The organism is Stenotrophomonas sp. 115C5, from assembly GCF_056861055.1.
In genome coordinates this window covers 1-55,530 of record NZ_JBSPUQ010000006.1, presented here as the reverse complement: position 1 = coordinate 55,530, position 55,530 = coordinate 1, and the positions used below count along the sequence as shown (strand labels likewise).

Sequence of the window (55,530 nt, the reverse complement as noted above, 5' to 3'; positions counted from 1 at the left end):
GCCCTGCAGGCGCGCCAGCGCTGGAAAGGCGCGCTGTCCGCCGGCCCGGCGTGGAGTGACAACATCAACCGCAGCTCGGCCAGTCGCACCTGCCTGTTCGGCGTGGGCGACACCTGCATCATCGAACGGAAACTGCCCGACGCCCAACGCGCGGTGGGCATCGACTACGACGCCAGCCTGGAACGGCGCTGGGTGCTCGGCGGGCATCATGGGCTGTACGTGCGCGGTCTCGCCTTCGGTCAGGCATGGCGCGGGCACAGTGCCTACAACGAGCTCAATGCCAACGTGCAGGCGGGTTACAGCTGGCGTAGTGCACGGCAGACCGTGCTGCTCGCCTCCAGCTATGACTACCAGGGCCTGGGCAATCATGCGCTGCAGGGCGGCAGCGGCGTGCACGGGGAATGGCAGTACGCCCTGGATGCACGCAGCCTGCTCAAGCTGGAGGCCGACTGGAAGCGCCAGCGCTATCGCCAGCAGGGCCTGGCCAGCAACTACGACGGCGAGCTGGCATCGGTGTATGCCACCTGGTTTCGCGCGCTCAATCCGCGCTGGACGGTCTTCGCCGGGCTGGATGTGACCGACAGCAGCGCCGCCGACCCGGCCAACGGCTACCGCCAGCGCGGCCTGCGGCTGGGCGCGGCACGGCAGTGGAGCGGCACCACGGCCACCGTATTCGTGTCGCTGCGCCAGCGCGACTACGACACCTGGAGTCCGTTGCTGGAGGCGCGCAGGCAGGACGACGAACAGAACCTGATCGCCATCGTGCGCAGCGAGCGCTTGGCCGTGGCCGGGCTGGTACCCAGCCTGAGCCTGCGCTACGCGCGCATCGACAGCAACGTCGGCTGGCTTTACAGCCACGACCGCAGCCTGCTCAGCCTGAAGTGGGAACGGGCCTTCTGAACGCGCCGTTGCAACGCGGTGGTGAACGTGCCGTGGCCGCGATCTTCATCCATCATCACGCGCTCTTGTAGCCCGGTTCGCGCATTCTGCGGGCGTTGCGGCGGAGGTGGGCCGCGTGTATCGAGGAGCGCCGGTCGTGCTGGAAGCGGGCAACAAACCAGAGGGCCTGAAAGGGCTGCGTGTACTGGTGGCGGAGGATGAATTCGCCATCGCGATGTTCCTGGTCGACTATCTGGAGCTGAAAGGCGCACAGGTGGTGGGGCCTGCCGGTGACCTGCAGGCGTTGGGGCAGCTGGTCGATACCCATCCCATCGATGTGGCGTTGCTGGACATCAACCTGGGCGGTGAGCAGGTCTATCCGCTGGCCGATCGGCTGGCCGAGGCGGGTACACCCTTCCTGCTGACCTCCGGTTATGACGACAACCTGCCCAGCCGCTTCGCCAGCGCGCCGCGCTGTACCAAGCCTTATCACATCGAAACCCTGGTGCAGCAGCTGGCCGGGCTGGTGGCGGCGCCGCAGGTCTCTGCGGGCATCGCCTGATTGCGCGGCATGTCGCGCCGTCCTGAAGGCATCCACGCCGCCAAGCTGCGTGGCGGGATGCCACCTGCACCGCGCCTGCATGCGCGCCACGATGGCATGGCCGCGCGCATCGCCCGCCATGACTGGTCATCCACGCCACTGGGTGCCTGCGAGCAGTGGCCGCCCCACCTGCGCGCCACCGTCGATCTGATGCTGGCCCATGGCTTCCCGATGATCGTGCTGTGGGGCGAGCAGCTGGTGCAGCTCTACAACGATGGCTATGCCGAGATCCTGGCCGACAAGCATCCCGGCGGGCTCGGCCAGCCGACCCGCGAGTGCTGGCCCGAGGTCTGGCACATCAACGGCCCGCTCTATACCCGTGTCTGGCAGGGCGAGACGCTCACCTTCGAAGACAAGCTGTACCCGCTGGTCCGGCGTGGCCGTCTGGAAGACATCTGGTTCACCATCACCTACAGCCCGATCCGTGGCGAGGAAGGGCGCATCAACGGCGTGCTGGTGACGATGTTCGAGACCACCGCCGCGCATCTGGCGCTGGCCGCGCGCGAGCGCGAGGAACTGCGGCGGCGCGAGAGCGAGCGACGCCTGGAGCTGGCCTTCAGGATGCTGCCGGTCGGCCTGTGCATCGTCGATCTGCAGGGTCGCATGCTGCTGTCCAACGACCAGATGCGTGCCTACCTGCCCAGCGGCAAGGTGCCTTCCACCGATGAGGCCAACCTGCATCGCTGGCGTGGTTGGCATGCCGACGGTAGCGCCATCGGGCCGGAGGATTTCGCCATTGCCCGTGCGATGCGCGGTGAGACCGTTGTGCCGGGGCTGGAGTTCCAGTACCTGCACGACGATGGCCGCGCGCGCTGGACCCGGGTCGCGGCCGCGCCCCTGCGCGATGGCGACGGCGAGGTCAGCGGGGTATTTGCCATCGCCGTGGACATCGACGATCTCAAGCGTGCCACCGAGCGCCAGTCGGTGTTGCTGGCTGAACTGCAGCACCGGGTGCGCAACATCATGTCGACCATCCATGCCATTGCCTGGCGGACCCGCGAGTCGGTCAGCAGTGTGGATGAATACGCCGAACGGTTGTGCGGGCGACTGATGTCGCTGGCACGCACGCAGAGCCTGCTGACCCGTGGCGCCAATGCCGGGGTCTGCCTGCGTGGCATGATCGATGAGGAGATCGCGGCGCAGACGCCGGCGGCGGCCGCCTGCCGCCTGCAGGGCGAGGACGTGCTGCTGCCGCCGAAGGCGGCCGAAGTGCTGTCCTTGGCGATCCACGAATTGGCGACCAACGCCCTGCGGCATGGTGCACTGACCCATGAGGATGGCCGGATCGAGGTGACCTGGCACCTGCAGGTGCAGGGTGGGCAGCCGTGGCTGGGGCTGCACTGGTGTGAACGCCATGCCGCCGTGGAAGACTGGGAGCTGCCCCGGCAGCGTGGCCTTGGCCGGGCGCTGATCGAGCAGCGCGTGCCGTACGAGCTGGCCGGCAGCGGCGAGCTGCGCTTTGGCCCACAAGGCCTGGATGCCTGGATCCGCTTCCCGCTGCGCGAGCGTGACAGTCTGCTGCAGACCGATGCGCCGGGCGCAGCGGCGGACGGTTCCGGCAGGTAAAGGTCCATTTATCCCCAATTGGGCCAAATTGGGTATAGTGGCCATTATCCACCCTACCCGGAGCCGTGCCATGACCCTGCCGCTGGATCTGCCTGGCCTCGAGAAGGCCCCAGCCTCGTCGGTGAAGACCCGGGGCTGGCCGAGCCTGATGCGTACCGTGCGCGAGAAGCAGGCGCTGGTCATCACCAACCACAACCACCCCGAAGCGGTGATCGTGGACATCCGCACTTACCAGGAGCTGCTGGCCAAGGCCGCCGGCAGCGATGCCGGTGAGCGCAGTGAAGAACTGCTGCGCCTGCGCGGCGAATTCGACCAGACTCTGGCTGGCCTGCAGCGCGGTGAGGGGCTGGGCAAGGTGCTGGGCCAGCCGATCCGCCGCGGCCGCAAGGTCACCCTCGGCCGTCCGCTCTGACCGATGGGGCGGATCCTGGTGCTGGCCGGCGTCAACGGCGCCGGCAAGAGTTCGCTGCTGGGAACCTGGCTGGAAGCCGAAGGGCTGGGCTGGTTCAACCCCGATTCGTTCACCCGCCGCCTGGTAGAGGCGGGCTGGCCGCTGCCCGACGCCAATGCCGAGGCTTGGCAGGAAGGCACCCGCCGCCTGCGCCAGGCCATGGCCGATGGCACGGACTTCGCCTTCGAGACCACGCTGGGCGGCAACACCATTCCGCGCCTGCTGCGCGAGGCCTGCGAGCACCATCACGTCGCGATCTGGTTCTGTGGCCTGGCCACGGTGGACCTGCACATTGCCCGTGTTGCAGCGCGGGTGGCCGCCGGCGGCCATGACATTCCGGTGGAGAAGATCCACGCCCGCTTCGATTCGGCACGCGAGAACCTGCTGGAACTGCTGCCACACCTGGCCGAGCTGCATGTCTACGACAACAGCGCTCCCGCCGACGCCGACGGCTGCGTCGAGCCGCTGCCGGTGCTGGCGATGGCGCACGGCCAGCTGCAGTACCCGGTCTCGGTGGCCGAGCTGCTGCACACGCCGGACTGGGCCAAACCCATCGTGATGCGTGCGATGGAGTTGAACGCTGCGCGCGATTGAGGGCGCGTACGTTGTAGAGCCGAGCCCACGCTCGGCTGATCCCTCGAAAGGCAGCCGCGCGCGGGCTTGGCCGTACAACAACGCCGGCTTCGCTGAGCCTCAGGCCGGCTTTACCTGCTCAGGCTCCGCAGTCTCCGGCAGTGGCGGCAGACTCGGGTCCACCGTGACCGGCACATCGCTCTTCAACAACGCCGCAGCTTCCCTATCGCTGCCGACGGCCGGCGGTGAACCGCGCAGCGGCAGGCCGGCGGTTTCCTTCACGAACAGCATCGTGATCAGGCCGATCACCGCCGCGCCCATCAGGTAATAGGCCGGCACCAGCGGGTCGCCGGTACGTTCCACCAGCCACGCGGTCACAAGTGGCGTGGTGCCACCGAACAGCGACACCGAGACGTTGAAGGCGATCGACAGCGCGCTGTAGCGCACCGGGGTGTAGAACAGCGCCGGCAGCGTGGACGGCATCGAGCTGGTGAAGCACACCAGCGCCAGGCCCAGCAGCATCAGGCCGAGGAAGATCAGCCAGTCGTTGCCGCTGCCGATCAGCAGCAGGCAGGGTACGGCCAGCACCAGCAGCGCGATGCAGGCACCGATGATCATCGGGCGGCGGCCCAGCCTGTCACTGAACAACCCGCCGACGATGTTCAGCGGCATCATCACCAGCATCACGATGATGATCAGCAGCAGGCCCTTGCTCTCGGCGTAGTTCATGGTGACGCTGAGGTAGCTGGGCATGTAGGTCAGCAGCATGTAGTCGGTCACGTTGAACACCAGCACCAGGCCCATGCAGACCAGCAGCTGGCGACCATGTACCTGGAACAGCGCGCCAAGCCCAGGCCGGTCGTGCTCGCGCTTCTCGGCTTCCTCGGCGAAGGCGCGGAAGGCCGGCGTTTCCTCCAATTTCATGCGCATGTACAGGCCGAGCAGGCCCAGCGGGCCGGCCACCAGGAATGGAATGCGCCAGCCCCAATCCAGCATCTGTTCGCTGCTCAACAGCATGTGCAGCGCGGTCACGGTTCCGGCGCCGGCGATGTAGCCGCCCAGCGTACCGAACTCCAGCCAGCTGCCCATCAGGCCGCGGTTGCGGTCGGTGGAATACTCGGCGATGAAGGTGGCCGCACCACCGTACTCGCCGCCGGTGGAGAACCCCTGCACCACACGTGCCAGCAGCAACAGCACCGGTGCCCAGATGCCGATGCGCTCGTAGGCGGGAATCAAGCCGATCGAGAACGTGCCCAGCGCCATCAGGATCATGGTGAACGCCAGCACTTTCTGGCGCCCATAACGGTCGCCGAGCGGGCCGAACACCAGGCCGCCGAGTGGACGCACCAGGAATGCCACGGTGAAGGTGGCGAAGGCGGCGATCACCTGTGCTGTGGGGTTGCTGGACGGGAAGAACACCTGGCCGATGGTGACGGCCAGATAGCCGTAGACACCGAAGTCGAACCACTCCATGGCATTGCCGAGTGCGGCGGCGCCCACGGCGCGCTTGAGCATGGGCTTGTCGACGACGGTGATCTCATCGACCTTCAGATGGCGGCGGCGTTTGAACCAGCCGAAGTGGGCATGGGAATCGGGCGTGTCCTGCATAGGGGCTCCCTTGTAGGTATGGAATAGGGGAATGGGTGCTGTGGTGTGTCCCGGAATTCGGAAACGGCGATGCAGGCGCAAGTGGCGCGGGGGCATCGGAAGGCGGCGTGGGGGCCGGGGAATGTGTGCAGGCGGAATGCCACGCGCACGGCGAAGCACCGCCGCAGAGGGAGAGACGCGACAACGGGATCACAGCGGCCGCGCAGTCAGCGGTCGGACATCACATCAGCGTAGGGGTGCAGGCAGAGGGCCTGCGGGCGTCATCCGCCGGGATCCAGCGCGAGGCGATGGAAATGCAGGGCGGGAGCATTCGTGGCAAGCGAAGCGCCGGTCGGCAGTGCTTCCCACGTAACAGGTGCGCCCGTCACGTAGTGGGTCGTGTCGATCATCCGTTCATCATAACGGCATCGGCGTGAGCATGCAGCGAAGCAGGCTGATCTGCACGCTGTGTTCCACCTCGCCTGTTCAGAAGGCTCAGGCCGACTTCGCCACCAAGCCGAACACCGTGCAGGCCATCGCCAGGGCGCCCGGCAGTGCCAGTTTTCGCGTGACCAGTGCGGCGCCGATCATGGTGAGCACCGAGAGCATGATGGCCAGGGCGAAGAACGGTTGGCCCTGCAGGAACTGGTGGATGCAACCGGCACAGCCGGCAATGGCCAGGCTGGTGGCAAAGCAGACGTGGAACAGTGAGCCAGCGTACACAGAGGTTCCTCGCGATGATGGAGGCCATAGCGGCAGGCAGCCGGACAAATTTAGCGCTGATTGCAGATTGCGATGACGGGATCACATCCTGTACGCGCTCTGGTGACATCGGCGTGCATAAGGTGGGGCGCACACCCACTTTTCGGATTGATGGAGGATGCAATGGCGCGGACGATTCCCGAAGGAGCCCTGATCGTGGTAGCCGACGGTGGTTCGGCACGGGTGTTCACCAACGTGGGCAGCAACCACCAGTTGACCTTGAAGCAGGAAGGCGAACTGCGCCTGCAGGACATCAGCGAGCAGGGCGTATCCGGGCAGGGGCCTGCGGGTGCAGTGCCGAAGGACATGTCGGTCTCGCAGCTCAACGAGGCGACGTTCGCCAAGCAGGTGGCCGAACAGCTCAACGAAGATGCCTTGAAGAACCGCTATGCGCACCTGGTGTTGATCGCCGACCCGACCACGCTGGGTCGCATTCGTCCGCTGCTGCATAAAGAGGTCCAGGCGCGATTGCTCGGGGATATTGCCAAGGATCTGACCAACGCGCCGTTGGAAGACATCCAGAAGGCACTGGCGGCGTAGCGCTCATGCCGTTCATGCGTGATCACCTTGCGAACGAGCCCACCTTTGTGGAGGTGGCGGCGCAGGCTGGCTGGCAGGTGCTGGAGTTCGGTGCGCCCTGGTGCGGTCATTGCCAGGCCGCGCAGCCTGCGTTGCAGGCCTTTGTCGAATCGAACGATCTGCCGCATTGGAAGATCGAGGATGGCAAGGGAAGGCCGTTGGGGCGAGCGTTCAAGGTAAAGCTGTGGCCGACGGTGGTGCTGCTGCGCGATGGAGAAGAGATCGCGCGGGTGGTAAGGCCGCTGGACAGCGCGGATCTCATGTCGTTGCAGAGCGCGCTTCCCGGTTGAAGATTGAACCGGGCGTGGGAAGCCGGGCAGTCGCACTGCAGCATGCGGCGTGGCAGGCCCGGTGCTAGGATCCGGCTATCACCTGAATCGATCCAAATGCCGATGCCCACGCTGGACCGTCGTCTCCTGATCGCTGTCGCCGCCACGGCGATGTTCGCTTCCGGCCTGGTTTCGGCCGCGCCTGCCAGAACCGCCGCCGACAAGGCCTATGCCTCGGTCGACCCGTTCATTGGTACGGGTGGTGAAGGCCACACTTACCCGGGTGCCACGGTGCCGTTCGGCATGGTCCAGCTCAGCCCGGACACACGCATCCAGCCACGCGAAAAGGCCTATGGCTGGGCAGCCGGCTATCGCTACGACGACCGCAGCATCGTCGGCTTCTCGCACACGCATTTTTCCGGCACTGGCCATTCGGACCTCGGCGACATCCTGCTGATGCCGTTCACCGGCAATCCCGGCCTGGAGCGCGGTGATCCGGAAAAGCCGCGCAGCGGTTTCGCGTCGCGCTTCCGCCACGATGACGAGAAGGCTGAGCCGGGCTACTACGCCGTCACCTTGGACGATTACAAGGTGCGCGCCGAGCTGACTACCAGTGCGCGCGTGGGCGTGCATCGCTACGCGTTCCCCAAGGGCACCGAAGCCAAGGTGCTGCTGGACATGCGTACCAGCATGTACGACTACCCGGGCAAGGTACTGTGGTCGCGGGTGCGGGTGCGCGCCGATGGCACCGTGACCGGTTTCCGAGAGACACGCGGCTGGGCGCCGGGTCGCCAGCTGTACTTCGCGATGCGTTTCTCGCGTCCGCTGGCCGGGCATGAGCTGCACAACACCGAGCAGGACATCGTCTACAAGGGCTTCCCGCCGCCGGGCGAGAAGGATCCAGCGCAGCGCGCACAGATCGAGGGCCGCCAGCTGGTCGGTACCTTCGCATTCGGCAAGCTGGATGCACCGCTGGTGGTCAAGGTGGCGATCTCGCCCGTCAGTGAAGCCGGCGCCATTGCCAACCTCGACGCGGAAGTGGCCGACTTCGATTTCGATCGCGTGCGTGCGCAGGCGAAACAGGAATGGACGCAGGCGCTGTCGGTGCTTGATATCGACGCCCCGGAACACGCCCGCCGCAGTGCCTATACCGCGCTGTACCACACGATGCTGGGGCCGACGCTGTTCATGGATGCCGATGGCCAGTACCGCGGCTCGGACAATGCCGTGCATCAGGCCACGGGTTACACCAACTATTCCACCTTCTCGCTGTGGGACACCTACCGCGCCCTGCATCCGCTGCTGACCCTGGTGCAGCCGGAAAAGCGCAACAGCGACTTCATCAATTCGATGCTGGCCCACCATGAGCACAGCCCCTACGGCATGCTGCCGGTGTGGTCGTTCCATGGCCTGGAAGACTGGTGCATGATCGGCTACCACGCGGTGCCGGTGATCGCCGATGCCTACGTGAAGGGCATCCGTGGCTTCGATGCCGACAAGGCGCTGAAGGCAATGGTCGAGACCGCGAATTACGGCCCGTATGACGGCATCGCGCAGTACCGCGAGCTGGGTTACGTGCCCATCGACGAGGAAGGCGAGGCCGCCAGCAAGACGCTGGAATACGCCTTCGATGACTGGACCATCGCGCGCATGGCGCAGGCGATGGGCAAGACCGATATCGCGACGACCTTCGACAAGCGTGCCGGCAACTGGCGCAACGCCTTCGACAAGGACACCGGCTTCATGCGCGCACGAAAGCGCGATGGCAGCTTCCGCACCCCGTTCGACCCCAGCGCCAGCGGCTATGGCACCGACTACACCGAGGGCAACGCCTGGCAGTATTCGTGGTACGTGCCGCAGGACGTCGCCGGCCTGGCGGCAGCGCACGGTGGCAGCGACAAGCTGCTCGCGCGCCTGGACGAAGTGTTCAACGCCAAGGTGGATCCGTCCATCTTCGAGCACATGGAAGACATCACCGGCCTGATCGGCTGGTATGCGCATGGCAACGAACCCAGTCACCATGTGGCCTACCTGTACTCGTACGCCGGCCAGTCGTGGCGCACCCAGGCGCGCCTGAAGCAGATCATGGACACCCAGTACGCTGATCGTCCGGATGGCCTGGCCGGCAACGATGACGTCGGCCAGATGTCGGCGTGGTACGTGTTCACCGCGTTGGGCTTCTATCCGGTGGCGCCGGGCTCGGGCGAGTACATCCTCGGCCGCCCGTTCCTGCCGAAGACCGCGATGCGCCTGCCGAACGGCAAGACGTTCACCATCGTGGCCGATGGGTTGGATGACAAGCACACCTATGTGGGCAACGTGAGTCTCAACGGCAAGCCGCTGCAGCGCACCTTCCTGCGCCATGACGAGATCCTGGCAGGTGGCGAGCTGCGTTTCACCATGCAGGCCGAGCCGAACAAGGATTGGCCGGGGCAGGGCGCGCAGGCGCCGTACTCGATGAGCCGGTGATGCGATCCTGGTAGGTGCCAACCTTGGTTGGCACGCTTCACGGGTGACCTGATACCTGTAGAGCCGAGCCCATGCTCGGCTGCTTTTGGCACGGTGCCTGAGCCGAGCATGGGCTCGGCTCTACAAGGGCAATTCGACAAAGGTCAACGGAACCGCACCCCCACCCGCGCGCCACCGAGCGGCGCCGTTTCGATCTTCAACATCGCACCGTGCCGCTGCGCGATCTCGGCCACGATTGCCAGTCCCAGGCCGCAGCCATCGCCCTCGCTGCTCGCCCGGTAGAAGCGTTCCGTGACGCGCGCGCGTTCGGCTTCGGCGATGCCTGCGCCATCATCGTCCACCCATACGTGGACGCCGCCGGCCTCCTGCCGAACGCCGAGGGTGATCACACCGCGTGAGGCGCCATAGCGCAACGCGTTGTCCAGCAGGTTGCCCAATGCCTCGCGCAACAGCTGCGGATCGCCCTGTATCGACACGCCGTCGTCGGGCCCGTCGTAACCCAGGTCCACGCCCGCAACCAACGCACGGTCGGCGTAGCGTTCGACCACGCCACGCGCCAGCGCGGCCAGATCCAACGGCTGCAGCGGCAGTGCACTGCCATGTGGATCTTCCGATCGGCTGAGCATCAGCAGCTGGTTGACCAGGTGCTGCAGCCGCGCCAGCCCGGCCAGCGTGCCGGACAGCGCCAGTTGCTGGGCCTGCGGATCGTGCTGGCGCAATGAACTTTCCAGCTCCACCTGCATCGCTGCCAGCGGCGTGCGCAGCTGGTGCGCGGCATTGCTGACGAAGCGCCGCTGTGCATCCTGCATCGCGTCCAGGCGCTGCAGCAGCGCGTTGTAGGCCTCCACCGCCGGCCACAGTTCGCGCGGGGCTTCCTGTGCCGGATCCAGCGGCGCCAGCGGATCCGGCCGCGGGCTGGCCAGCTTCCGCGCGACCAGGTTGGCATGGCGTGCGGCAGCGCCTGTACCGGACCAGGCCAGCCATGCCGCCAGTGCCAGGATCGCAGCCTGGAACGGAACGCTGGTCAGCAGTAGCTTGCGCTCCAGCCGGTGGCGCTTGCGCAGTGTCTCGGCCACGCGCAGCCGGATGTCATGACCCGGTCCGGCGCTGACCACCACTTCGACCATGCGCACGGCCTGCCCACGCAGCCGCGCATCATAGTAGACCGGGTCGTCGCTGCCGGCGGACATCGACGGGCGTGGCAGTGCCTCGGGCAGGTCGCCATACAGGCGCCCACCCCCGGCGTCGACCACCTCGCCATGCACTTCGTCGGCGGTGTCCCAAGTGAACATGCGTGACACCGCCGGGGTGATCTCGATGGACGCACGGCCGTCCTGCACCGTCACCAGCTCGGACAACGACATCGCCGAATCCAGCAGCCAGCGGTCGTAGACCTGGCCGGCGTAGAAGCGCGCCAGGGCGAATGAACCCACTGCGCTGCACAACAGCAGTACCAGCAGTGGCAGCCACAGGCGTCTCAGCAGCAGGCCACGCAGGCTGTGCACGCGCTCAGTCACCCACGGCCTCCAACCGGTATCCAAGCCCACGCAGCATGCGGATGCCGACGCCGGCGTGGGCCTGTTCCAGTTTGCGGCGCAGGCGGCTGACATGCACTTCGATCACCGACAGGTTGGCCTCGTGGTCCCAGCTGTACAGCGCGTCGAACAGGCGCTGCTTGGTAACCGTGCGGCCGGGATGCTGCATCAGTGCCTCGACCAGCGACAGCTCGCGCGCGGTCAGCTCGATGCGCTGGCCGTCCACCTGCACTTCATTGCGGATGCTGTCGAAGCACAACCGGCCCAGGCGCTTCTGCGCCGGTGCATCGCTGCGGCGGCGCGACAGCGCACGCAGGCGCGCTTCCAGTTCTCCCAGGGCGAAGGGCTTGGCCAGGTAGTCGTCGCCACCGCGGTCGAGGCCGAGGATGCGGTCCTCCACACCATCGCGTGCGGTCAGGATCAGCACCGGCAGGATGACGCCGTCGTTGCGCAGGCGCGAGAGCAGGTCCAGGCCATCCACGTCGGGCAATGAAAGGTCGAGCACCATCACGTCATACGGCGCGCTGGCCAGTGCCGCCGGTGCGTGCAGCCCCCGCGAAAGGTGGTCGCACAGATGACCGGCACCCTGCAGGGCGCGGATCAGTCCATCAGCCAGGGCGGCGTCGTCTTCGATCAGCAGGATTCGCATTGCAAGCTTCGTGCAAGGTTGGGGCAAGTTTGGCGCAAGTGCATCACCTTACCGTGACGTGCATGAATTTCTCCCCTCGTCTTGCGGCCGTGTTGGCCACTCTTCTGTGCGCGCCCACCGCTTCGGCGCTGTCCCTGCAGGAAGCGCAGCGCGCAATGGAAGCACACAACCCGGACCTGCGTGCGGCGGCACTGGAGCTGCGCGGTGTGCAGGGCGATGCGCAGACGGCGGCGTTGCGCCCGTCCACCGAGTTGTCGATCGGCACCAGCAAGATCAGCCCCAAGCATGGCATCGGCCCTGGGCGCTGGCAGGACAAGCGGGTGGACAGCACCGTGGGCCTGGGCTGGACCTGGGAGCGCGGTGGCAAGCGTGCGTTGCGTATCCGCCAGGCCGATGCGCTGCTGGAAGTGGCCGGGCTGGAGATGCTCGATGCGCGGCGCCGCCAGCAGGTGGCGCTGCATGAAACCTATTTCGGCCTGAAGGGCGCACAGGAGCGGGCGCAGATTGCCGATGCCAACCGCCAGAGCTCGGCCGAGCAGATGGCGGCGGCGGACAAGCAGGTTGCCACCGGGGCGATGGCGCCGGTCGACCGCGCGCGGCTGGCGGTGGACGACCTGGCGGTAGCCGACGCGGCGCGCGAGGCGGCGCTGGATCTGCGCGACGCGCGGCATGCGCTTGGCCTGCTGCTCGGCCGCGACGACAGCCATGACCTCAGCGCCGATGATCCGTGGCCAGATCCCGCGGGCAGGGCCGACGCGCGCACTTTCGATCCTCAGCAGCGTGCCGATCTGCGCGCGGCACGTTCGCGCCTGGTTGCGGCGGACGCCGGTGTGGCATTGGCGCGCAGTGAGCGCCACCGCGACATCCAGTTGGGCGTGGAGGCCGAGCGCGAGCCGACTGACATCAGCGGCGTCACCTGGGGTGTGTCATTGACCATTCCGCTCGGCGGCCCGTCACGTGCACGCGGCGCGATCCAGCGTGCCGAGGCCGACCGTGACAGTGCCGCGCTGGAGCTGCAGGTGCTGCAGCGCGAAGCGCACGCCGAACTGGACCAGTTGCAGGCCAGCGCGCAGTCCGCCGCGCAGCGTCGCAGCGACTACGAAGGACTGCAGTCCGATGCCGCACGCAAGGCGGTGCAGGGCATTGAACTGGCCTACCGCCGCGGCGCCGCCAGCCTGACCGATCTGCTGGATGCGCGCCGCAGCTGGCGCGAGTTCGAGGCTGCGTTGATTGAAGCGCGTGCCGACCATGCCATTGCTTTGGCGCGCTGGGAAGCGGCCACATCCATTGCTGAAGGAGAGTTCCGATGAAGTCCACCGTCGCCTATCGGCCGCAGGCGCGACACGCCGTGCTGCCGGCCTTGCTGGCGCTGGCTCTGCTGGGTGGCTGCGGCCGCGAGCCGGCGTCCTATACCGAGGACGCGCCGAAGGTCAGTGCCGGCCAGATCCAGTTTCCTGCCGGTAGCCGCCAGCTGGACGTGCTGCGCAGCGAGGTGGTCACCGCCGGCGCCAGCGCCAGCCTGCAGCTGCCGGGCCGGGTGGTCTGGGACGAGACGCGCTCCAGCGCGCTGCGTACGCCGTTGGCGGGGCAGGTGGCGCGCATCGAGGCACAGCCGGGGCAGAAAGTGAAGGTGGGCCAGGTGATCGCCTGGATCACTTCGCCCGAATTCGGCCAGGCCCAGGCGGAGGGCGTGCGCGGCCGTGCCGAGCTGCAGCAGGCGCGCAAGGAGCTGGAGCGCACCCGCGAGTTGCATGCGGCAGGTGTGGCGTCGGGCCGCGAACTGGACGAGGCCGAGGCCAATTTCGCCGGCAGCCAGGCCGATCACGCGCGTGCGACCGCCTTCGCCAAGGCGTATGGCAATGGCCCGCACGTCGACCAGCGCCTGCCGCTGCGCGCGCCGATCGATGGCGTGCTGGTGGAGCGGCGGATGAGCCCGGGCATGACAGTCAGCCCCGACAGCGAACAGCCGTTGGCGGTGATTGGCGATCCGGACCGCCTGTGGTTGCTGCTGGATGTACCGGAGAGCCTGGCCGGACGCTTGAAGGCGGGCATGCAGGTGAGCGTTTCCGGGGCCGATGGACAGCCGCTGCAGGCGACCCTGCAGCACGTGGATGACTTCGTCGACAGCGAACGCCGTGTGGTGCAGGCGCGCGCCGAGCTGGACAACCGCGCACGCGGTTTCAAGGCGGGGCAGTACGTGCGCGCCCAGGTGGCGTTGCCGGCCGAGGGCGGTGTCTCGCTGCCCGATGCGGCCGTGTTGTTGATCGACGGCAAGCAGGTGGTGTTCGTGGAGGAGGGCAAGGGCCGCTTCGTGCGTCACGCGGTGCATGCCGAGGAACTGGGCGATGGCCGGCTGTGGGTCCGTGAAGGCCTGGCCGCAGGCGCCAGGGTGGTGGTCGAGGGCGGCCTGCTGCTGCAGCAGCTGGCGGACAGCGCGCCTGCCGCCGCCAGCAGCGGCACGGGGCACGCCGCCCCATGATCGATCGCCTGATTGCCTACTGCCTGCGCCAGCCGCTGATGGTCATGCTGGCACTGCTGCTGTTCATCGGCGCTGGCATTGCCGCGTTCCGCGTGCTGCCGGTGGAAGCCTTCCCGGATGTGTCCGACACCCAGGTGACAGTGGTGTCGCTGCACCCGGGCCGTGCCGCCGAAGAGGTCGAGCGCGAGGTGACGATGCCACTGGAAGTGGCGTTGTCCGGTATCCCGCATTCGGTGCGGGTGTTCTCGCATACGCAGTTCGGCCTGTCGATGATCATCCTGACCTTCGACGACAAGGCCGATGACTACTTCGCGCGCCAGCAGGTGCTGGAACGCCTGCAGGGCGTGGAACTGCCGGAAGGGGTAACGCCGGAACTGGAGGCGATGAGCTCGGCGGTAGGTGAGATCTACCGTTATGTGCTGAAAGGCCCGCACATGACGCCGACCCAGCTGCGCACCGTGCAGGAATGGACAATGGAACGCAGCCTGCGCACCGTGCCGGGCGTGGCCGATGTGATCAGCTTCGGTGGCTTCGCGCGCACCTTCCAGGTCAAGCCGGACCTGGACAAGCTGCGTGACCGTGGCATCAGCCTCGGTGAGTTCGCCGAGGCGCTGGAGAAGGGCAGCTCGAATGCGGGCGGCGGCTACGTGGAGCGTGGGCAGCAGCAGTTCCTGATCCGTGGCGTGGGCCTGATGCGTTCGTCGGCGGACATCGGCAACGTGGTGGTGGCGCAGCGCGGGGGCACGCCTATCCTGGTGCGCGACCTGGCCGGCATCGCCGACACCGGCCTGCCGCGCCAGGGCCTGGTCGGCCAGGACGACAATGACGATGCGGTGTTCGGCATGGTCCTGATGCGCAAGGGCGAGAACCCGTCCGATGTGCTCGACGCCCTGCATGCGCGCATCGCCGAGATCGAGGCCAACCAGTTGCCGGCCGGGGTCAGCATCGAGCCGTTCTACGACCGCTCGTGGCTGGTCACGACCACGTTGAAGACGGTCTTCCGCAACCTGCTGGAAGGCGCAGTGCTGGTGTTCCTGGTGTTGTGGCTGTTCCTGTACAACGCCCGGGCCGCGCTGATCGTGGCGGCGATGATGCCGCTGGCCCTGCTGTCGACCTTCCTCGGCCTGCATCTGTGGGGTGTGCCGGCGAACTTGCTCTCGTTGGGTGCGATGGATTTCGGCATCATCATTGATGGCGCGGTGATCGTCACCGAACACATCGTCTCGCGACTGTCGAAGCTGCCACCTGCGGCCGATCGGAAGAAGCGGTTCTCGACCATTCTTTCAGCGGCATCGGAAGTGGGCCGCCCGACGTTCTTCTCGATGCTGATCATCATCGCCGCGCACATCCCGATCTTCACCCTGCAGCGGCAGGAAGGACGCATGTTCGCGCCGATGGCGTACTCGGTGACCTCGGCGTTGATCGGTGCGCTGATCCTGGCGCTGACCGTGGTGCCGCTGTTCTGCTACTGGTGGCTGCGGCGCGACCGCATGCGTGACGGCAATCCGCTGATGGACCGCCTGACCGGCTGGTACCGGCCGATCCTGGAGCGTGCATTGGCCCGCCCGCGTGCGGTGGTACTGACTGCAGTTGCGCTGCTGGTCGGCACGCTGGCATTGGGCACCCGGTTGGGTTCGGAGTTCCTGCCTGAGCTGGACGAAGGCTCGATCTGGCTGACCGCCACGCTCGACCCCAGCACCAGCCTGGCCGAAGCCCAGCAGCAGTCGCGGCGCATCCGTGAGCTGGTCGGCAGCTTCCCGCAGGTGTCGACGGTGGTGGCCAAGCTGGGACGCCCGGAAGACGGCTCCGACGCCAAGGGCGCCAACCAGATCGAGGCATTGGTGGCGTTGAAGCCGGAGAAGGAGTGGCCGAAGGGCGTGGACAAGCGGCAGCTGGTGAGCGATCTGCAGCGCATGCTGGAGCAGCGCATTCCGGGGCCGGAGTTCTCGATCTCGCAGCCGGTGCGCGACAACATCCTGGAGAGCATCTCGCAGATCAAGGGCCAGGTGGTGATCAAGGTCAGTGGCTCGGACCTGGACGTGCTGAATCAGCAGGCGCAGGCGATCCTGGGCCAGGTGCGTGGTGTGGAGGGCGTGGAGAGCGCCTTCATTGACCGTGACGGGTCGTTGCCGCAGCTGCAGATCGAGATCGACCGCGACCGTGCCGCGCGCTATGGCCTCAATGTGCGCGACATCGACGAGGTGATCGAGACCGCACTGGGCGGGCGCCAGGTCGGCGAACTGTGGGAGGGCGACCGCAAGTTCCCGATCACGCTGCGCCTGGACGACGCCGACCGCGACCTGCAACGGTTGCGCACGGTCCCGGTGGGCATCGGCGATGGCCACACCGTGACGCTGTCCGACGTGGCCGACTTCCGCATGGCCAGCGGCGCGATCAACATCTCGCGCGAGAATGCACAGCGGGTGAAGGCAGTGAGCATCTTCATCGCCGGGCGTGACATGGGCAGCGTGGTGGCCGACATGCGCAAACGCGTGGACGCCAGCGTGCAGCTGCCGGAGGGCTACCGGCTGGAGTGGTCCGGCGAGTTCGAGAACCAGCAACGTGCAATGAAGCGGCTGGGCTGGGTGATCCCGCTGTCGGTGCTGATCATCTTCGTGCTGCTGTTCGATGCCTTCAAGGACATCAGCAGCGCCGCGCTGATCCTGGCCAACGTGCCACTGGCGATGATCGGCGGCATCCTCGCCCTGTGGTTGACCGGCATTCCACTGTCGGTGTCGGCGGCGATCGGTTTCATTGCATTGTTCGGGCAAGCGGTGCTGAACGGGGTGGTGATGCTCAGTCGCTTCGCGCAGCTGCGCGAGCAGGGCATGGACCTGCTGCAGTCGGTCGTGCAGGGCTCGCTGCAGCGCTTGCGCACCGTACTGATGACCGCACTGCTGGCGATGTTTGGCCTGCTGCCGATGGCGACCTCGCATGCGATTGGTGCCGAGACCCAGAAGCCGCTGGCGGTGGTGGTGATTGGCGGCCTGCTGTCGGCGATGTTGCTGACCCTGCTGGTGCTGCCTACGCTATACTACTGGGTACACCGGCGCCGCGAGGCCCGGACGGGCTGACGATAATGTAGAGCCGAGCCCATGCTCGGCGGCTTCTGGCTTCTGCGCGAAGAGCAGCCGTGCCTGGGCTCGGCTCTACAGCAGCGCTACGTCACCACGCCACGCCCTGCCAGGCAATCATCATCGGTACGATCAGCAGGCCCAGGCAGCTGACGCACAGCATCGTCGTGGTGATGTGGCAGAGCCAGAAAACTCGCGGCCTGTCCGCACGCCAGACTTTCCTGCCGTGGTTGACGCCCCATATCGTAAAGCCAGCGACGATGCCGCCCAGAAAGAAGCAGACGGTGGCCAGTGCCCACAGCCCCCAGGTCAGCGCCATGGCCAGATTGCGAACGTCGCCAGGCAGCCGGGTCCACAGTACCAGCGTCGCCAGGGCCAACAGACCTCCCATCAGGAGGGTGATCATCCATAGCCAATACCAGATGCCCGGCTTTCCCATGCGCGTGGCTCTCGTCCGTTTGAGCGAGGATAGCCAGAGAAAGGGTCTTCACACCATCCCGCCGTTGGCGCGCAGCACCTGGCCATTGATCCACCCGCCATCGGTGCCTGCCAGGAACGCAACCGCACCGGCGATGTCCTCCGGCGTACCCAGCCGCTCCAGGGGGCTCATCTTCGCCAGCCGCTCGATCAGTTCCGGTGACTTGCCGTCCAGGAACAGGTCGGTGGCGGTCGGGCCGGGGGCCACTGCGTTCACGGTGATGTTGCGCCCGCGCAGCTCCTTGCTGAGGATGGCGCCCATCGTCTCCACCGCTGCCTTGCTGGCCGCGTACACGCTGTAGTTCTCCAGCTTGATGCCGACCACGCTGGTGGACAAGGTGATCAGCCGGCCACCTTCGCGCACCCGTCGCGCGCTTTCGCGCAGCACGTTGAAGGCGCCCTTGAGGTTGATGCCGATCACCCGCTCGAACAATGCGTCGTCGGTGTCGGCCAGCGGCGCCAGCTGCAATACGCCGGCGCTGTTGACCACCACGTCGATGCCGCCGAAACGGGCCTCGATGGCGTCGAACAGCTGGTTGACCGCCTGTGAATCGACCACGTCGGCCTGCAACGCGATGGCCTGCGCACCGGCCGCGTTGAGTTCGGCCGCCAAGGCTTCGGCGTCGTCGCGGCGGCCCGCATAGTTGATCGCGACCGCGTGGCCATCTGCGGCGAGCCGGCGGGAGATGGCGGCGCCGATGCCACGGGAGCCGCCGGTGACCAGGGCGACAGAGCGGGCGGGGGAGAGGGTCATGGTGGCTTCCAGCAGGGCACGCCGGAGTGGCGCAGGGCCATCTTCGCCACAACGGCGTTCCGGATAATCATGCATGATTCGTCAACATCATCCGGATAGCCGAATAATGGATCGCTTCACCGCCATGCGCGCTTTCGTCCGTATCGTCGAGCGTCGCAGCTTCACCCGGGCCTCCGAGGACCTCGGCCTGCCGCGGGCCACAGTGACCGACGCGATCAAGGCGCTGGAACAGCGGCTGGGCGTGCGCCTGCTGCACCGGACCACGCGGGTGGTGGTGCCGACGCTGGAAGGCGAGGCCTTCTATGGCCGTTGCCTGCGCTTGATCGCCGACATGGATGATGCCGAGGCTGCGTTCCGTGACGCGCCGCCACGCGGCCCGTTGCGTATCGAAGTGCATGGCACGCTGGGCCGGCACCTGCTGTTTCCGCACCTGCCGGAATTCCTGCAGCGCTACCCGGAGATCGAACTGGACGTCAGCGAGGGTGACCGCTATGTCGACCTGCTGCGCGAAGGCGTGGATGTGGCGTTGCGGGTGGGGACGCTGGCCGACAGCGATCTGGCGGCGCGACGGTTGACCATGCTGCGCGAGGTCACGGTGGCCTCGCCGGGCTATGTGCAGGCGCACGGCCTGCCCGATACCATCGAATCGCTGCAGGACGGCCACCAGATGGTCGGCTACCGCTCCAGCGCCACCGGCCAGCTGATTCCTCTGGAGTTCCAGCAGGGCGGGCAGGTGCGTTACCTGCCGCTGCCGGCGCGGGTGCGAGTGTCCGGTGCGGACGCGTTCCTTGGTGCCGCGCTGGCGGGGCTCGGTATCATCCAGGCGCCGTGCTACCGGATGGACCCGTACATCGCGCGCGGGCAGTTGGTGGAGCTGTTGCTCGAGACGCCGCCGACGCCGAGTCCACTGAGCCTGGTCTACCCGCGCAACCGAACGCCGTCGCCAAGGTTGCGGGTGTTCATCGATTGGGTTGCCGGGGTGTTTGAGCAGACCGGGGTTGCCGTCCAGCGGCCGGCACTACCGGGCTGAGGTGCTCGGCAGCACCAGCTCGAACAGGGTGCCGGTGTCATCTGACGCAACACTCACGCTGCCGCCGTGCGCCTGTGCAATCGCGCGGGTGATCGCCAGGCCCAGTCCGGCACCTTCATGGCGGCCACGTTCGCCGCGGTAGAAGCGATCGAACAGGCGCGGCAGCGCTTCGGCGGCGATCGGCGTGCCAAGGTTGTGCACACTGACCCTGCACACGCCATCGGCCTCGACCAGCTGCACCCGCACCTCGCTGCCCACGGCTGCGTACTTCAACGCGTTGGACAGCAGGTTGGCAATCGCCCGGTGCAGCATCAAGCGGTTGCCTTCGATCTTTGCCACGCCATCGCGACGCAGGGTCAACTGCCGGTCCTCGGCCAGCAGCTCGTAGAACTCCAGCAGCGAATCCACCACCGCGTCCAGCGCCACCGGCTCGCACGAGGGCAGGGCGCCCGGCGCTTCGGCCTGCGCCAAGTACAGCAGGTCGCCCACGGTCTGCGCCAGCTGCTGCAGTTCCTCGGCGCAGGACGCCAGCGTCTCGCGGTAGGCCTCATTGCTGCGCGGGTGTGCAAGCACCACCTGCACCTGGGTCAGCATGTTGGTGATCGGCGTGCGCAGTTCATGGGCGAGATCACCGGAGAACTCGGTCAGCCGCGCGAAGTCCTGCTGCAGGCGCGCCAGCATCCCGTTGAGCGTCTGCGCCAGCTGCTCCAGTTCGGCCGGTGCGCTGCGTGCACTCAGCCGGCGCTGCAGCCGGCCGGCGGTGATCTGCCGGGCCTCATCGGCCAGCGTGCGCAGCGGCCGCAGCGTGCGCCGCACCACGTAGCCGCCGAGCAGGCTGCTGGCCACGGCGGCGCCAATGATGGCGATTGCAAGAAGATGGCGGAAGCGCTGCAGGAAATCGGCATGGCGGTCGTCATCGATGGCCAGCAGGGTGTCCAGCTGGCTGCCGTCGGCCAGGGTCTGGCGCAGGTGCAGAGCATGCATGCAGCGGCCATCGGCGAGGATCCAGTCGTGCCGCCGTGGCGCGGCGTCGATCGGCTGGCTGCGTGCATGCTCGCGCAGCAGTGCCGGTGCGGTGGAGAACAGCACCGCGCCGCTCCCATCAACAATGTGGAAGGCGATATCCGGATGGTGGCCCAGCGCCTCTGCCAACCGCTGCCCGCGTGCGGATGCAGGTCCATTGCCGGCCAGGTCACGGATCAACGCAACCTTGTTCTCCAGTTCGCTGAAGTCCTGGGCCACCAGGTCGTGGCGGGCGCTGACATAGATCGCCACGCCCAATGCGGCCAATACCAGCGTGGCCACGGTGGCGAACAGCAGCGTCAGCCGTACTGCGATGGAGCGACGCAGGCTCATCCGCTGTGCACTGCACCGTCGTCCGGCGCCTCCAGCACATAGCCCATGCCGCGCACGGTGACGATCAGCTTGGCATCGAAGTCATCGTCGATCTTCGCGCGCAGGCGGCGGATCGCCACGTCGATCACGTTGGTGTCGCTGTCGAAGTTCATGTCCCACACCTGCGAGGCGATCAACGAGCGCGGCAGCACTTCACCGCGTCGGCGCGCCAGCAGTTCCAGCAGGGTGTATTCCTTCTGGCTGAGGGCGATGCGCTGGCCGCCGCGTTCGACCCGGCGGCGCAGGGTATCCACCACCAGGTCGGCGATGACGATGCGCTCGGCCTGCGGCAGCGCCTGGCCACGACGCAGCAGGGTGCGCACGCGCGCCAGCAGCTCTGCGAAGGCGAATGGCTTGGCCAGGTAGTCATCTGCGCCCAGCTCCAGGCCCTGCACGCGGTCGGCGATGCTGCTGCGCGCGGTCAGGAACAGCACCGGCACCTGCCATCCGGCCTCGCGCAGCCGCGACAGCACGTTCCACCCATCCAGGCCGGGCAGCATCACATCGAGAATGACCAGCTGGTACTCGCCGCTGCCGGCCAGGTGCAGCCCGTCGACGCCGTTGCAGGCGAGATCGACCACGTAGCCGGCCTCGATCAGGCCCTGGCGCAGGTAGTTGCCGGTCTTGGGTTCGTCTTCGACGATCAGCAGTTTCATGGTGTGCCCATCATCGCAGCTTGGGCCTGTGCTGGAACGGATGAGTCATGCCAATGGGTCCAGCGTGCCGAGCACCGCCACGCAGGCCAGCACCAGCAGCGCCAGCACCGATTCGCAGGCCAGGCTGTGGCGAAGTGAGCGCAGCGGCCTGGGTTGCCAGCCGCCGCGGATGGAACTGGCCAGCGCCGGCACCAGCCGCCAGCGATGCAGCGCGGCAAGTCCCAGCATGCCACCGACCAGCGCCAGCTTGAGCAGCAGCCAACGTCCATGTGCGGCGCCGGTCAGGCTCTGTATGGAACCGCCGAGATCGACATAGGTATAGGTGCCGGTCATTGCCAGCAGGGCGACGATGATCGTGCCAGGCACGGCGAAGCTGTGCGCGGCCTGCCACAGTTCGCGGGTACGTTCGCGCAGGCGCAGGCCCTGTGGACGCAGCGCCAGCTGCAGAATGGCGGCGATCGCACCGACCCAGGCGCCGGCGGCCAGCAGGTGCACAATGCCGGCCGCCAGCCGGAATGTCCCGCCGAATCCATCACCGGCGGCGGCGTGACCATTCCAGGCGAGGCTGGCCAGAGTTGCCGCCGAGAGTGCCAGCAGGGCCAGACGGCGCAGGCCCTGCACCGGGCGATTGACTGCCAGCAGCGGCAGCATTGCCAGCAGGGCCAGAATGCGCAGCAGTCCTGCCTCACCCACCGGCGTACCGGTAAGAAACCAGCGCGCCGTCTCGCCATCGATGTCGACCGCTGATATGCCAAGCACGCCGGACAACCGGCTCACGGCATCGGTGACGACCAGGATCAGTGCAGCCACGGCGAGCGTCAGCGAGATGCTGCGCGGCAGTCCGGGGCAGACGAACAGCAGCCGCCCGAACAGCAGCATCAGCACCAGGTACAGCGCCAGCCGCAGCGCATACGGCGAGAGCTCGGCCATGGCGGCGGCCTTACTTCACGGTGAAGCGGTAGTTGCCAGTGATCGGGTGGCTGTCCTGGCCGACCGCGCGCCACTGCAGTGCGTAGCTGCCTGCCGGCAAGGGTTTGGCGAAGCGCGCACGCAGGGTGTGGCCATCTTCGGAAATGTCCTGTGCCGTGGTGGGCATGGCCATCTTCATGCGGCCATGGTCCATGCTCAGTTCGATGCGGGTGGCACGCGGCATCACCTTCTCGCTGAACTGCAGTTCGATCTGGCTGGCCGGAGCCACGGTGGCGTCGGCGGCCGGCGTCGAACGCACCAGGCTGGGATGGGCCAGTGCCAGCGGCGCAATCGCGAGGCCGGACACGAGGAGGACAAGGGAGGCGGAGCGGAGCAGGGGACGGGTCATGCGTGGGACACCTGTGGAAGACGTGGCCCACAGGGTGGAGGGCAGCGCCTTTCGCCGCCCTGACGCGGACATTACCGCCTTGTAATGTTCGTTGGCTGCCGGCCCGCGGCCGGCACTACCGGGTACGTGACTGCGCGATCCATGCAGACGGCGAACAGCCGAGCACGCGGCGGAATGCCGCGCTGAATTTGCTGGGATTGGCATACCCGCTGGCCAAGGCAACATCGGTGACACGGCGGCCCTGCGCGAGTTCGGTGCGCGCCCAGTGCATGCGGCGCTGGGTGAGGAACGCGTAGGGTGGCAGGCCTGTGGCCGCGCGTAGCGCCCGACTGAACGTTGCGGCCTCCATCTGCACTGCAGCAGCCAGCTGTGGGACCGTCAGCGCCCGACCGTGCTGCGCGTCGATGTAGGCCTCCAGTTGTCGCAGCCGTCGTGCCGACAGCGCGGACGTGGTGCCGCGTGCCTCGCGAGGTTGGCCGGCAAGCTGGCGCAGGCGGTGCAGCAGCACCTGCGCGCCATGCTCAAGGAAGCCGGGCAGGCAGGCATCGGCCTGCGTGCTGCACCACAACGCGGTCAGCACCGCGGACACCACCGGATCGCGGTGCAGCCGTGCAGCCAGCGGCTGCAGGTGATGCAGCGTCTGCACGTTGTGCGGCAGCATGCGGGTATCGATGGCGATCCCGATCAGATCCACTGACGGGCTGACATAGGTGCCGGTGTCTGCGGGCAGCACCAGGTTGAACTGGCCAGGTCGCCAGGATGCCTGCAGAAGACCGTTGAGGGTGTGCTGCTGCAGTCGCCCGCCGCCGCCCACGGCCATGCCCAGGCGAAGCTGGTGCGGATGCCCCATCTCACCTTCACCTGCGTCGAAGCGGTGGCGCAGCAGCACCACCGCGCCCTCATTGCTGGCGTGAACCGCAGGGGGCTTCGGGCCGGCTTCCTGCAACAGCTGGTCGGCGAGGGTTGGCATCACGGATCCGGGAATGGAGCAGTGCCGCCCGTAATGGAGTGGCAGCACGGCGCGGGTGTTACATCATAACACTCGTGTCCCGTGCTGCCGCCGCCCGCGCGTCCTCCAGTCCATCCGTCGAGGTCTCCCCGTTGAAGTCGTCCACGCCTGCCGCCGCGCTCGTTGCGGCATCTCTGCTCATTCCCGCAATGCCCGTGCTGGCCCAGCAGGCCGCCCCGGCCACCCTCGACGGCGTCCGGGTCACCGGCTCCAAGCGCGATACCCCCTACCTGAAGAGCGACCTGTCGGTGACGGTGCTCGACCGGCAGGCGCTGAAGGAGGCCGGGGTCACCGAGTTCCGTGACCTGGACAAGCTGGCGCCGAACGTGAAGTTCAACGCGATGGGCCAGCTCAGCAACATGTTCATTTCCATCCGTGGCATCGAATCCAATCCTTTCCTGGTCAATCGTGCCTCGGTCTACATCGATGGCATCCCGTTCCGTGAACTGAGCAACGCGGTGCTCAACCAGGTCGAGTCGGTGGAAGTGCTGCGCGGGCCGCAGGGCACGCTGTACGGCGCCAACAGCGAGTCAGGGCTGGTGCTGGTGCGTACACGCGGCCCGGCCGATGCGCGAGAGGGCGAGGTCAGTGTGCGCAGCACCTGGTTCGGCAACGGCAATGGCACCGCTCTCGATGGTTTCCTGGCAGGGCCGTTGAACAAGACGGGCAGCCTGTCGGGCTCGGTGGCGTTCATGGGCTCGGATGAGGACGCCTACCTGAAGAACCTCACGCCGTCCGGTGCGCGCGGAAGGGTGGGCGAAGGCTATCTGCAGGGCAAGCTGCGCTGGCGGCCAAGCGACTATGTCTCGGTGAATGCGCTGGCCTATCACCTGCGCACCCGCGCGCCCGGCATGTTCGAGTACGAGTACCTGCCGCTGGATACCGGCCTGTACAACCGCACCTACGGCACGTCGCTCAACGGTGGCCGTCGTGCCGGTGACTTCACCTACATCAACGACGCACCCAAGCGCACCGAGAAGGATGAGTCGGTTGCGGGCCTGAGCGCGCAATGGCAGCTGCAGGCCGGCACGCTGGACGTGGCCGCCTCCTGGCGTAGCGAGGAAGTGACCTCCGCCGGCTATGACTTCGACATGACCCAGAGCCCAGCATTGGCAGGCCGCATCTACGACCGGAAGCGCGAGTGGACGGCCGAGGCGCGCTTCAGTTCGCCCAGTGACCAGGCCCTGACCTGGATGGCCGGTGTGTCCACCTACCGCAACAGCAAGGATTCGATCCTTGGCACGTTCGTCGGTCCGGCGCTGCGTGGGCTGGACAGTTACAACCTGGCGCCGCGGCAGACCTCGAAGGGCGAGGACTACAGTGTGTTCGCTACCGCCAGCTACACCTTCCCCGCGCAGCCCAAGCTGACCGCCAGTGCCGGCCTGCGCCATGAGCAGGCGCGGCGTTCCACCGAGCAGCGTTCCGGTGCGCTGGATCTGGGCGCCGGCGGCCGCGTCCTGTACCGCGACGCCGCGCTGGCGCATACCTTCACGGCGACGCTGCCGCGGGTGTCGCTGCGCTACGACGCCACTGACGACCTGTCGTTCTATGCCGCCTCGGCCAAGGGCTACATTCCAGGTGGCTTCAACCTGGCCGCAGCGCAGAGCGACGTGGTCAACGACAAGGTGCTGCGCTACGAATCCGAACGCATGTGGAGCCACGAGCTGGGGTTCAAGATGAATCTGGCCGGCGGTCGTGGCCACATCGGCGGGGCACTTTTCCACATCACCTCGGACAACTGGCAGGAGATCCAGGTGGCCACCGATGCCAACGGCCGCCCGATCTCGTCGGACTACGTGGGATCGGACGCCTCGATCCGGTCGCGGGGTGCAGAACTGGAGGGGGTGTTCGAAGTAGTGCCTGGCTTCACGCTGATGGCGAATGTGGGCTACGTCGACGCGAAGTACACCAAGCTGTGGGTCACCGTCGACCAGAACCTGGATGGCAAGCGGGTCAAGTTGACGCCGCATTACACCGGCTACCTGGCCGCACGCTACCAGTTCGAGTCTGGACTTTACGCGCGGCTGGAATCGCAGTTCACCGGCTCCAGCGCACTTGACGAGCGCAACCGCGCCTTCCAGCCGGCCGTCGCCGTGCTGGGTGCGCAGCTGGGCTACGAAACCGGGCCGTGGAGTGCACGGCTATTCGTGCAGAACCTGACCAACAAGCGTCGCATCAACGGCCTGATCTTCGACAATCTGGCTTTGGGCGTGATGGCAACTACTACGGCCCGGTCGACAGCCCGCGCATCTTCGGCGCGGAACTAGGCTACCGCTTCTGATGATAGGTAGTGCCGGCCGCTGGCCGGCATTTTCGGGGCGCTGGCCAGCGGCCGGCACTACCGGCGGTTACGCAACGCCCGTCGATTGCCAATGTGCGCTGCCGCCAACAACACACCACCACAAGCGGTGGCCATGCCATGCCAGAGCAGCGATTCCTTCAGCGGCAGGTACAGGGAGGCCGACAGCAGCAGGATGGCGCCGGTGCAGGCCAGCTGCACAGGCCGCCAGCGCCCATGCCGGTGCACCCCGGCCGAGGTACTCGCCAAGGCCAGCGAGGAGGCCAGCAACGCGAACAGCCACTCCCAGCGCGACATCATCAGCAGCAGCGTCATTACGCCATGGCCGGGGTGCTGGAACGAGCGCAGCGCCATCATCGCTGCCGGCACGAAGGCCAGCAGCAGGGGCAGGGCGATGCAGTGGGCGGCGCAGGCCAGGGACAGCCAGGCACCGGCAAGATCGAAGCGGGGGTGCCAGCGTGCCGAAGTTGGCGGCTGGGCCAGGGCCCTTGCGGGCGTCGTGGGGATGTGGTCCATAATGTTACATAGTAACAATTGGAGACTCCCCCATGAAGCTTCCTGCTGCTCTATTCCTGCTGCTGGCTGCCAGCGCCGCGCAGGCCCATGACATCCGCCAGCACGCACCGCACGTGCATGGCCAGGCGACCGTCGATGTTGCGCTTGACCAGCAAACCCTGGAATTCGCCCTTCAGGCGCCCGGCATAGGCATCCTCGATTACGAGCGGCCGCCGGCCAATGCAGCCGAGCAGGCCGCGCTGGCACGGGCGACGTCGTTGCTGAAGGGCGGCAGCTGGGTCACTTTGCCCACCGCCGCGGGCTGCCGTCTGGCCACAAGTAAAGCCGATGCAGATGGCTTCGACGCGACGGCCGCCGCGCCGCCGCCGGGACAGCACCGGCACGCGGGTTTCAGCGCAACGCTGCAGTACCACTGTGCCAAACCTGCCGAGCTGCGCGCCATCCTCGTGCGCCTGCCCGTACTGTTCCCGGGCCTGCACGAAGTCATCGTCAACAGCGCAACGGCCCATGGCCAGAACCGCAGTGTGCTGACCCCGGACAACCTGCGCGTGGTGCTGGTCCCGTGAGCACGGCACCGGTGATCGCTCTGGAAGACGTGCAGTTCGGCTACGGCATGTGCCTGGTGCTGGACATCCCGCGGTTGTGGATCGAGCAGGGCAGCAGCGTGCTGCTGCGCGGAATCAGCGGTGGCGGCAAAAGTACCTTGCTGGGTCTGCTGGCCGGTGTGCTGCTACCCGGCAAGGGACGTGTCGAGGTGGCAGGCCAGGCACTGCAGGACATGGGAGGTGCGGCGCGGGATCGTTTCCGTGCCGACCAGTTGGGCGTGATCTTCCAGCAGTTCAATCTGCTGCCGTTCCTCACTGTGCGCGACAACATCGCATTGGGCCTGCGCTTCTCGCGCCTGCGCAGCGCGCGCATCAGTGGGCCGCTGGATGCAGAGATCGCACGCCTGTTGTCAGCCCTGCAGCTTGACCCGGCGTTGATGCAGCGGCGCGCGGGCACGCTCAGTGTCGGCCAGCAACAACGCGTGGCGGCGGCACGCGCCCTGATCGGCCGGCCAGCGTTGCTGCTGGCCGACGAACCAACTTCGGCACTGGACCGCGATGCGGCCACCGCCTTCCTGCAGCTGATGTCCGCGCAATGCCAGGCGGCCGGTACGACGGTGCTGGTGGTCAGTCATGACGACAGCCTGCAACCCTTGTTCGACCGCACGATTGCATTGTCCGAGATCAACCTGGCAGGTGCCGGTCATGCTTGAGCTTGCCTGGGCCAGCCTGCGCAGCCGTGCGTTGAGTGTGGGCCTGACCGTTCTGGTCATCACTCTCAGCGTGGTGCTGCTGCTGGGCGTCGAGCGTGTACGCACGCAGGCGCACGAGGGGTTCGCCAGCACCGTATCGGGCACCGACCTGATCGTCGGTGCGCGCTCGGGACCGGTGAACCTGCTGCTGTACTCGGTGTTCCATGTCGGCGATCCAACCAACAACGTGTCCTGGCAGTCATTCCAGGAACTGTCCGCGCTGCCGCAGGTGAAGTGGGCGGTGCCGTTGTCGCTGGGCGATTCCTGGCGTGGTTACCGGGTAGTGGGCACCACTGGCGGCTACTTTGAACACTATCGCTATGGTTCCGGTCACGCGCTGGCCTTTGCACAGGGGCGGCCCTTCGATGATCTGTATGACGCGGTAATCGGCGCAGAAGTGGCTCGCGCGCAGAAGGTCGGCCTCGGTGACCAGATCGTGCTGGCGCACGGCACCGGCGCGGTGACCCTGGCCACGCATGCCGACAAGCCGTTCCGCGTTACAGGCATCCTGCAGCGCACCGGCACGCCGGTGGATTCGTCGCTGCTGGTCTCGCTACCGGCCATCGAGGCGATCCATGTCGACTGGCGATCGGGCGTGCAGCTGCGCAGCCAGAGCGTCAGTGCCGAGCAGGCGCGCCACCTGGACCTGACCCCGACCAGCATCACTGCCTTCATGCTCGGCCTGAACTCGCGCATCGCCACGTTCTCGGTACAGCGCAGGATCAACGAGTATCCGGACGAGGCGATGCTGGCGATCCTGCCCGGCGTTACGCTGCAACAGCTGTGGCAGTCACTGGGCACCGCCGAGCGGGCGTTGCAGCTGATCAGTGCGATGGTGGTGCTGCTGGGCATGGTCTCGCTGGTGGCGCTGCTGGTCTCGACCCTGCAGGAGCGGCGGCGTGAGATGGCCATCCTGCGTGCCACCGGCGCGCGACCGGGCTACATCGCCGGCCTGCTGGTGGTGGAAGCGGTGGCGACCAGTGCGGTGGCCTGCGTGCTGGCCCTGTCGCTGCTGGTGGCCGCCAGCATTGCCGGGCGCGGCTGGGTGCTGGCCACCTTCGGCCTGTCGATCACCCATGTCTGGCCGGATGGCCGCGAATTGGCATGGGTTGCGGGCGTGCTGCTGATCAGCGCGATAGCGGGGCTGGTGCCGGCATGGCTGGCCTACCGGCGTACCGTGGCCGATGGCCTTTCACCGGGAGGCTGAGCATGCGATGGATGCTGTGGCTGCCGATGGTGCTGGCACTGGCCGCCTGTGAGCGGCCGGTGGATACCGGCGTGCAGGCCTTGCCGCCCTCGCCGGTGGTCGACCGCGATGATCCTGCAGACGCTGCGGAGCAGGAGCAGGAGCAGGAGCTGGACTGGTTGCAGATGATGCCGAAGGACGAGCTGGCCGCACTGGAGCGGGGCGAGGGCCCGGAGGTCGAGCACAACGGCAACCGGCGCATGCCGCAGTTCGGCACCTTCCGCACGGTGGACACGGTCCTGCAGCGGCCGGTGCGCCTGCCGGGCTACGTGGTACCACTGGCCAACGCGCAGGACGGGCGGCTGACCGAATTCCTGTTCGTGCCGTACTACGGCGCCTGCATCCACGTGCCACCACCACCACCGAACCAGATCGTGCACGTGGTGCTGCCGCGCCCGATCGAGATGCCGGACATGTACTCGCCGTTCTTCCTGGCGGGCACCCTGCGCGCCGAACGGTTGGATGACGATCTGGCCGGTTCGGCCTACACCATGCGTGACGCACAGCTGAGGCCCTATGAACCGTAGTCACCTGTTGCTGGCGTTGGGATGCCTGTGGTTGGCAGGCTGTACGGCGCCGGGCGGCGATGCCTTGGTGGTCGGGCCACAGGACAAGCCGACGCCCTCCGCCACGGCCGAAGCCCCCATCGACCGTTGGGACGCGTTGCGGCCCGACGAAGTGACCTACCAGCGCCCACCCCCGCAGATTGGCCTGTCACGCAATGGCATGGAGGGCGTGGGCGGCCTGATCGACGACACCGGCTCGGGCACGCCACCGGGGCTGGAGATCGACCATTCCAGCCCGGACCACGCCAAGCAGTTCGGCTCCTCGCGCGTGGTCGACGCTGTCGACGGGCGCGCGGTGGACCTGGATGGCTACGTGGTGCCGCTCGGCACCAACGATGCCGGCCTGGTCGATGAACTGCTGTTCGTACCGTTCTATGGCGCGTGCATCCATGTACCGCCACCACCGCCGAACCAGATCATCCATGTGACCCTGGCGGTACCGATCGCGCTGGGCGATCTGTGGGATCCGTACCGGCTTGCGGGCCATCTGCAGGTGAAGCGTTTCGATGCCGATATCGCCAGCGCGTCCTACGATGCCGCGGCAGCCACGCTGACGGCGATCCGCAACTGATGCGCACGCGATGGATCATGGCTGCCGGGGTGCTGCTGGGCGCGGTGGTGGTGCTGGTGTGGTGGCAGCGGCAGCGCGCACCCACCGCGCCGCCTGCGGTCGCGTTTCCGGCACCGGCGTCCGACGCCAGCCAGCGCATCGAACAGCGTCTGGTTGATGACCCCGCGTTTCGCAACGACGTGCTGTTCCTGCTCGCAGCAACATTGCGCGACCGCTGCCAGCCGGCGCAGGCGGGGCTGCTGGCGCGCATGGCCAATCGTGCATCGCTGCCGGTGCTGGCGGCGGTCAGTGCGGTGACCCAGCAGGACGCATCGCTGGACCGGCCGATCTACCAGTACATCCAGCACCGCGCCGATGCGACGCCGTGCGGGCAGCCGCTGCAGATGCCGTTGGCCGGTGGGCGCAGCATGGCCGTGGACATCGAACAGTATGCGCGCACGTTTCCGGACAGCTACTTCGACCCGCAGCGCAGCAGTGAACCCCGTGATTTCGGTGGACTGTCGCTGCAGCAGCGCGCTGGCAACGCCTGCAACAGCGTGGTGTATTCGGTGCTGCCGCTGGGTGGTACCGACTGGCGGTGCAGCAGCCTGCGCGCGAATGCCCGGGCGCGGGTGCGCGGCCTGTGCGAGGACGAACTGCGGCGCCAGCATGGCAGTACAGGTGGGGAGCTGGACACGGCCGTCGGGCAGGGCATGCAGGCGGCGGTGGTATCGGCGATTGCCGCGCTGCCGGAAGATTGCCGTTGATGATCCCTGACACCGGCCACGACCCGGCATGAGGGGCGCGGCAACATGAACATTGCCCGGGCCCCAATCTGAACCGGTGGTGCCGTTTTCATAACTATACAGGACATCCTGTATAGTTATGACCGTATTCCACCCCCATCAGGTTCTCCCATGGCTTTGTCCCAGCCCTTGGCCGGTGCTCCGGCCCTGTCGCGTGCCCGTCGCTGGGCACTGTTGTTCACTGTCGCCGCCGGCCTGCTGCTGGTCACGCTCGACAACTCCGTGCTCTACACCGCACTGCCCACGCTGACCGAGGAACTCTCGGCCAGTGCTGGCCAGGCGCTGTGGATCATCAATGCCTACCCGCTGGTGATGGCCGGCCTGCTGCTGGGCGCCGGCACGCTGGGCGATCGCATCGGCCACCGCCGCATGTTCCTGATCGGCCTGGTGGTGTTTGGCGTCGCCTCGCTGGCAGCGGCGTTCGCAGCCAGCGCAGCGCAGCTGATTGCCGCTCGCGCGTTCCTGGCGATCGGCGCCGCGGCGATGATGCCGGCCACGCTGGCGCTGATTGGCCTGAGCTTCCACGAAGAACGCGAGCGCAACATCGCCATCGCGATCTGGGGTTCGGTGGCCATCGTCGGTGCGGCGCTCGGCCCGATCATTGGCGGCTGGCTGCTGCAGCACTTCTGGTGGGGCTCGGTGTTCCTGATCAACGTGCCGGTGGTGGTGGTCGCGTTCGTGGCCACGCTGCTGCTGGCGCCGGAAGGACAGCGCGACACCTCGCGGCCATGGGACCTGGTGTCGTCAGTGCTGGCACTGGCTGCACTGTCCGGCCTGGTGCTGGCGATCAAGTCGTTGATCGCTACGCCGCCGTCGTATGCGCTGGGCGCAGGCGCGCTGCTGCTGGCCGTCGTCAGCGGCGCGGCGTTCGCACGCCGCCAGCAGCAGCTGCCGTACCCGCTGCTGGACTTCGCGATCTTCCGCAACCCGGCGTTCCTGGCCGGCACGCTGTCGGCGGTGTTCACCCTGTTCGCGATGGCAGGCCTGCAGTTGGTCACCACCCAGCGCTTCCAGCTGGTGGCGGGTTTCACGCCGCTGCAGGCGGGCCTGCTGGTATCGGTGGCGGCGCTGGGCAGCCTGCCCAGTGCGCTGCTGGGCGGCAGCATCCTGCACCGGGTGGGCCTACGCCCGCTGATCTGCGGTGGCCTGGCCGCAGGCGCGTTGGGTGTCGGCGTGGTGGCCTTTGGTTTCCCGCACGGCCTCGGTTGGGTGGTCGCGGGTATGGCCATCACCGGCTTCGGCATGGGTTCGGCCATCTCGGTGGCGTCCACTGCCATCCTCAACAACGTGCCGGCGCACCGTGCGGGCATGGCCTCGTCGGTGGAAGAAGTGTCCTATGAGTTCGGTGGCCTGCTGGCGGTGGCGATGCTGGGCAGCCTGAGTGCCGCGATGTACAGCGCGTTCCTGCCGGTCTCGGCCGATATGCCCGCGCTTGCCCGTGAGGGTTTCACCCAGGCGCTGCATGTCGCGCGCGAGAGCGGGCAGGGCGAGTGGTTCGCGCTGGCTGCGGCGGCGTATGACCGCAGCTACCAGATCGTGCTGCTGGTGATCACTGTGGTGCTGGTGATAGGTGCGGCGATCATCGCGCGCCTGCTGCGCGGCCGCGTCGGCAGCCGCGAGGGCGCGGCCGATCGCGTAAAATGAAGCGATGAGAACCAGCAAGCGCGATCGCATCCTCGACGCCGCCGTCAACGTGATCAATCGTGACGGCGTGCGCGCGGTGACCTTCGAGTCGGTGGCGGCCGAGGCCAAGCTGACCCGTGGCGGCCTGCTGTACCACTTCCCGTCGCGCGAGGCGCTGTTGCGCGGCATCGACGAGCACCTGGTGCAGGCATGGGAAACGTCGATGGAAACGCTGCTGGGCAAGCGCGCGGATGAAGCGACAGCACTGGAGCGCTACCAGACCTTCGTGCGTGTCTCGGCGCAGAGCGCCACCCGTGCCGAACTGATGTTCATGCTCGAATCGGCCGACCCGGACGCCGAAGAGCGCCCGTGGGGACCGGCGGTGCGTCGCTGGGCACCGCTGCCGCCGGAGGCGGGTACAGGGGAAGACAGCGCGGCGCTCGACAATTTCGTGGCGCGGTTGGCGGCCGATGGCCTGTGGATCTACGAGGCGATGTACGAAGGGCAGCTGGATGAAGGCGTACGTGCCCAGGTTGCCGAGCGCATCGCCGGGCTGTTGGCGAAGTCTGATGGGTCACCGCACTTGTAGCGTCGAGCCATGCTCGACTGCTCTTCGGTCAGGCAACGAAAACCCCGCGCCTCGCGCGATAGCTGACCCGCGGTCGACTCTACCCCTTACCCATTTACCCAGCCTGCGCTGCGCTCGCGGCCAACCACGCCCGCGGCGAGGCCCCCAGCCGCTTTCGGAACGCCTTCGACAGCGAGGCGGTATCGGCAAACCCCACCTCGATCGCCACCTGCTTGACCGCTACGCCGGCCCGCAGTTGCGCGCAGGCCAGGCTCAGCCGCCAGTCCAGCAGGTAGCTGGCTGGCGTTGCCTGCATCACGTCCTTGAACAAGGCCGCGAACGCGCTGCGCGACATGCCGGCAGTCGCGGCCATGCGCGGCAGCGTCCATTCGTCCTGCGGCGCCTGGTGCATCGCCACCAGCGTACGGGCCAGCCGCGCATCGGACAGCCCCCGCATCAACCCATGGCTGACTCCGGCCGTATCCGGGTGGTCCACCACCCAGCGCAGGATCTGGATCAGTGCCACCTCGAACAGGCGGTTGGTCAGCAACCGGGAACCGCAGCGCTGGCGATCGGCCTCGGCGAACAGCAGGTGCAGGGTGTCATCCAGTTCGCCGATCGCGGCCAGTGGCACCACCATCACCGGTGGCAGTGACTGCACGATCGGATTGCGCGCGCCGCCATCGAAATCCAGCGTGGCGCAGGTGAAATCCGGACCATCCAGCGGTGCATTGAAGAACACATGGTGCAGCGGCTGCGGATACAGCAGCAGGCTGGGTGTGTCGATCTTCAACCGGGGCAGCGCGATATCGCCGTCGGGATGACGGACCTCCATTTCACCCTGGCGCAGGATGTGCAGGAAGGCACGACCGGGCTGCGGCTCGAAGACATGGCGCCCGCACAGCGGACCGCTGTGGAACAGCGCGGCCTGCACCCGGAAGCGCTCCAGCAGGGAGGAGAGACGGTCGGGTGGGGAGGTGTCGGTGGGCGCGCTCATGGATGAATGGACAACATGTGTGGCTGATTTTGCCTGAATCGTCCAGCGAGTCTACCTAGGATGAGCGGGTCGTCCAATCCCGGGCGCTTTCCCAAGGAGATCCACCATGTCCCGTGTCCCCCTGATCGATGCCGCCAACACCACCGCCGACCGCCAGGCCCTGCTGGGTCAGGTCCACGCTGCCTTCGGCGCCACCCCGGCCATGTTCCGCGCCGTGGCCAACTCGCCAGCCGCCCTGCAGAGCATGTGGGGTTCGTTCGGCGCGCTGGGCGGCGGTCGCCTGTCGCCGCTGCTGGGCGAGCAGATCGCCGTGGCCATTGCCAACCGCAATGCCTGCGAGTATTGCCTGGCCGCACACACCGCGCTGGGCCGCAAGGCGGGTGCCAGCAGCGAGCAGATGGCGGCCGCGCAGATCGGCCAGTCCAGCGATCCGGCCACTGCCGCTGCCCTGGATTTCGCGCTGAAGGTGGTTGAGCAGCGTGCGCAGCTTGCCGACGGTGATGTGCAGGCGCTGCGTGCCGCCGGCTTCGACGATGAGCAGATCGTGGAGATCCTCGCCCATGTGGCGCTCAACCTGTTCACCAACTACGTCAACGTGGCGTTCGACGTGCCGGTGGACTTCCCGAAGGTGGCGTTGCGCTGAGATGCGGTTCGGCCCGGGGGCAGTGGGCCGCCCGGGGCCGGTAGGAAGGGGCAGGCGGCGTGGTGCGGCTCTACCTGTCGTCTGCCCGCAGTCGCTCGGGGTGCGTATAGACATTGAATCCGCTCTCCCGCGCGAACCCGACCAGGCACAGGCCTGCACTACGGGCAAGGTCGATCGCCAGCGCGGTCGGTGCCGAGACAGCAGCCAGTACGCTGACGCCGGCCCGTACGGCTTTGCTGACCATTTCGTAGCTGGCGCGGCTGGAAATCACCAGCAGCCCCCCCTCGATCGTGTGTTCATTGTGATGCAGTGCGCCGATCAACTTGTCCAGCGCATTGTGGCGACCGACGTCCTCGCGCACCCAGCCGATGCGGCCGCTGGCATCGGCCCAGGCGGCGGCGTGGGTGGAGCCGCTCACCGCATTCATCGGCTGATGCTGCACCAGCGTGGCCAGCGCCCGTTGCAGGGCTGCTGGCGGGTAGGTTCGCCGTTCGCGCACCTCGGGCAGCGGCCGCAGCACTTCCTCCAGCTGACGCGTGCCGCACAGGCCGCAGCCACCGCGGCCGGGCAGCAGGCGCCCGTTGGCCGGATCCAGGTCGGCACCGGGTGCATCCTCGGTCACGGTCATCTGCAGCTCGATGCCTTCCAGTTGCGGTCGTACCTCGATGGCCAGCAATTGGGCAGGCGTAGCGATCAATCCCTCGCTGAGCGAGAACCCCAGCGCGAAGTCCTCCAGGTCGCAGGGCGTGGCCATCATCACTGCGAAGGCGGCGCCGTTGTAACGCAGCGCCACCGGCACTTCTTCGGCAACCACATCGACCAGCGGCTGTTGCCCCTCGCTGCGCCAGCGCTGCAACGGGCGCTGGGCCGTGCCGGCAGGCGGGGTGTGCGATGGAGGCGAATCAGGCATGCAGCGCGTCCGGACAAGGGAGATATGCAGGTGGTGGACCACCCGCTGCATCGAGAATAGCGCAGTGGCCACGCGCTGACGCAGGTGTAACCGTTGTCATGGCAGGCTGCGCTGAAAACAGCGTGCACCCACTGGCGAAGCGGCGTGGGCCGTGCTTGACTGTGGGGCTGGCCGTGCCATCGAACGCGCCGCCGGACCGCGTTGTGCCGATTGTTGCTGCGTTCCTCCCGCCAGGTTCCCGAACATGTCCGAGCAGAAACCGCCGCGTTACAAGCCCTACAACCAGCCCGCCGGTGGGTGGGGTGCCGCCGGCGCCACCGCCAAGGTACTGCTGCAGCAGAGCGTGATCGGCAAGGGGTCGAAGGCGCTGCTGGCGATGAACCAGCCGGGCGGCTTCAAGTGCCCCAGCTGCGCGTTTCCCGACGCCGACGAACGCAAGAAGCTCGAGTTCTGCGAGAACGGCGCGAAGGCACTGGCCTGGGAAGCCACGCAGTTCCGTGCCGGTCGTGAGCTGTTCGCCCAGCACACCGTGACCGAGCTGATGGCGCAGACCGACTACTGGCTGGAGATGCAGGGCCGGCTGACCGAGCCGATGCGCTACGACGCGGCGACCGACCACTATGTGCCGTGCAGCTGGGACGAGGCCTTCGCGCTGATCGGCCGCCACCTGCAGGCGCTGGACAGCCCGCACCAGGCCGAGTTCTACACGTCCGGACGCACACCCAACGAAGCCGCGTTCCTGTATTCGATCTTCGTGCGCGAGTTCGGCACCAACAACTTCCCGGACTGCTCGAACATGTGCCACGAGCCGACCAGCCGGAGCCTGCCGCCGGCCATCGGGGTGGGCAAGGGCACGATCGTGCTGCAGGATTTCGAGCACGCCGAGGCGATCTTCGTGATCGGTCAGAACACCGGCACCAATTCACCGCGGATGATGAGCAACCTGGTCGAGGCGCGCAAACGCGGCATCCCGATCGTGGCGGTCAATCCGATGCCCGAGCGCGCGCTGATCCGCTTTGCCGAGCCGCAGGACGTGGTGCAGATGGCCACGTTCGGTTCGACCGAGATCACCAGCGAGTTCGTGCACATCCGTATCGGCGGCGACCTGGCTCTGATCAAAGGCATGATGAAGGTGATGTTCGAGCGCGAGGCGCAGGGCGAGCGCGTGCTCGACCATGATTTCCTGTCAGAACACACGGTGGGGCTGGAGGCGCTTCGCGAAGACGTGATGGCGCAGGACTGGGACGAGATCGTGCAGGTGTCCGGCATTTCGCAGGCGCAGATCCGACGCTGTGCGGAGATCTACATCCGCTCCAAGGCCACCGTGATCTGCTACGGCATGGGGCTGACCCAGCACCAGTATGGCTCGCGCCTGCTGCAGCAGGTCGCCAGCCTGCTGATGCTGCGCGGCAACTTCGGCAAGCCCGGTGCGGGCATCGGGCCGATCCGTGGGCATTCCAATGTGCAGGGCGACCGCACCGTCGGCATCGACGAGAAGCCCAAGCCGGCCTATCTGGACCGCGTGCAGCAGGTGTTCGGCTTCGACCCGCCGCGCGAGCATGGCCATCATGTGGTCGAGTCCATCGAGGCGATGCTGGATGGCAGCGCCAAGGTGTTCATCGGCCTGGGTGGCAACTTCATCCATGCGGTGCCCGATACGCCGCGCGCGTACGAGGCGATGCGTGGGCTGGACCTGACCGTGGGCATCGCCACCAAGCTCAACCGCGGCCATCTTGTTCATGGCCGCGATGCGCTGATCCTGCCGGTGGTGGCGCGCTCGGAGCGCATCGTTACGCGGGCAGGCGAGCAGTTCGTCACCATCGAGGACGCGATGTCCAATGTGACCGCCTCGCGCGGCGTGCTCGAGCCGGTCAGCGCCGATGTGTTGCCCGAGGTCGAGATCGTCTGCCGCATGGCGATGGCCGCGCTGCCGCACAGCAAGGTCGACTGGGCAGGCTGCATGCACGATTACGCACCCATCCGTGAGCTGATCGCGGCCGTGTACCCGGAGATCTACACCGGTTTCAACGAGCGCATCCAGCAGCCGCATGGCTTCCACCTGGACATTCCGCCGCGCCGCCGCGTCTGGCCCACGCCCAATGGCAAGGCCAACATCCTGGTGATGCCAGGCCTGGACGTGGATGCGCCGGTGGACGATCCCGGAATGCTGCGGCTGGCCACGGTGCGCTCGCACGATCAGTACAACACCACCATCTACAGCTACAACGACCGCTATCGCGGCGTGTACAACGATCGCATGGTGCTGTTCATGAACATCGAGGACCGGCTGGCGCGCGGGCTGGACAAGGAAGCGCGGGTCAGCCTGGAGACGATCAGCGGCGATGGCGTGCAGCGGCGCATCGAGGGCCTGACCGTGCTGGACTACCCGATGCCGCGCGGCGCGCTGGCCGGCTACTACCCCGAACTGAACCCCTTGCTTCCGCTGGACTACTACGACCGGATCAGCGGCACGCCGGCGGCCAAGTCGATCCCGGTGCGGGTGCGGGCGATGGCCGCGGCGATTGCGTAGCGCGCGCATCGGCTATCATCGGCGTGTGAACCTGCCTGGCCTGCTGCTGCGATGGATGCTGCTTGTCGCCCTGGTGCTGAATGCACCGGCGCTGGCGCTCGCCGCGTCTTCGTACAGCGGCCCGGCCAGCCAGGACCATTGCGTTGCACCGCATTCGGCGGCCATGGCCGGATGCTGCGACGATGCAGCATCAACGGTCTGCCAGAGCAATGAGTGCGAATGCCCGCCGGCCAGCCTCGGCATGCTCGCCTCCCTGAGCAGAACGCCCGCCTCGCCATGGCGTGAGGCGCCTTTGCCAGCCAGCGCCCAGCAACGCGCACCGCCGCCGTTGCCGGATCCGCTACGACCTCCCATCGTGTGATTCCCTGCAGGCCTCAAGTACCTGCCATAGCTGCTCGACTCATTCTCGACTCTACCTGTGCCTTTGATGCGCAGGCAGCGGGCCGCGTTGCCCGCATCTGCAAAGGAATCAACACCATGAACCGTTCTCTCTCCCTCGGCCTGCTGCTGGGCACCGTGCTGGCCACCACCGCCTGCGCGCGTGCCGCCGAAGAATCCGCCGCCACGCCGGTTGCCAGCGAAGCCCCCGCGGCACCGATCATGGCCGGTCCGTCGCAGGTGGATCCTGCACTGCCCATCGCCATCGTGCACAAGACTGCCAGCTGTGGCTGCTGCGGTATCTGGGTCGATCACCTGAAGGCCGAAGGCTTCCAGGTGGATGTGCGCGACACCGACGACATGAACCCGATCAAGGTCCGCCTGGGTGTACCAGTCGGCAAGGCGTCCTGCCACACCGCCGAGATCGGTGGTTACGTGGTTGAAGGCCACATCCCGGCCGAGGACATCAAGCGACTGCTGGCCGAGCGGCCCGCAGCGCGCGGCCTGGTGTTGCCGGGCATGCCGGCCGGTTCGCCGGGCATGGAAATGCCGGATGGCTACGTGCAGCCGTATACCGTTGAGCTGGTACGTACCGATGGCACAACCGAGCCGTTTGCCCAGCATGGCCAGGGCGGCTGACACCCAGTGGCGGTGCCGGTCGGCCTGATCGGCACCATCCTACGCGGCCTGTGTAGAGCCGAGCCCACGCTCGGCTGTTTTCTTCCGGCAAGCCGAGCGTAGGCTCGGCTCTACAGGATCAGCGGTGTGCCGCAGATTCCTTGGCCAACTGCGCGTCGAACGTCTTCTCGGCCGCATCCGCGTAGGCGCTGCAGGTCAGTGCCTTGGCGCCGGCCTTGCTGCCGGCGGCATAGTTCCAGTTGCTGGCGCCAGGGTGCGGGGTCAGCAGCAGGTCGCAGGGCAGGCCACGCACGGTGGTGAAGCTGCGCTTGTAGTCCTCGATCAGGCGCGGATAACGCGGGTTGCCCTTCAACTGATACCCCGGTGCACTCAGGCTGTCGGCGTATGCGATGCGCACCGGCTTGCCATCGCGGGTGTCAGTCCAGGTCCAGGCGGTGCTGCCCGGGGTGTGCCCCGGCATGAAGTGCGCGGTGAATTCGATGCCGCCCACCGTGACCACTTCGCCATCCATGATGATGCGGTCGGCGCTGGTGGGCGGATAGGTGATGCCGTCGCCAAAGTGCAGGTCGTTGCTGCCGCCGCGCGCCAGCAGCACAGCCGATTCGGCGTTGGCCACCACGTGCGCGCCGGTGCGACGCTTGAGCTCGGCCACCGGGCCGGCGTGGTCGGCATGCGCATGGCTGAGCAGGATCAGTTGCAGGTCCTGCGGGGCCACGCCGCGCAACTTCATGTTGTCCAGCAGGTGGCCGGCCATCTGTGGCATGCCGCCGTCCAGCAGTACTGCGCCCTCGGCGGTCTGCACGAGCAGCGCGGTCAGGTTCCAGGTACCGATCTGCCAGGTGTGGTCGGCGATCTGTAGCGGCTCCATCGGCTGCAGCCAGGACGCATCCACGGTGTAGGCCCGCAGCTGCGGCAGTGGTGCCTCGGCGGCACTGGCGTGCGCGACCGGAAGAACAGCAGCCAGGGCGAAGGCGAGCAGGGAACAACGCATGGTTCACGTCCGTTTGAAGGAGGCCCAGAAACTAGCATGGGCCTCCTTCATCGCGTCTCGCATAGATTTCATGGCTCCCATAAGGGCGCCATGGATCAGTACCGGTACTGCCACCCCAGCGTCAGCACCCGGCCGCGGCCGGAGAAATAGCTCGGGTTCGATGGCGTGGTCTGCGAGTAGTAGCTGATGTACTGCTTGTCCGCCAGGTTCTGCACGCCCAGCGTGAAGGCATGCTTGTCCAGCGTATAGCGCGCGACCAGATCCAGAGTGGTGTAACCCTTGAACTCCGCCACCTGCGTGCCACGCAGGTCGAAGTCGCGGTCGAAGGCATGGCTGGCCTGCAGGCGGGTGCTGAGCTGCGGCGTCCAGCTATGTTCCCAGAACGCGGTCAGCCGGTTCGGTGCGATGTTCACACCAGCCAGGTCGCTGTCGAGGCGGCCGTCAACGTCGGCATCGTAGCGGCCGTTGGCGCGCGCATAGCCCAGGCCAAGCCGGCTGTCGCCCAACCGCAGGCGCAGGTTGCTTTCAAAGCCTTCCACGCGGGTGGCCTGACGCTGCACCGCATAGGCATCGATGCCCGGATCGTAGATCAGCACCGAGCCGAGCTTGGATTCGGAGGTGTAGTAGGCAATGTCACCGCTGAAGCGGCCATCGTCGTACTCCAGGCCGATCTCGCGGTTGTCCGACACCACCGGTGACAGGTCGATGAGGCTGTCCACGCCCTGGCCGTCGCGGTTGATCGCGCGCAGCACGCGGCCGACGTCGGCCACGGTGTAGCCCTCCGAGTACGAGGCATAGGCGTTCAGGCGGTCGTTGATGTACCAGACCGCGCCGAAGTTGGGCAGGGTCTCGCTCATGGTCGGTTTGCCACCGGCCACCTTGCGTGCGCCGTAACGGGGCAGGGTGGTGTAGTCACCCACCTCCAGCTCGCCCTTTTCGTAGCGCAGGCCGCCGGACAGCATCAGGTGATCGGTTGGCCACCAGTGCAGCTGCAGCAGCGGCGACAGGCTCTGGTAGGTGGTCTGCGGTACCCAGTTCATGCCGCTGGCCAGCAGCACCTGGTGGGTGCGGTCACGAAGGCCGTCCAGGCCCAGGGTCACGTCCAGCGTGGTGTCGGCGATGCGGGTCCAGCTCTGGGTCAGCTTGAAGCCGCGCTTGTCCGATTCGTTCTGGGTCTGGTCCCAGGCGGCATTGGCGCCGGTGTTGCCCCACGGGTCCCACTGGCTGGCGCCATAGCGGCCTTCGAAATCCACCGCGAAGGCCTGTGCCTGGAAACGGCCACCGAGCAGGTCGGCGGCGCTGTAGTCCACCGTCAGCGAACGCGAGCGGTTCATCGGTGGATCGAGCGGCGTATCGCCGGGGACCGAAATGGTCGGGCGACCGGTCCGGTAGTCACCGTTGATGGCCAGGTAATTGTCCAGCCCGCGCAGTTCGTAGCGGTTGGCCATCACCTGCAGGCGGTGGCCTTCGGCAATGTTCCAGCCCAGCTTGGCAAAGACGTTCGATGAGGTCGAGTCCATCAGCTCGCCCTGCGCGTTGGTGCCGATCGATCGGCCCTCGCCGTCGTGGTACAGGCCCTGCTTCTCATAGGCCAGGCCGGCGACCAAGTCGAACTGCTCGCCACGCACGCCCACCAGGGCCGAGCCGCGCTGGCCATTGTCATCGTGGCGGCTGGGCATGGCGGCGCTGTAGCTGACATTGGTGTCGAGCAGGAACGCACCCGGCTCGCTGGGCGCGCTGCGGGTGATGATGTTGACGATGCCACCGGTACCGCCGATGCCCTGCAGCGCGTTGGCGCCGTGGATGACCTCGATGCGCTCGATCATCGCCGGGTCGATGGTGTGCGAATCACGCGAGCCATCGCGCAGCGGCGTCGACTGCGGCACGCCGTCGACCATGTACAGGATGCCGCGGCCACGCATGGTTTCCCCGTAGTTGGACATCTTCTCGCGTGCCGGGGCAAACGCCGGGATCTGTGACGACAGCACCCGCGATACATCCGAACCCAGCGCCAGCTGCTGGGCGATGTCCTCGCGGGTCAGCACCGTGATGGTATTGGGCATGGCGGTCTCGCCCTGCGGCATGCGCGCGGTCGAGGCCGATACCGTGACGCGGGCCAGCGACGTCGTCGCGGCTGATGCCGGCGCCGATGACGCGGCGCGGGCCGAGGTGCGCGGCGTGGCCGGCGCTGGCGCAGCACTGACCACGAACACGCCCGGCGAACGTTCCTGCAGGGCCAGGCCTTGCCCGGCCAACAGTTGCTGCAGGGCCTCGCGCGGGGTGTAGCGGCCATCAACCGCCTGGGCGCTGCGGCCGCCTACGCTGTCGGCCGCGAACAGCAGCTGGATGCCACTCTGCCGGGCCAGCGAGTTGAGCGACGCCTGCAACGGGCCGGCCGGCAGATGCAGCTCGATGGGTGCGGACGCAGCGGTCTGCGCCGTGGCGGGCAGGGCTGCACACAGGCAGGCAGCGAGCAGGGTGGGGGCCAGCCGGCGCAGGGCGGCAGGCGGAACAGGGCGGGTCATGCGGGGGTCCTTCGGAAGGGTTCAAGCACTTGCCGGATGGGACGGCGCGCAACCCACCCTCGGTGTGGCATTCAATCGCGGGCGCGCAGATGCAGGCTGCCATCGGTGCCGGCATGCACCTGCACCGGCAGGATCTCGGGCAGCAGCGCGAGTACGGTCTCGGCGCGGTCGGCATCGAACACGCCCGACACCTGCAGGGGCCCCAGCGCTGGGTCGTCCAGCACGATGGGACGGTCGTGATAGCGCTGCAGGATGCGCAGGACCTCGCTCAGTGGCATGCGGTCGAACTGCAGGCGTCCGGTGGTCCAGTCCTCCTGCTCTGGATCGATGGCTTCCGGAGGTGACAGCGAACCGCGCTGGGCCAGCAGGCGCTGCCCTGGCTTCAGTCGCTGTTCGCTGTTGCCCTCGTCGACGCGTACGCCAACCTCGCCGCGCCACAGTGTCACCTCGCTCAGTTCACCCTGGCGGTCGACGTCGAACACCGTGCCGTAGTTGCGCACGTGGACCGGGCCGGCATCCACCTCGAAGCGCCGCCAGGCCGAGTGCTGCACCTCGAAGCGTGCCCGCCCTTGTTCCAGCAGCACCTGCCGGGAGCGCAGATGGCGGCGCACCTGCACGCGGGTGCCTGCATCCAGCTGCACCCGACTGCCGTCGGCCAGGACGAGTTCACGGCGTTCGCCGACGCCGGTCTGGTAATCGCGGACCTGCCAGGCCGGGTCGGCCACGAATACGGCACCGGCCAGCACCAGCAATACGGACAGTACCTGCTTCGCGCCGCCACCCCGGCGGCGCAGCGTTTCCGGGTCGGGCAGCGGAAAGCGTTGCTTCAGGGCATCCCGATGCTGGTCCAGGACCTGGTCGGTGGTGGGGATCTCGGGTGGCGGCGGTGGTGCAGGTGCAGGTGCATCGCTCATTGCAGCGTGCCCTGCTGGCGGCAATCGGCCATGGCCAGCCGCAGGTGACGCTCCACCGCCTTCAGGCCGATGCCCATGCGCTGCGCGACGTCGGCCTGCGGCAGCTCATGGATCTTGTGCAGGATGAAGACCTGCTGGCGCCGGCAGGGCATGCGCTCGATGGTGGCGCTCAGGCGCTGCAAGGCCTGCTGTCCCTGCGCCTGCTGCTCGGGGCCTGGGCGTGGGCAGGCGTCATCGGGCAGTTCGGCACGCGCCTCCACCCAGTGCCGGCGCAGATCCTCGGCGCGGCAGCGGTCCACCGCCGCATCGTGGGCGATTCGCCGCAGCAGCGCGATGGGTTGCCGTGCATCGTAGGCGGCGGGGCGTTCCAGCAGCCGCACGCAGACATCGTGCACCACTTCACGGGCCAGCCCTGGCGAACGGAAACGACAGCGCAGGTACTCCACCAGTTCCTCGTAGTGGCGCACCAGCGAGGACACCAGCGGCAGCGCAGGAGGGTGTGGGGAAGGCAGCTGGGACATCCGGACCGGAAGCAAGGACAAAGGGCGGGCACGGGGAGGGCATCCCTGCGCGATGACGCAATACTAATGGGAACCGTTCGCGTTTGCTATGTGGTTCGGGGATCGGGATTGTTCGGCGAGGCTGGAGAGTGAAACCACGATCATCGGCTGGAGCGCAGAATCGGCCGCGGCTAGCCTGCCAGCAGGCTCAAGGAGATGGACCATGCACGTGCTTCTGGTGATGGTGGGTGGGGTGCTGTTGTTGGGGGTGTTCCTGCTCTTCGGGCGGCTGTGGAGCGTAGGCCAGTCACAGCTGCCCACGGCCCTGATCGCGTTCATCGCCACCTGGCTGCTGGTGACGGTGGCCAACATGTGGGTGGGCGTGAGCAGGGCCGGCTACGCCGTCCGGGAGGAGCTGCCGATCCTGCTGCTGGTGTTCGCCGTGCCGGCCTTGCTGGCCGCTCTGCTGTACTGGCGCTTGGCGCGCTGAAGGACGGCCATGAGCACACGACTGCGACTGCCTGCCCTGCGCCAGCGCGATGGCCACCACGCCCGCGTGACCTACGAAGAGCTGTTCTTCGACCTCGTCTACGTGTTTGCGGTTACCCAGCTCAGCCACCATCTGCTGCATCACCTGGACCTGGCCGGCGTCATGCAGACGCTGGTGCTGTGGTTCGCGGTCTGGCTGGGCTGGCAGTACGCCTGCTGGGTCAGCAACTGGTTCGATCCGGAGGCGCCACGCATCCGCAGCCTGTTGTTCGTCACCATGCTGCTGGCGTTGCTGATGTCCTCGTCCATTCCCGAGGCCTTCGCTGAACGCGCCTGGGTCTTCGCGGGGGCCTACGCCACCATGCAGGTCGGGCGCACGGTGTTCGTGCTGCTGGAGGTCGGGCGCAACCATCCGCTGGCGCCCAATTTCCGCCGCATGTTGGCGTGGGTGAGCGTGTCGGCCTGCTTCTGGCTGGCAGGCGCTGCTGCCGAGGGCAACCTGCGCCTGGCCTTGTGGGCGGTGGCGGTGGCCTGCGAGTACATCTCGCCGATGTTCGGCTTCGCGTTTCCGGGGTTGGGCCGTTCGCACACCCGCGAGTGGACCATCGAAGGCGGGCACCTGGCCGAGCGTTGCCAGCTGTTCGTCATCGTCGCCCTGGGTGAGACGTTGCTGGCCACTGGCGGCGTGCTCAGCGAGGTCGAGCACTGGAGCGGCGATGTGGTCTCGGCGGTGCTGGCCACCTTCGCCGGCACCATCGCCATGTGGTGGCTGTATTTCGGCATCTCCAGCCGCGATGCCACCGCGGCGATCACCCATTCCGAGGACCCCGGGCGGATGGGGGCCAACTTCCACTACGTGCATGCGCTGCTGATCGCCGGCATCATCGCCACCGCGGTCGGCAACGATCTGGTCATGGACCATCCTGGCGCGGCGGTGACCCCGGTCTACGCTACGGTGCTGGTTGCCGGGCCGTTGATCTACCTGCTTGGCAGCGCCTTGTACAAGCGCATTGTGTACGGGCGCGCCCCGTATTCGCATCTGGTCGGTGCAGTGGCGTTGGTCGTGTTGGGCGTGGTTTTGCCGCACACCCATCTGCTGGCCGCTGGCTGGCTGACCAGCGCGGTGCTGCTGGCGGTGGGCTTGATGGATACGCAGTTGAAGCGTCGCCTGCAGCGCGCATGATCCGCACGCGCCGTTGCCGGACTTGCGCGGGCGGGCGATGAGAGTAGCGTTGTCGGCACCCCCCCTTTGAACCGGGAGCAGCACTTCATGCAGAACCTGCCGCAATGGTTGTTGTGGGCCGGACTGTCTGCCGTGTTCGCAGCGCTGACCGCGCTGTTCGCCAAGGTTGGCGTCAAGGGCGTCGACTCGGACCTGGCCATGGCGATCCGCACCCTGGTGGTGGCCGCGGTGATCCTGCCGCTGGTGGTGGTCACCGGCAAATGGTCCAATCCCTTGCTGCTGCCGGGCCGCACCCAGCTGTTCCTGGTGCTGTCGGCACTGGCCACCGGCGCTTCATGGCTGTTCTATTTCCGCGCGCTGCAGAGTGGTGAGCTGGCCAAGGTCGCAGTGGTCGACAAATTCAGTGTGGTGCTGGTGATCGTGCTTGCCTACCTGCTGCTGGGCGAACGTCCGACGCTGCGGGAGTGGAGCGGCATCGGCCTGGTGGTGGCCGGGGTGATCGTACTGGCGACGAAGAAGTAGCGGCGTTCAAACCCATCGACGAGGGAGAGCAGGATGCAGGGCGAAGCGCGCGGTACCCACGTGTAGAGTCGACTGTCAGTCGACTAATGCGCAAGGCGTGAGGTTTCCCCGTCCGGACGAACAGCAGTCGACTGCCAGTCGCCTCTACCGGCTCCGATGCGTTCACGCAGTACCTGCCTGCAGGCGGTCATACATCCGCACCAGGTCCACCAGGGTGCGCGCGCCCATCTTGCGCATCACCTGTGCGCGGCGCACCTTCACCGTGATCTCGCTGACGCCGAGGTCGCCGGCGATCTGCTTGTTGAGGCGGCCGCGTACCACGCCGTCGACCACCTCGCGCTCGCCGGCATTGAGGGTATCCCAGCGCAGCTGCAGCGCGCCGAGTGCCTCGCCGTCGCGGCGCCGCTGGCGGTCGATCTCGATGCCCTTGTGGATGGCATCCAGCAGTTCCTGGTCGCGGAAGGGCTTGGTCAGGAACTCGATGGCGCCGTCCTTGATCGCGTTGACGCCCATCGCAATGTCGCCGTGGCCGGTGATGAACACCACCGGCAGCTGCAGACCGTGACTGCCCATCGTGCGATGGAATTCAAGCCCACTCTGGCCGGGCATGCGCACGTCCAGCACCAGGCAGGCCGGCGCATCTTCCAGTTCGTGTTCGAGGAAGGCCTGGGTGGAAGTGAACGCCCGCACCTGCAGGCCCATTGAGGCCAGCAGGTCTTCCAGTGCGGCGCGCACCGACGGATCGTCGTCGACTACATAGACGATGGGTGCTGGGTCGATGGCAGGGGCAACGGGCTTACGCATGTTGAACGTCCGTGGCGATGGGCAGGTCGAAGACGAAACAGGCGCCGCCGCCTGCTGGCCGTTCGGCGCGGATCTGGCCGTCGTTGGCCTCGATCATCGAACGGCTCAGGCTGAGGCCCAGGCCGAGCCCATGTGATTTGGTGGTCCAGAAGGCATCGAATACACGCTCGGGATGATCGGCGGGCAGGCCGACGCCGCGGTCGCGCACGCTGAGACTGACCCGCTGACCGTCACGTCGGGTCAGCAGCGACAGGCGGCGGTCGGCTGGAGGCACGGCTTCCATTGCGTCCACCGCATTGAGGATCAGGTTGCCGATCACCTGCTGCACCTGAACACGATCGGCCTGCACCGGGGGCAGGTCGGCATCCAGCAGCAGGGCCACGGCCACACCGTGCTGGTCCAGTTCACTGCGTGACAGCGCCAGCATTTCCTCCACCGCCTGGTTCAGGTCGAAGGCGCGCCGTTCCGGTGCCGCGCCCTGTGTGAGTCCGCGGATGCGGGCGATCACGTCACCGGCACGGTGCGCGTCGGCCAGGATGCGGGCCACGGTCTGGCGTGCTTTGTCCACGTTCGGCGGGTCCTGTGCCAGCCAACGCTGGCAGGCCTCGGCACTGCTGGCAATGGCCGCCAGCGGCTGGTTCACTTCATGGGCGATGGAGGTGGTGAGCTCGCCCACGGTGGAAGCGCGCGCTACCCGCAGCAGGCGACCCTGTGCTTCCTGCACGGCGGCCTTGGCCGCTTCCATGTTCAAGGCGAGGTAGGTGGTGATGCCGATCACCAGCATGCCGATCACCGAGTTGACCAGGCCGATGCGGTAGGTGCCGAAGCGGGTCAGGAAGAAGCTCAGCCCGGTGAGTGCGATGCAGGCGACGGCCAGGGTGATGAGCCCGCGCGCGCTCAGCACGCGTGATGCGGCGAGGATGACCGCTGCGTAGAAGCAGGCTGCCGCGACCGCGTAATCGGTGACGGTATCGATCAGGAAGATCGCCGCCATCACGACGATCAGGGCCAGCAGCACCAGCGGGCGGCGGGGCGACAGCGATGGCATCGGGGAAGCTCCCGGGCGTGGGCGGAAAGGATAGCAAAGCCGGCATTGGTGGATGCCGGCCTTGGTCGGCGTGCTCCTGCGCGGTGGGTGCCGGCTCCTGGTAGGTGCCGACCGTTGGTCGGCACAGCACTTGAACGGCGGGGCGGTGAGGATTTGTGCCGACCAACGGTCGGCACCCACCAAAACGATGCACGGTGCGTCCGGAGTTCATGAGGTTGCCGGCCCGCGGCCGGCACTACTCTTCCAGGCTGGCGTTCCAGAACCCCTGCAGTACGCCGGGCGTGGTCGCCAGCGTGGCCAGTACCGCATCCAGTTCGCCGGCATCCACCGTGGTGGCATACAACACCGCTTCGATCTCCACGTCACGCTCTCCGAATGGGCGCTGGTCCACCGCGCGCACCGGGTACTGCGCCTGCTCAAGCAGCAGCAACAACCGGTCCAGTACCTCGGCCTGCTGCTCGCGCTGGCAGACCACGTTGATCGCATAGGTCGCCTCGCTGAACGCTTCCGGCAGCGGCTGCCGCTGGATGCGGTTCACCACCGGCCGCAGCAGGGTGTTGGCGGCCAGCACGAACACTGCCGCCAGCACCGCCTCGGGCAGCAGCTTGATGCCGGCACAGGCGCCGACTGCCGCCGAGCCCCACAGGGTGGCGGCGGTGTTCAGGCCGGACACCTGGGCGCCGTCCTTCATGATCGCGCCAGCACCAAGGAAGCCGACCCCGGAGATCACATAGGCCACCACATGCAGCGGCGAGGGTGGTCCGCCGTAAATGTCATGGAAGCGCACCGCCAGATCGACGAATACTGCCGCGCCCACCGCCACCAGCGTGTTGGTGCGAAGGCCGGCGGTGCGTTGGCGCAGCTGCCGCTCCAGGCCGATGATCGTGCCCAGCACGAACGCCACCGACAGGCTGATCAGCGAGCTGAGCGTGGCGCCGGCGTTGAACGTTGGCAGGTTGGGATTGATGTCCATTGTGTTTCTCCCTGGACAAAGCGGCGGGCGCTTACTGCCAGCCGTAACGACGGATGTAGAACCGCTTCAGCGCAGTGGTCAGTACCGCATAGCCGAACAGGATCGCCACCAGGAACGGCCAGTAGCCGGCCGGCAGCGCCTGCAGCTTGAAGTAGCCGGCCAGCGGGCTCATCGGCAGGGCCACGCCAATGGCCATGATCAGGCCGGTCATCAGCAGCAGTGGCGGCGCGGCGATGCTCTGCAGGAACGGCACCTTCGGCGTGCGGATCATGTGCACGATCAGGGTCTGGGTCAGCAGGCCGACCACGAACCAGCCGGACTGGAACAGGCCCTGGTCGGCCGGCGTGCGTGCATCGAACACGTACCACATCAGTGCGAAGCAGGTCAGGTCGAAAATCGAGCTGATCGGCCCGAAGAACACCATGAAGCGGCCGATGTCCGCCGGGTTCCACTTCAGTGGCTTGCGCACCAGTTCCTCGTCCACGTTGTCGAACGGAATGGCGATCTGCGAGATGTCGTACAGCAGGTTCTGCACCAGCAGCTGCAGCGGCAGCATCGGCAGGAACGGCAGGAAGGCGGAGGCCACCAGCACCGAGAACACATTGCCGAAGTTGGAGCTGGCGGTCATGCGGATGTACTTGAGCATGTTGTTGAACGTGCGCCGGCCCTGGATGACACCTTCCTCCAGCACCATCAGGTTCTTTTCCAGCAGGATGATGTCGGCGGCCTCCTTGGCAATGTCCACCGCGCTGTCCACGCTGATGCCGATGTCTGCCGCGCGCAGCGCCGGTGCATCGTTGATGCCGTCGCCGAGGAAGCCGACCACCTTTCCCTGCGCGCGCAGTTCGCGCACCAGGCGTTCCTTGTGCAGCGGCGTCAGCCGCGCGAACACGCGGTGGTGGTGCATTGCCCGCGACAACGCGCCGTCATCCATGCGCTCGATCTGCGGGCCGGTCAGGATGGTGTCGGCATCCAGGCCGACCTGGGCACAGACGCGGGCGGTGACCAGCTCGTTGTCGCCGGTGAATACCTTTACCTCCACGCCGTGTGCGGCCAATGCCTGCAATGCCTGCGCAGCCGATTCCTTCGGCGGGTCCAGGAAGGCCACGTAACCGACCAGGGTCAATCCGCACTCGTCGGCCTGCGAGTAGACGGTCTGGCTGGCCGCGGTCTCTTTCATTGCCACCGCCACCACGCGCAGGCCCTGTTCGTTCAGTTCCTCAGTGGTCTGCCTCACCCGCGCCAGGCGGCGCTCGTCCAGCGGCATATCCAGGCCGTTCTCGCGCACAGTGCTGCACACCGCCAGCATTTCCTCGACGGCGCCCTTGCAGATCAGCTCGTGATGGTCCTCCCGCTCGGACACCACCACGGACATGCGGCGGCGCTCGAAGTCAAACGGGATCTCATCCACCTTGTGGTAGTCCTGCGACAACCGCAGCGAGCTCTGCAGCTCCACGTGCTCCAGCACCGCGCGGTCCAGCAGGTTGATCAACCCGGTCTGGAAGTGGCTGTTGAGGTAGGCGAACGTCAGCACGTCTTCCGAATCGTGGCCGAACACATCGGTATGACGCTCCAGCGCGATCTTGTCCTGGGTGAGGGTGCCGGTCTTGTCGGTGCACAGCACTTCCATCGCGCCGAAGTTCTGGATTGCATCTAGGCGCTTGACGATCACCTTGCGCCGCGACAGCAGCACCGCACCCTTGGCCAGGGTGGAGGTGACGATCATCGGCAGCATTTCCGGCGTCAGGCCCACCGCCACCGACAGCGCGAACAGGAACGCCTCGGTCCAGTCGCCCTTGGTCCAGCCGTTGATCAGCAGCACGAACGGCACCATCACCAGCGCGAAGCGGATCAGCAGCCAGCTGACACTGTTGACGCCGGCCTGGAACGCGGTCGGCGCACGGTCGGTGGCGGTGCTGCGCAGGGCCAGCGTGCCGAAGTAGGTGCGGTTGCCCGTGGCCAGCACAACGGCGGTGGCGGTACCGGACACCACATTGGTGCCCATGAACAGCAGGTTGTGCTGTTCCAGCAGGCCGGCCAGGCCGTCGCCCGGGTGCGCGAACTTCTCCACCGGCAGCGACTCGCCGGTCATCGCGGCCTGGGCCACGAACAGGTCCTTGGCAGTCAGCACGCGGCAGTCGGCCGGAATCATGTCGCCGGCCGACAGCACGATGTGGTCGCCGGGCACCAGTTCGCGGATCGGCAGGTCCAGCAGGCGCGCCGGGCGGCGGCTGTGCAGATGGGCACCAAAGTACTGGTCGGCCACATCGGCGGCCTCGGTGCCGGGATTGCGACGCAGCACGCGCGCGGTGTTGCCGACCAGTGCCTTCAGCCGCTCGGCAGCACGGTTCGAGCGCCCCTCCTGCACGAAGCGGATCAGCGTGGACAGCAACACCATCGCACCGATCACCACGGTGGCCTTGATGTCCTCGGTCAGCCAGGACACCGCCGCCAGCACGGTCAGCAGCAGGTTGAACGGATTGCGGTAGCACTGCCAAAGGTGCCGCCACCACGGCAGCGGCTTTTCGTGATCCACCTCGTTGGGGCCGAGCGTCGCCAGCCGTTCCTCGGCCTCATGCGGGCTGAGGCCATCGACATGCGACCCCAGCGTGGCCAGCAGCTCGGCTTCCTCCTGCTGCGCGAGGGTGACCAGGCCGGTGGTGAGCGCGAACGGTGCTGCTTCGGCACTGCCCGGGCCAAATCCGGCTTCGGGCATCGCACGGCGGCGGAACAGGTTGCCTGCGCGACGGCTGCGCAGGAAGGCGTTGAACCAGGCGTTGAGCAGGCTCATGGGACTCTCCTCGAATGTCAGAGCCGGCCGGGGCCGGAACACGAACGGAACGGATGCAACCGATCAGGCGTGGCGCATGGCCAGCACCGCCGGCGACCACGGCTGCATGTGCAGGCGCTGGCTGCCACCGATGCACAGCGGCTTCATCGCATCACGCAGCGGATAGGGCAGATGACGCAGCACGGTGATGCGCTCGCTGATCGGCAGCAGCGACAAGGCGTCGGCCACTACGCGTGGCGAACCGAGCGACAGCGAACGGGCGAACATCACGGGGCCATGCTGCAGCAGCTGGCTGCGCAGGGCGGCGACATCGCGCTCGCCAATCAGGCGGCGCAGGGTGATGTAGAGGGTCTTGTAGGACATGGGGGTGCTCTCCAGGCAAACGGCGCCTGGCGGTCCCCCGTCACTCAGGCAGGCAGGGGCCGGCGGGCAGGCGCCAGGAACAGGCAACAAGCGGTCATCCGGGGCGCGGTGCGCCCGGCAGGGTCGGGGTCCATCTGCGTCTCCATGAGGGGAGGATGCCGGCCAGGATTGCCCTGGGCAGTGGCGCTATTGTCCGCCCCTGAATGGGGCAGGCCTAGAGGCTCGTGGGTTAGCCCGGCTATACCTTGGTATAGCCGGGCATGCGCAGCGCCAATCGAGGGCTCAATGATGGATCAATGCGAAGCGCTGGTCTGCTTGCATACGTCGTACTCGCCGCGGCTCAGCGTCTTGTTGCGGTCGGTGTCGCAGGCGTGCAGTCGCTCGGCCCAGTCCGGCGCGACGGCATCCACCTCGGCCAGCGTGACGATGCCGTCCTTGTCCTTGTCCAGCGATTCGTAGGCAGGGATGAGCCTTACTTCGGTCACGTCCTCGGCGGCCGTTGCCTTGCTGGCCTCCTGGGTCTTGGAACAGGCGCCCAGCAGCAGGCCCGCACACAGCGAGAGAGCGATGGGAAGGCAGCGATAACCGGTCATGGTGTGCTCCTGAGGAAAGGGCGAGCCACCGGTGCGGTGGCCACGGCCGGATCTTCTGCGCGGGGCTGTAAGCAGGCTGCGAAGAAGGGGACCCGTGGACCGTTGCCGGTGGGCCGCCATTCACCGGGCCGCGCAGCAGCGATTGCGCGGAGTCGACGCTACCCTCGAACGGTGGGATGCCGGCCAGCGGCCGGCACTACCATCTGCTCAGAAACGGTCGGCAAAGGCATCTGTCGCCCGCACCAGCGCATCGACCGTGGCCGGCTCGTTGGCGCTGTGGCCGGAGGTCACCATCTCCAGCCGCGCTTCGGGCCAGGCCTTCGCCAGGTCCCATGCGCTGCGCGGGGGGCAGATGATGTCGTAGCGCCCCTGCACGATCACGCCGGGCAGGTGGCGGATGCGATCGATGCCACGCAGCAACTGGTCGTGTTCCAGAAAGATGCCGTTGCGGAAGTAGTGCGCTTCAATACGGGCCTTGGCCAGGGTATCCAGCGGATCGTCGGTGGATTCGGCATCCACATCGTGCTGCAGGGTGGCGGCGTTGTCTTCCCAGCCCAGCCAGGCCTGCGCGGCTTCGATGCGGGTCGCTTCATCCGGGCCGTTCATGCGGCTCCAGTAGGCCGCGATCATGTCGCCGCGCTCGGCTTCTGGAATGTAGGCCTCGTAGCGGTCCCAGCGCTCCGGGAAGATCCAGCGCGCACCGCCGTTGGCCTCGGCAAACCAGTGGTTCTCGATCTCACGACCGAGGAACACGCCACGCACGATCAGGCCGGTGGTGCGCTCGGGATGCGCCTGCGCATAGGCCAGCGACAGCGTCGAGCCCCATGAGCCGCCGTAGACCAGCCAACGCTCGATGCCCAGGTGCTCACGCACCTTCTCGATATCGGCCACCAGATCCTGCGTGGTGTTGTCGCGCAGTTCGCCGAACGGTGTGGAGCGGCCGCTGCCGCGCTGGTCGATCAGCACGATGCGGTAACGCGCCGGATCGAAGAAGCGGCGATGGGTCGGCGAGATGCCGGCGCCCGGGCCGCCGTGCAGGTACACCACCGGAATGCCCTCCGGCGTGCCGCACTCTTCGATGTGCAGCGTGTGCAGATCGCTCACCTTCAGGGTGAACTCGCGGTAGGGCTCGATGGCGGGGTACAGGGTGCGCATGGCGGGGACCTCACAAGCAGGGGCGGCCAGCATACCCCCACCCGTGGCACCCGGCAGCGCTGGTTGCCTGCCCGGTGATGGAAATGCGCTTGCCGATGCGCATAAGCTTCGATGATGCAAGCAACCCCAACACGGATGTTCACCTTCGACCCCGGCCTCAGCAGTGGCGCGCGCGAGCTGCTGAAGTGGATCGCACTGCTGGCCATGACCGGCGATCACGTGGCCAAGGTGGTGTTCGGTGGCTACGTGCCAGTGGTCAGTGAACTGGGGCGCATCGCCTTTCCGCTGTTCGCGCTGGTGATGGCCTGCAACCTGGCCCAGCCAGGGGCCGACCTGCGCAAGTCGATGCGTCGGCTGGCGCTATGGGGGCTGATCGCGCAGCCATTGCACGCACTCGCGTTCGGTTCCTGGCTGCCGCTCAACATCCTGCTCACCTTTACATGTGCAGCAGTAGCCGTACATGCGCTGGCGAACAATCGGCCGGTGCAGCTGTTGCTGGCCGCCGGCGTGCTGCCGATGTTCGTGGATTACCAGTGGGCCGGTGTCGGCAGCGTGTTGCTGGCCTGGATCGCGTTCCGGCATGGAGCCTGGTGGCTGTTGCTGGTTGGGCTTGCAGCGGTGTGCTGGGCCAACCACAACGGCTGGGCACTGCTGGCCATTCCGGTAGTGCTGCTGGCGGCGCGGGTGCCGTGGCAGCTGCCGCGCTGGCGGTGGGCGTTCTACGGGTATTACGTGGGGCATCTGGCGTTGCTGGCGTTGGTTGCTCATCTGCTTGTGTAATGTCGGAACTGGCATGTCGCATGTCTTGAATGCCGGATGCGGTCAAGGAATGCGCGTCGCAGGTGGGGGTGAAGCATGCCGCCATCGGCGTGTGTAGAGTCGAGATCCTATGTTCGTGGTCAAGCCTGCTGGAAGCAGGCTTGACCGACCTTCAGCATGGCCGGATCGAAGTCTCGGCCGCTTTTGAACACGCCCCAGGCGATCCTGGCCAGCTTCCTT

53 protein-coding genes and 1 pseudogene (1 of these 54 only partly in view) are annotated in these 55,530 nt (G+C 67.1%); 28 read left to right on the top strand and 26 right to left on the bottom strand.

Annotated elements, in window-relative coordinates; all coding sequences use genetic code 11:
- The 5 genes from AC13FN_RS09560 to AC13FN_RS09540 all read left to right on the top strand — a co-directional run.
- On the top strand, positions 1-900 hold the 3' portion of the coding sequence (locus AC13FN_RS09560; protein WP_197645867.1) for a surface lipoprotein assembly modifier. Its footprint begins 555 nt before the window's first position; only the last 900 of its 1,455 coding nucleotides appear in the window; its start codon lies off the left edge, out of view; it ends in the stop codon at positions 898-900.
- 136 nt (positions 901-1,036) lie between these two features.
- Entirely contained in the window at positions 1,037-1,441 is a 405-nt protein-coding gene (locus AC13FN_RS09555; protein ID WP_019337750.1) for a response regulator, read from the top strand.
- Positions 1,442-1,450: 9 nt separating this feature from the next.
- Entirely contained in the window at positions 1,451-3,046 is a 1,596-nt protein-coding gene (locus AC13FN_RS09550; protein ID WP_478412606.1) for a sensor histidine kinase, read from the top strand.
- A 70-nt stretch (positions 3,047-3,116) separates the two neighbouring features.
- On the top strand, positions 3,117-3,458 hold the full coding sequence (locus AC13FN_RS09545; protein WP_010485378.1) for a type II toxin-antitoxin system prevent-host-death family antitoxin: 342 nt from the start codon (positions 3,117-3,119) through the stop codon (positions 3,456-3,458).
- Positions 3,459-3,461: 3 nt separating this feature from the next.
- Complete coding sequence (locus AC13FN_RS09540) at positions 3,462-4,091, top strand: ATPase (protein ID WP_010485380.1); 630 nt, start codon at positions 3,462-3,464, stop codon at positions 4,089-4,091.
- A 99-nt stretch (positions 4,092-4,190) separates the two neighbouring features.
- Here AC13FN_RS09540 and proP read toward each other — a convergent pair whose 3' ends face one another.
- Complete coding sequence (gene proP / locus AC13FN_RS09535; RefSeq protein ID WP_478412605.1) at positions 4,191-5,678, bottom strand: glycine betaine/L-proline transporter ProP; 1,488 nt, start codon at positions 5,676-5,678, stop codon at positions 4,191-4,193.
- Between the two features lie 474 nt (positions 5,679-6,152).
- On the bottom strand, positions 6,153-6,380 hold the full coding sequence (locus AC13FN_RS09530; protein WP_019337747.1) for a hypothetical protein: 228 nt from the start codon (positions 6,378-6,380) through the stop codon (positions 6,153-6,155).
- A 162-nt stretch (positions 6,381-6,542) separates the two neighbouring features.
- Between AC13FN_RS09530 and AC13FN_RS09525 the strand changes: the two genes are divergently transcribed.
- The 3 genes from AC13FN_RS09525 to AC13FN_RS09515 all read left to right on the top strand — a co-directional run bounded on the left by AC13FN_RS09525 (position 6,543) and on the right by AC13FN_RS09515 (position 9,736).
- The gene (locus AC13FN_RS09525; protein ID WP_054171871.1) at positions 6,543-6,959 is read left to right on the top strand and encodes a baeRF12 domain-containing protein; all 417 of its coding nucleotides are present in this window, start codon (positions 6,543-6,545) and stop codon (positions 6,957-6,959) included.
- A gap of 5 nt (positions 6,960-6,964) precedes the next feature.
- A complete protein-coding gene (locus AC13FN_RS09520; RefSeq protein WP_482984692.1) occupies positions 6,965-7,288 on the top strand; it encodes a thioredoxin family protein in 324 nt (107 codons plus the stop codon).
- Positions 7,289-7,384: 96 nt separating this feature from the next.
- The gene (locus AC13FN_RS09515) at positions 7,385-9,736 is read left to right on the top strand and encodes a GH92 family glycosyl hydrolase (protein WP_478412603.1); all 2,352 of its coding nucleotides are present in this window, start codon (positions 7,385-7,387) and stop codon (positions 9,734-9,736) included.
- Between the two features lie 143 nt (positions 9,737-9,879).
- Here the strand turns inward: AC13FN_RS09515 and AC13FN_RS09510 are convergent, their stop codons facing one another.
- Together AC13FN_RS09510 and AC13FN_RS09505 are read right to left on the bottom strand one after the other, a co-directional pair.
- Positions 9,880-11,253, bottom strand: coding sequence for a sensor histidine kinase (locus AC13FN_RS09510; protein ID WP_049437507.1), 1,374 nt, complete (start codon positions 11,251-11,253; stop codon positions 9,880-9,882).
- Positions 11,246-11,920, bottom strand: coding sequence for a response regulator (locus tag AC13FN_RS09505; RefSeq protein WP_053443132.1), 675 nt, complete (start codon positions 11,918-11,920; stop codon positions 11,246-11,248). The genes AC13FN_RS09510 and AC13FN_RS09505 overlap by 8 nt, the downstream gene beginning before the upstream one ends.
- Positions 11,921-11,982: 62 nt before the next feature.
- Here AC13FN_RS09505 and AC13FN_RS09500 point away from each other — a divergent pair, with 62 nt between their 5' ends.
- The 3 genes from AC13FN_RS09500 to AC13FN_RS09490 are packed head-to-tail and all read left to right on the top strand — an operon-like array spanning position 11,983 to position 17,473.
- Positions 11,983-13,230: a TolC family protein gene (locus AC13FN_RS09500; protein WP_053443131.1), complete on the top strand. Its 1,248-nt coding sequence runs from the start codon at positions 11,983-11,985 to the stop codon at positions 13,228-13,230.
- Entirely contained in the window at positions 13,227-14,399 is a 1,173-nt protein-coding gene (locus AC13FN_RS09495; protein ID WP_478412601.1) for an efflux RND transporter periplasmic adaptor subunit, read from the top strand. The genes AC13FN_RS09500 and AC13FN_RS09495 overlap by 4 nt, the downstream gene beginning before the upstream one ends.
- On the top strand, positions 14,396-17,473 hold the full coding sequence (locus AC13FN_RS09490) for an efflux RND transporter permease subunit (protein WP_478412600.1): 3,078 nt from the start codon (positions 14,396-14,398) through the stop codon (positions 17,471-17,473). The genes AC13FN_RS09495 and AC13FN_RS09490 overlap by 4 nt, the downstream gene beginning before the upstream one ends.
- 91 nt (positions 17,474-17,564) lie before the next feature.
- Here the strand turns inward: AC13FN_RS09490 and AC13FN_RS09485 are convergent, their stop codons facing one another.
- Both AC13FN_RS09485 and AC13FN_RS09480 read right to left on the bottom strand, forming a co-directional pair.
- Complete coding sequence (locus AC13FN_RS09485; protein WP_154583032.1) at positions 17,565-17,879, bottom strand: hypothetical protein; 315 nt, start codon at positions 17,877-17,879, stop codon at positions 17,565-17,567.
- A gap of 81 nt (positions 17,880-17,960) precedes the next feature.
- Positions 17,961-18,704 carry an SDR family oxidoreductase gene (locus AC13FN_RS09480; RefSeq protein ID WP_482984693.1) on the bottom strand — a complete coding sequence of 248 codons (744 nt, stop codon included), beginning with the start codon at positions 18,702-18,704 and terminating at the stop codon, positions 17,961-17,963.
- 106 nt (positions 18,705-18,810) lie between these two features.
- Between AC13FN_RS09480 and AC13FN_RS09475 the strand changes: the two genes are divergently transcribed.
- Positions 18,811-19,734, top strand: a complete 924-nt coding sequence (locus AC13FN_RS09475) for a LysR family transcriptional regulator (RefSeq protein ID WP_478412599.1) — start codon at positions 18,811-18,813, stop codon at positions 19,732-19,734.
- Here the strand turns inward: AC13FN_RS09475 and AC13FN_RS09470 are convergent.
- The 5 genes from AC13FN_RS09470 to AC13FN_RS09450 form a co-directional block, all read right to left on the bottom strand.
- A complete protein-coding gene (locus tag AC13FN_RS09470) occupies positions 19,723-21,090 on the bottom strand; it encodes a heavy metal sensor histidine kinase (RefSeq protein WP_478412598.1) in 1,368 nt (455 codons plus the stop codon). The genes AC13FN_RS09475 and AC13FN_RS09470 overlap by 12 nt on opposite strands.
- Positions 21,087-21,785: a heavy metal response regulator transcription factor gene (locus AC13FN_RS09465; RefSeq protein WP_135273894.1), complete on the bottom strand. Its 699-nt coding sequence runs from the start codon at positions 21,783-21,785 to the stop codon at positions 21,087-21,089. Before AC13FN_RS09465 ends, AC13FN_RS09470 begins: the two co-directional genes overlap by 4 nt.
- 45 nt (positions 21,786-21,830) lie before the next feature.
- Positions 21,831-22,715: a copper homeostasis membrane protein CopD gene (gene copD, locus AC13FN_RS09460; RefSeq protein ID WP_478412597.1), complete on the bottom strand. Its 885-nt coding sequence runs from the start codon at positions 22,713-22,715 to the stop codon at positions 21,831-21,833.
- Between the two features lie 10 nt (positions 22,716-22,725).
- A complete protein-coding gene (gene copC, locus AC13FN_RS09455) occupies positions 22,726-23,103 on the bottom strand; it encodes a copper homeostasis periplasmic binding protein CopC (RefSeq protein ID WP_171954371.1) in 378 nt (125 codons plus the stop codon).
- Between the two features lie 115 nt (positions 23,104-23,218).
- Positions 23,219-24,073: a helix-turn-helix domain-containing protein gene (locus AC13FN_RS09450; protein WP_478412596.1), complete on the bottom strand. Its 855-nt coding sequence runs from the start codon at positions 24,071-24,073 to the stop codon at positions 23,219-23,221.
- A 74-nt stretch (positions 24,074-24,147) separates the two neighbouring features.
- Here AC13FN_RS09450 and AC13FN_RS09445 point away from each other — a divergent pair, with 74 nt between their 5' ends.
- Positions 24,148-26,379, top strand: a complete 2,232-nt coding sequence (locus AC13FN_RS09445; RefSeq protein WP_482984694.1) for a TonB-dependent receptor — start codon at positions 24,148-24,150, stop codon at positions 26,377-26,379.
- 71 nt (positions 26,380-26,450) lie between these two features.
- On the opposite strand, the gene AC13FN_RS09440 is transcribed toward AC13FN_RS09445, so the two are convergent.
- Positions 26,451-26,927: a MerC domain-containing protein gene (locus AC13FN_RS09440; protein WP_049437485.1), complete on the bottom strand. Its 477-nt coding sequence runs from the start codon at positions 26,925-26,927 to the stop codon at positions 26,451-26,453.
- A 32-nt stretch (positions 26,928-26,959) separates the two neighbouring features.
- On the opposite strand from AC13FN_RS09440, the gene AC13FN_RS09435 reads away from it, so the two are divergent.
- The 8 genes from AC13FN_RS09435 to AC13FN_RS09400 all read left to right on the top strand — a co-directional run bounded on the left by AC13FN_RS09435 (position 26,960) and on the right by AC13FN_RS09400 (position 33,604).
- On the top strand, positions 26,960-27,493 hold the full coding sequence (locus AC13FN_RS09435) for a ZrgA family zinc uptake protein (protein WP_478412595.1): 534 nt from the start codon (positions 26,960-26,962) through the stop codon (positions 27,491-27,493).
- Positions 27,490-28,185: an ATP-binding cassette domain-containing protein gene (locus tag AC13FN_RS09430; protein ID WP_049437481.1), complete on the top strand. Its 696-nt coding sequence runs from the start codon at positions 27,490-27,492 to the stop codon at positions 28,183-28,185. The genes AC13FN_RS09435 and AC13FN_RS09430 overlap by 4 nt, the downstream gene beginning before the upstream one ends.
- Positions 28,178-29,431, top strand: coding sequence for an ABC transporter permease (locus AC13FN_RS09425; protein WP_482984695.1), 1,254 nt, complete (start codon positions 28,178-28,180; stop codon positions 29,429-29,431). Before AC13FN_RS09430 ends, AC13FN_RS09425 begins: the two co-directional genes overlap by 8 nt.
- A 2-nt stretch (positions 29,432-29,433) precedes the next feature.
- Positions 29,434-29,997: a DUF3299 domain-containing protein gene (locus tag AC13FN_RS09420; protein WP_099559543.1), complete on the top strand. Its 564-nt coding sequence runs from the start codon at positions 29,434-29,436 to the stop codon at positions 29,995-29,997.
- Entirely contained in the window at positions 29,987-30,607 is a 621-nt protein-coding gene (locus AC13FN_RS09415; RefSeq protein ID WP_478412593.1) for a DUF3299 domain-containing protein, read from the top strand. The genes AC13FN_RS09420 and AC13FN_RS09415 overlap by 11 nt, the downstream gene beginning before the upstream one ends.
- Positions 30,607-31,353: a hypothetical protein gene (locus AC13FN_RS09410; protein WP_478412592.1), complete on the top strand. Its 747-nt coding sequence runs from the start codon at positions 30,607-30,609 to the stop codon at positions 31,351-31,353. Before AC13FN_RS09415 ends, AC13FN_RS09410 begins: the two co-directional genes overlap by 1 nt.
- 150 nt (positions 31,354-31,503) lie before the next feature.
- Positions 31,504-33,036, top strand: a complete 1,533-nt coding sequence (locus tag AC13FN_RS09405) for an MFS transporter (RefSeq protein ID WP_482984696.1) — start codon at positions 31,504-31,506, stop codon at positions 33,034-33,036.
- Between the two features lie 4 nt (positions 33,037-33,040).
- On the top strand, positions 33,041-33,604 hold the full coding sequence (locus AC13FN_RS09400; RefSeq protein ID WP_043396110.1) for a TetR/AcrR family transcriptional regulator: 564 nt from the start codon (positions 33,041-33,043) through the stop codon (positions 33,602-33,604).
- 94 nt (positions 33,605-33,698) lie between these two features.
- On the opposite strand, the gene AC13FN_RS09395 is transcribed toward AC13FN_RS09400, so the two are convergent.
- Positions 33,699-34,580, bottom strand: coding sequence for an AraC family transcriptional regulator (locus tag AC13FN_RS09395; protein ID WP_043396108.1), 882 nt, complete (start codon positions 34,578-34,580; stop codon positions 33,699-33,701).
- 106 nt (positions 34,581-34,686) lie between these two features.
- Between AC13FN_RS09395 and AC13FN_RS09390 the strand changes: the two genes are divergently transcribed.
- Complete coding sequence (locus AC13FN_RS09390) at positions 34,687-35,223, top strand: carboxymuconolactone decarboxylase family protein (RefSeq protein ID WP_482984697.1); 537 nt, start codon at positions 34,687-34,689, stop codon at positions 35,221-35,223.
- Between the two features lie 70 nt (positions 35,224-35,293).
- Here the strand turns inward: AC13FN_RS09390 and fdhD are convergent, their stop codons facing one another.
- On the bottom strand, positions 35,294-36,133 hold the full coding sequence (gene fdhD / locus AC13FN_RS09385; protein ID WP_049437467.1) for a formate dehydrogenase accessory sulfurtransferase FdhD: 840 nt from the start codon (positions 36,131-36,133) through the stop codon (positions 35,294-35,296).
- Between the two features lie 244 nt (positions 36,134-36,377).
- On the opposite strand from fdhD, the gene AC13FN_RS09380 reads away from it, so the two are divergent.
- Positions 36,378-38,663 carry an FdhF/YdeP family oxidoreductase gene (locus AC13FN_RS09380; protein ID WP_482984698.1) on the top strand — a complete coding sequence of 762 codons (2,286 nt, stop codon included), beginning with the start codon at positions 36,378-36,380 and terminating at the stop codon, positions 38,661-38,663.
- A gap of 477 nt (positions 38,664-39,140) precedes the next feature.
- Complete coding sequence (locus tag AC13FN_RS09375) at positions 39,141-39,680, top strand: DUF411 domain-containing protein (RefSeq protein ID WP_482984699.1); 540 nt, start codon at positions 39,141-39,143, stop codon at positions 39,678-39,680.
- Positions 39,681-39,798: 118 nt separating this feature from the next.
- Here the strand turns inward: AC13FN_RS09375 and blaL1 are convergent, their stop codons facing one another.
- From blaL1 to AC13FN_RS09355, 4 genes are all read right to left on the bottom strand, one after another.
- Positions 39,799-40,671 carry a L1 family subclass B3 metallo-beta-lactamase gene (gene blaL1, locus AC13FN_RS09370; protein WP_043396102.1) on the bottom strand — a complete coding sequence of 291 codons (873 nt, stop codon included), beginning with the start codon at positions 40,669-40,671 and terminating at the stop codon, positions 39,799-39,801.
- A 95-nt stretch (positions 40,672-40,766) separates the two neighbouring features.
- On the bottom strand, positions 40,767-43,196 hold the full coding sequence (locus tag AC13FN_RS09365; protein WP_482984700.1) for a TonB-dependent receptor: 2,430 nt from the start codon (positions 43,194-43,196) through the stop codon (positions 40,767-40,769).
- Positions 43,197-43,267: 71 nt separating this feature from the next.
- Complete coding sequence (locus AC13FN_RS09360) at positions 43,268-44,110, bottom strand: FecR family protein (protein ID WP_482984701.1); 843 nt, start codon at positions 44,108-44,110, stop codon at positions 43,268-43,270.
- Positions 44,107-44,631, bottom strand: a complete 525-nt coding sequence (locus AC13FN_RS09355; protein WP_313297083.1) for an RNA polymerase sigma factor — start codon at positions 44,629-44,631, stop codon at positions 44,107-44,109. The genes AC13FN_RS09360 and AC13FN_RS09355 overlap by 4 nt, the downstream gene beginning before the upstream one ends.
- A gap of 202 nt (positions 44,632-44,833) precedes the next feature.
- Between AC13FN_RS09355 and AC13FN_RS09350 the strand changes: the two genes are divergently transcribed.
- The 3 genes from AC13FN_RS09350 (at position 44,834) to AC13FN_RS09340 (ending at position 46,804) form a co-directional block, all read left to right on the top strand.
- Positions 44,834-45,100: a hypothetical protein gene (locus tag AC13FN_RS09350; protein WP_043396094.1), complete on the top strand. Its 267-nt coding sequence runs from the start codon at positions 44,834-44,836 to the stop codon at positions 45,098-45,100.
- A gap of 9 nt (positions 45,101-45,109) precedes the next feature.
- Positions 45,110-46,282, top strand: a complete 1,173-nt coding sequence (locus AC13FN_RS09345) for a low temperature requirement protein A (protein ID WP_054171842.1) — start codon at positions 45,110-45,112, stop codon at positions 46,280-46,282.
- A gap of 87 nt (positions 46,283-46,369) precedes the next feature.
- Positions 46,370-46,804, top strand: coding sequence for an EamA family transporter (locus AC13FN_RS09340; RefSeq protein WP_071305278.1), 435 nt, complete (start codon positions 46,370-46,372; stop codon positions 46,802-46,804).
- A 162-nt stretch (positions 46,805-46,966) separates the two neighbouring features.
- Here AC13FN_RS09340 and AC13FN_RS09335 read toward each other — a convergent pair whose 3' ends face one another.
- The 7 genes from AC13FN_RS09335 to pip form a co-directional block, all read right to left on the bottom strand.
- Positions 46,967-47,608: a response regulator transcription factor gene (locus AC13FN_RS09335; RefSeq protein WP_478412588.1), complete on the bottom strand. Its 642-nt coding sequence runs from the start codon at positions 47,606-47,608 to the stop codon at positions 46,967-46,969.
- Positions 47,601-48,656 carry a sensor histidine kinase gene (locus AC13FN_RS09330; protein ID WP_043396080.1) on the bottom strand — a complete coding sequence of 352 codons (1,056 nt, stop codon included), beginning with the start codon at positions 48,654-48,656 and terminating at the stop codon, positions 47,601-47,603. The genes AC13FN_RS09335 and AC13FN_RS09330 overlap by 8 nt, the downstream gene beginning before the upstream one ends.
- Before the next feature lie 235 nt (positions 48,657-48,891).
- Positions 48,892-49,629, bottom strand: coding sequence for an MgtC/SapB family protein (locus AC13FN_RS09325; protein WP_482984702.1), 738 nt, complete (start codon positions 49,627-49,629; stop codon positions 48,892-48,894).
- A gap of 31 nt (positions 49,630-49,660) precedes the next feature.
- Entirely contained in the window at positions 49,661-52,420 is a 2,760-nt protein-coding gene (gene mgtA / locus AC13FN_RS09320; protein ID WP_482984703.1) for a magnesium-translocating P-type ATPase, read from the bottom strand.
- Between the two features lie 63 nt (positions 52,421-52,483).
- Positions 52,484-52,783, bottom strand: coding sequence for a hypothetical protein (locus AC13FN_RS09315; protein ID WP_054171837.1), 300 nt, complete (start codon positions 52,781-52,783; stop codon positions 52,484-52,486).
- A 293-nt stretch (positions 52,784-53,076) separates the two neighbouring features.
- A complete protein-coding gene (locus AC13FN_RS09310; RefSeq protein ID WP_054171836.1) occupies positions 53,077-53,376 on the bottom strand; it encodes an EF-hand domain-containing protein in 300 nt (99 codons plus the stop codon).
- Positions 53,377-53,583: 207 nt separating this feature from the next.
- Positions 53,584-54,531: a prolyl aminopeptidase gene (pip, locus tag AC13FN_RS09305; protein WP_478412585.1), complete on the bottom strand. Its 948-nt coding sequence runs from the start codon at positions 54,529-54,531 to the stop codon at positions 53,584-53,586.
- 114 nt (positions 54,532-54,645) lie between these two features.
- Here pip and AC13FN_RS09300 point away from each other — a divergent pair, with 114 nt between their 5' ends.
- Positions 54,646-55,311 (top strand): TraX family protein, encoded by a 666-nt coding sequence (locus AC13FN_RS09300; protein WP_482984705.1) that lies wholly within the window; start codon positions 54,646-54,648, stop codon positions 55,309-55,311.
- Positions 55,312-55,430: 119 nt separating this feature from the next.
- On the opposite strand, the pseudogene AC13FN_RS09295 reads toward AC13FN_RS09300, so the two are convergent.
- Positions 55,431-55,530, bottom strand: a pseudogene (locus AC13FN_RS09295) (IS110 family transposase); the annotation flags it as partial.

What these genes read in the sequence shown, in the direction of transcription:
- proP (WP_478412605.1), bottom strand. Translation starts at nt 5,678, where the DNA reads ATGCAGGACACGCCCGATTCCCATGCCCACTTCGGCTGGTTCAAACGC.
- pip (WP_478412585.1), bottom strand. Translation starts at nt 54,531, where the DNA reads ATGCGCACCCTGTACCCCGCCATCGAGCCCTACCGCGAGTTCACCCTG.
- AC13FN_RS09545 (WP_010485378.1), top strand. Translation starts at nt 3,117, where the DNA reads ATGACCCTGCCGCTGGATCTGCCTGGCCTCGAGAAGGCCCCAGCCTCG.
- AC13FN_RS09395 (WP_043396108.1), bottom strand. Translation starts at nt 34,580, where the DNA reads ATGAGCGCGCCCACCGACACCTCCCCACCCGACCGTCTCTCCTCCCTG.
- AC13FN_RS09335 (WP_478412588.1), bottom strand. Translation starts at nt 47,608, where the DNA reads ATGCGTAAGCCCGTTGCCCCTGCCATCGACCCAGCACCCATCGTCTAT.
- copC (WP_171954371.1), bottom strand. Translation starts at nt 23,103, where the DNA reads ATGACCCGTCCCCTGCTCCGCTCCGCCTCCCTTGTCCTCCTCGTGTCC.
- mgtA (WP_482984703.1), bottom strand. Translation starts at nt 52,420, where the DNA reads ATGAGCCTGCTCAACGCCTGGTTCAACGCCTTCCTGCGCAGCCGTCGC.
- AC13FN_RS09345 (WP_054171842.1), top strand. Translation starts at nt 45,110, where the DNA reads ATGAGCACACGACTGCGACTGCCTGCCCTGCGCCAGCGCGATGGCCAC.
- AC13FN_RS09300 (WP_482984705.1), top strand. Translation starts at nt 54,646, where the DNA reads ATGCAAGCAACCCCAACACGGATGTTCACCTTCGACCCCGGCCTCAGC.
- copD (WP_478412597.1), bottom strand. Translation starts at nt 22,715, where the DNA reads ATGGCCGAGCTCTCGCCGTATGCGCTGCGGCTGGCGCTGTACCTGGTG.
- AC13FN_RS09475 (WP_478412599.1), top strand. Translation starts at nt 18,811, where the DNA reads ATGGATCGCTTCACCGCCATGCGCGCTTTCGTCCGTATCGTCGAGCGT.
- AC13FN_RS09515 (WP_478412603.1), top strand. Translation starts at nt 7,385, where the DNA reads ATGCCGATGCCCACGCTGGACCGTCGTCTCCTGATCGCTGTCGCCGCC.
- AC13FN_RS09450 (WP_478412596.1), bottom strand. Translation starts at nt 24,073, where the DNA reads ATGCCAACCCTCGCCGACCAGCTGTTGCAGGAAGCCGGCCCGAAGCCC.
- AC13FN_RS09355 (WP_313297083.1), bottom strand. Translation starts at nt 44,631, where the DNA reads ATGTCCCAGCTGCCTTCCCCACACCCTCCTGCGCTGCCGCTGGTGTCC.
- AC13FN_RS09390 (WP_482984697.1), top strand. Translation starts at nt 34,687, where the DNA reads ATGTCCCGTGTCCCCCTGATCGATGCCGCCAACACCACCGCCGACCGC.
- AC13FN_RS09485 (WP_154583032.1), bottom strand. Translation starts at nt 17,879, where the DNA reads ATGATCACCCTCCTGATGGGAGGTCTGTTGGCCCTGGCGACGCTGGTA.
- AC13FN_RS09470 (WP_478412598.1), bottom strand. Translation starts at nt 21,090, where the DNA reads ATGAGCCTGCGTCGCTCCATCGCAGTACGGCTGACGCTGCTGTTCGCC.
- AC13FN_RS09330 (WP_043396080.1), bottom strand. Translation starts at nt 48,656, where the DNA reads ATGCCATCGCTGTCGCCCCGCCGCCCGCTGGTGCTGCTGGCCCTGATC.
- AC13FN_RS09550 (WP_478412606.1), top strand. Translation starts at nt 1,451, where the DNA reads ATGTCGCGCCGTCCTGAAGGCATCCACGCCGCCAAGCTGCGTGGCGGG.
- AC13FN_RS09350 (WP_043396094.1), top strand. Translation starts at nt 44,834, where the DNA reads ATGCACGTGCTTCTGGTGATGGTGGGTGGGGTGCTGTTGTTGGGGGTG.
- AC13FN_RS09500 (WP_053443131.1), top strand. Translation starts at nt 11,983, where the DNA reads ATGAATTTCTCCCCTCGTCTTGCGGCCGTGTTGGCCACTCTTCTGTGC.
- AC13FN_RS09375 (WP_482984699.1), top strand. Translation starts at nt 39,141, where the DNA reads ATGAACCGTTCTCTCTCCCTCGGCCTGCTGCTGGGCACCGTGCTGGCC.
- fdhD (WP_049437467.1), bottom strand. Translation starts at nt 36,133, where the DNA reads ATGCCTGATTCGCCTCCATCGCACACCCCGCCTGCCGGCACGGCCCAG.
- AC13FN_RS09440 (WP_049437485.1), bottom strand. Translation starts at nt 26,927, where the DNA reads ATGGACCACATCCCCACGACGCCCGCAAGGGCCCTGGCCCAGCCGCCA.
- AC13FN_RS09410 (WP_478412592.1), top strand. Translation starts at nt 30,607, where the DNA reads ATGCGCACGCGATGGATCATGGCTGCCGGGGTGCTGCTGGGCGCGGTG.
- AC13FN_RS09380 (WP_482984698.1), top strand. Translation starts at nt 36,378, where the DNA reads ATGTCCGAGCAGAAACCGCCGCGTTACAAGCCCTACAACCAGCCCGCC.
- AC13FN_RS09540 (WP_010485380.1), top strand. Translation starts at nt 3,462, where the DNA reads ATGGGGCGGATCCTGGTGCTGGCCGGCGTCAACGGCGCCGGCAAGAGT.
- blaL1 (WP_043396102.1), bottom strand. Translation starts at nt 40,671, where the DNA reads ATGCGTTGTTCCCTGCTCGCCTTCGCCCTGGCTGCTGTTCTTCCGGTC.
- AC13FN_RS09400 (WP_043396110.1), top strand. Translation starts at nt 33,041, where the DNA reads ATGAGAACCAGCAAGCGCGATCGCATCCTCGACGCCGCCGTCAACGTG.
- AC13FN_RS09490 (WP_478412600.1), top strand. Translation starts at nt 14,396, where the DNA reads ATGATCGATCGCCTGATTGCCTACTGCCTGCGCCAGCCGCTGATGGTC.
- AC13FN_RS09525 (WP_054171871.1), top strand. Translation starts at nt 6,543, where the DNA reads ATGGCGCGGACGATTCCCGAAGGAGCCCTGATCGTGGTAGCCGACGGT.
- AC13FN_RS09405 (WP_482984696.1), top strand. Translation starts at nt 31,504, where the DNA reads ATGGCTTTGTCCCAGCCCTTGGCCGGTGCTCCGGCCCTGTCGCGTGCC.
- AC13FN_RS09465 (WP_135273894.1), bottom strand. Translation starts at nt 21,785, where the DNA reads ATGAAACTGCTGATCGTCGAAGACGAACCCAAGACCGGCAACTACCTG.
- AC13FN_RS09415 (WP_478412593.1), top strand. Translation starts at nt 29,987, where the DNA reads ATGAACCGTAGTCACCTGTTGCTGGCGTTGGGATGCCTGTGGTTGGCA.
- AC13FN_RS09425 (WP_482984695.1), top strand. Translation starts at nt 28,178, where the DNA reads ATGCTTGAGCTTGCCTGGGCCAGCCTGCGCAGCCGTGCGTTGAGTGTG.
- AC13FN_RS09365 (WP_482984700.1), bottom strand. Translation starts at nt 43,196, where the DNA reads ATGACCCGCCCTGTTCCGCCTGCCGCCCTGCGCCGGCTGGCCCCCACC.
- AC13FN_RS09505 (WP_053443132.1), bottom strand. Translation starts at nt 11,920, where the DNA reads ATGCGAATCCTGCTGATCGAAGACGACGCCGCCCTGGCTGATGGACTG.
- AC13FN_RS09480 (WP_482984693.1), bottom strand. Translation starts at nt 18,704, where the DNA reads ATGACCCTCTCCCCCGCCCGCTCTGTCGCCCTGGTCACCGGCGGCTCC.
- AC13FN_RS09520 (WP_482984692.1), top strand. Translation starts at nt 6,965, where the DNA reads ATGCCGTTCATGCGTGATCACCTTGCGAACGAGCCCACCTTTGTGGAG.
- AC13FN_RS09420 (WP_099559543.1), top strand. Translation starts at nt 29,434, where the DNA reads ATGCGATGGATGCTGTGGCTGCCGATGGTGCTGGCACTGGCCGCCTGT.
- AC13FN_RS09340 (WP_071305278.1), top strand. Translation starts at nt 46,370, where the DNA reads ATGCAGAACCTGCCGCAATGGTTGTTGTGGGCCGGACTGTCTGCCGTG.
- AC13FN_RS09325 (WP_482984702.1), bottom strand. Translation starts at nt 49,629, where the DNA reads ATGGACATCAATCCCAACCTGCCAACGTTCAACGCCGGCGCCACGCTC.
- AC13FN_RS09310 (WP_054171836.1), bottom strand. Translation starts at nt 53,376, where the DNA reads ATGACCGGTTATCGCTGCCTTCCCATCGCTCTCTCGCTGTGTGCGGGC.
- AC13FN_RS09495 (WP_478412601.1), top strand. Translation starts at nt 13,227, where the DNA reads ATGAAGTCCACCGTCGCCTATCGGCCGCAGGCGCGACACGCCGTGCTG.
- AC13FN_RS09435 (WP_478412595.1), top strand. Translation starts at nt 26,960, where the DNA reads ATGAAGCTTCCTGCTGCTCTATTCCTGCTGCTGGCTGCCAGCGCCGCG.
- AC13FN_RS09360 (WP_482984701.1), bottom strand. Translation starts at nt 44,110, where the DNA reads ATGAGCGATGCACCTGCACCTGCACCACCGCCGCCACCCGAGATCCCC.
- AC13FN_RS09315 (WP_054171837.1), bottom strand. Translation starts at nt 52,783, where the DNA reads ATGTCCTACAAGACCCTCTACATCACCCTGCGCCGCCTGATTGGCGAG.